General features: G+C 67.5%; 52 protein-coding genes (1 of these 52 cut by a window edge). 38 read left to right on the top strand and 14 right to left on the bottom strand.

What is annotated here, in order from left to right; translation table 11 throughout:
• The 3 genes from ACWDU4_RS06775 to ACWDU4_RS06765 all read left to right on the top strand — a co-directional run.
• On the top strand, positions 1-523 hold the 3' portion of the coding sequence (locus ACWDU4_RS06775; RefSeq protein ID WP_450113102.1) for a VOC family protein. It extends 398 nt beyond the left edge of the window; only the last 523 of its 921 coding nucleotides appear in the window; its start codon lies off the left edge, out of view; it ends in the stop codon at positions 521-523.
• A 194-nt stretch (positions 524-717) separates the two neighbouring features.
• Entirely contained in the window at positions 718-1,449 is a 732-nt protein-coding gene (locus tag ACWDU4_RS06770; RefSeq protein WP_450113101.1) for a flavodoxin family protein, read from the top strand.
• 104 nt (positions 1,450-1,553) lie between these two features.
• Complete coding sequence (locus ACWDU4_RS06765; protein WP_450113100.1) at positions 1,554-1,961, top strand: VOC family protein; 408 nt, start codon at positions 1,554-1,556, stop codon at positions 1,959-1,961.
• Here ACWDU4_RS06765 and ACWDU4_RS06760 read toward each other — a convergent pair.
• A complete protein-coding gene (locus tag ACWDU4_RS06760) occupies positions 1,958-2,614 on the bottom strand; it encodes a TetR family transcriptional regulator (protein WP_450113099.1) in 657 nt (218 codons plus the stop codon). The two genes, ACWDU4_RS06765 and ACWDU4_RS06760, sit on opposite strands and share 4 nt — an antisense overlap.
• 182 nt (positions 2,615-2,796) lie before the next feature.
• On the opposite strand from ACWDU4_RS06760, the gene ACWDU4_RS06755 reads away from it, so the two are divergent.
• A complete protein-coding gene (locus ACWDU4_RS06755) occupies positions 2,797-4,905 on the top strand; it encodes an ABC transporter permease (RefSeq protein WP_450113098.1) in 2,109 nt (702 codons plus the stop codon).
• Positions 4,906-5,087: 182 nt separating this feature from the next.
• Here ACWDU4_RS06755 and dmpG read toward each other — a convergent pair whose 3' ends face one another.
• The 3 genes from dmpG to ACWDU4_RS06740 are packed head-to-tail and all read right to left on the bottom strand — an operon-like array spanning position 5,088 to position 7,887.
• Positions 5,088-6,122, bottom strand: a complete 1,035-nt coding sequence (gene dmpG, locus ACWDU4_RS06750; RefSeq protein WP_450113097.1) for a 4-hydroxy-2-oxovalerate aldolase — start codon at positions 6,120-6,122, stop codon at positions 5,088-5,090.
• A complete protein-coding gene (locus ACWDU4_RS06745; protein WP_450113096.1) occupies positions 6,119-7,066 on the bottom strand; it encodes an acetaldehyde dehydrogenase (acetylating) in 948 nt (315 codons plus the stop codon). Before ACWDU4_RS06745 ends, dmpG begins: the two co-directional genes overlap by 4 nt.
• Entirely contained in the window at positions 7,063-7,887 is an 825-nt protein-coding gene (locus ACWDU4_RS06740; protein ID WP_450113095.1) for a 2-keto-4-pentenoate hydratase, read from the bottom strand. The genes ACWDU4_RS06745 and ACWDU4_RS06740 overlap by 4 nt, the downstream gene beginning before the upstream one ends.
• 70 nt (positions 7,888-7,957) lie before the next feature.
• Between ACWDU4_RS06740 and ACWDU4_RS06735 the strand changes: the two genes are divergently transcribed.
• The 18 genes from ACWDU4_RS06735 (at position 7,958) to ACWDU4_RS06650 (ending at position 26,936) form a co-directional block, all read left to right on the top strand.
• Positions 7,958-8,719, top strand: a complete 762-nt coding sequence (locus ACWDU4_RS06735; RefSeq protein ID WP_450113094.1) for an IclR family transcriptional regulator — start codon at positions 7,958-7,960, stop codon at positions 8,717-8,719.
• A gap of 210 nt (positions 8,720-8,929) precedes the next feature.
• Entirely contained in the window at positions 8,930-9,886 is a 957-nt protein-coding gene (locus ACWDU4_RS06730; protein ID WP_450113093.1) for a fumarylacetoacetate hydrolase family protein, read from the top strand.
• A 2-nt stretch (positions 9,887-9,888) separates the two neighbouring features.
• Complete coding sequence (locus ACWDU4_RS06725) at positions 9,889-10,833, top strand: 3-carboxyethylcatechol 2,3-dioxygenase (protein WP_450113092.1); 945 nt, start codon at positions 9,889-9,891, stop codon at positions 10,831-10,833.
• Positions 10,834-11,406: 573 nt separating this feature from the next.
• Positions 11,407-12,360 carry a 3-carboxyethylcatechol 2,3-dioxygenase gene (locus ACWDU4_RS06720; RefSeq protein WP_450113213.1) on the top strand — a complete coding sequence of 318 codons (954 nt, stop codon included), beginning with the start codon at positions 11,407-11,409 and terminating at the stop codon, positions 12,358-12,360.
• A 4-nt stretch (positions 12,361-12,364) separates the two neighbouring features.
• A complete protein-coding gene (locus tag ACWDU4_RS06715) occupies positions 12,365-13,240 on the top strand; it encodes an alpha/beta fold hydrolase (RefSeq protein ID WP_450113091.1) in 876 nt (291 codons plus the stop codon).
• Positions 13,241-13,243: 3 nt separating this feature from the next.
• The gene (locus ACWDU4_RS06710; RefSeq protein ID WP_450113090.1) at positions 13,244-14,038 is read left to right on the top strand and encodes a 2-keto-4-pentenoate hydratase; all 795 of its coding nucleotides are present in this window, start codon (positions 13,244-13,246) and stop codon (positions 14,036-14,038) included.
• A gap of 4 nt (positions 14,039-14,042) precedes the next feature.
• On the top strand, positions 14,043-14,525 hold the full coding sequence (locus ACWDU4_RS06705; protein WP_450113089.1) for a nuclear transport factor 2 family protein: 483 nt from the start codon (positions 14,043-14,045) through the stop codon (positions 14,523-14,525).
• Positions 14,522-15,256: an HpcH/HpaI aldolase family protein gene (locus ACWDU4_RS06700; RefSeq protein ID WP_450113088.1), complete on the top strand. Its 735-nt coding sequence runs from the start codon at positions 14,522-14,524 to the stop codon at positions 15,254-15,256. The genes ACWDU4_RS06705 and ACWDU4_RS06700 overlap by 4 nt, the downstream gene beginning before the upstream one ends.
• On the top strand, positions 15,253-16,878 hold the full coding sequence (mhpA, locus tag ACWDU4_RS06695) for a bifunctional 3-(3-hydroxy-phenyl)propionate/3-hydroxycinnamic acid hydroxylase MhpA (RefSeq protein WP_450113087.1): 1,626 nt from the start codon (positions 15,253-15,255) through the stop codon (positions 16,876-16,878). Before ACWDU4_RS06700 ends, mhpA begins: the two co-directional genes overlap by 4 nt.
• A gap of 135 nt (positions 16,879-17,013) precedes the next feature.
• Entirely contained in the window at positions 17,014-17,985 is a 972-nt protein-coding gene (locus ACWDU4_RS06690) for an ABC transporter substrate-binding protein (RefSeq protein ID WP_450113086.1), read from the top strand.
• A 4-nt stretch (positions 17,986-17,989) separates the two neighbouring features.
• Positions 17,990-18,907 (top strand): ABC transporter permease, encoded by a 918-nt coding sequence (locus tag ACWDU4_RS06685; RefSeq protein ID WP_450113085.1) that lies wholly within the window; start codon positions 17,990-17,992, stop codon positions 18,905-18,907.
• A 2-nt stretch (positions 18,908-18,909) separates the two neighbouring features.
• Complete coding sequence (locus ACWDU4_RS06680; protein ID WP_450113212.1) at positions 18,910-19,674, top strand: ABC transporter permease; 765 nt, start codon at positions 18,910-18,912, stop codon at positions 19,672-19,674.
• A complete protein-coding gene (locus ACWDU4_RS06675; protein ID WP_450113084.1) occupies positions 19,667-20,494 on the top strand; it encodes an ABC transporter ATP-binding protein in 828 nt (275 codons plus the stop codon). Before ACWDU4_RS06680 ends, ACWDU4_RS06675 begins: the two co-directional genes overlap by 8 nt.
• Positions 20,495-20,500: 6 nt before the next feature.
• Positions 20,501-22,135: an FAD-dependent monooxygenase gene (locus ACWDU4_RS06670; protein ID WP_450113083.1), complete on the top strand. Its 1,635-nt coding sequence runs from the start codon at positions 20,501-20,503 to the stop codon at positions 22,133-22,135.
• Positions 22,132-24,099, top strand: a complete 1,968-nt coding sequence (locus ACWDU4_RS06665; RefSeq protein WP_450113082.1) for a flavin-containing monooxygenase — start codon at positions 22,132-22,134, stop codon at positions 24,097-24,099. Before ACWDU4_RS06670 ends, ACWDU4_RS06665 begins: the two co-directional genes overlap by 4 nt.
• Complete coding sequence (locus ACWDU4_RS06660; protein WP_450113081.1) at positions 24,096-25,523, top strand: carboxylesterase family protein; 1,428 nt, start codon at positions 24,096-24,098, stop codon at positions 25,521-25,523. Before ACWDU4_RS06665 ends, ACWDU4_RS06660 begins: the two co-directional genes overlap by 4 nt.
• A 70-nt stretch (positions 25,524-25,593) precedes the next feature.
• Positions 25,594-26,232: a TetR/AcrR family transcriptional regulator gene (locus ACWDU4_RS06655; RefSeq protein ID WP_450113080.1), complete on the top strand. Its 639-nt coding sequence runs from the start codon at positions 25,594-25,596 to the stop codon at positions 26,230-26,232.
• Entirely contained in the window at positions 26,229-26,936 is a 708-nt protein-coding gene (locus tag ACWDU4_RS06650; protein ID WP_450113079.1) for an SDR family oxidoreductase, read from the top strand. Before ACWDU4_RS06655 ends, ACWDU4_RS06650 begins: the two co-directional genes overlap by 4 nt.
• Before the next feature lie 45 nt (positions 26,937-26,981).
• Here the strand turns inward: ACWDU4_RS06650 and ACWDU4_RS06645 are convergent, their stop codons facing one another.
• From ACWDU4_RS06645 to ACWDU4_RS06625, 5 genes are all read right to left on the bottom strand, one after another.
• Positions 26,982-27,653 (bottom strand): GntR family transcriptional regulator, encoded by a 672-nt coding sequence (locus tag ACWDU4_RS06645; RefSeq protein ID WP_450113078.1) that lies wholly within the window; start codon positions 27,651-27,653, stop codon positions 26,982-26,984.
• A 57-nt stretch (positions 27,654-27,710) separates the two neighbouring features.
• Positions 27,711-28,844, bottom strand: a complete 1,134-nt coding sequence (locus tag ACWDU4_RS06640; RefSeq protein WP_450113077.1) for an alpha/beta hydrolase — start codon at positions 28,842-28,844, stop codon at positions 27,711-27,713.
• 163 nt (positions 28,845-29,007) lie between these two features.
• Positions 29,008-29,799, bottom strand: coding sequence for an SDR family NAD(P)-dependent oxidoreductase (locus tag ACWDU4_RS06635; RefSeq protein WP_450113076.1), 792 nt, complete (start codon positions 29,797-29,799; stop codon positions 29,008-29,010).
• A 29-nt stretch (positions 29,800-29,828) separates the two neighbouring features.
• Positions 29,829-30,089: a hypothetical protein gene (locus ACWDU4_RS06630; protein WP_450113075.1), complete on the bottom strand. Its 261-nt coding sequence runs from the start codon at positions 30,087-30,089 to the stop codon at positions 29,829-29,831.
• Positions 30,070-31,224 carry a Rieske 2Fe-2S domain-containing protein gene (locus ACWDU4_RS06625; protein WP_450113074.1) on the bottom strand — a complete coding sequence of 385 codons (1,155 nt, stop codon included), beginning with the start codon at positions 31,222-31,224 and terminating at the stop codon, positions 30,070-30,072. Before ACWDU4_RS06625 ends, ACWDU4_RS06630 begins: the two co-directional genes overlap by 20 nt.
• A 163-nt stretch (positions 31,225-31,387) precedes the next feature.
• Between ACWDU4_RS06625 and hsaA the strand changes: the two genes are divergently transcribed.
• Complete coding sequence (gene hsaA, locus ACWDU4_RS06620; RefSeq protein ID WP_450113073.1) at positions 31,388-32,554, top strand: 3-hydroxy-9,10-secoandrosta-1,3,5(10)-triene-9,17-dione monooxygenase oxygenase subunit; 1,167 nt, start codon at positions 31,388-31,390, stop codon at positions 32,552-32,554.
• A gap of 10 nt (positions 32,555-32,564) precedes the next feature.
• Here the strand turns inward: hsaA and ACWDU4_RS06615 are convergent, their stop codons facing one another.
• Positions 32,565-34,505, bottom strand: coding sequence for an acyl-CoA dehydrogenase family protein (locus tag ACWDU4_RS06615; RefSeq protein ID WP_450113072.1), 1,941 nt, complete (start codon positions 34,503-34,505; stop codon positions 32,565-32,567).
• Positions 34,506-34,746: 241 nt separating this feature from the next.
• Between ACWDU4_RS06615 and ACWDU4_RS06610 the strand changes: the two genes are divergently transcribed.
• From ACWDU4_RS06610 to ACWDU4_RS06590, 5 genes are all read left to right on the top strand, one after another.
• The gene (locus tag ACWDU4_RS06610; protein WP_450113071.1) at positions 34,747-36,177 is read left to right on the top strand and encodes a DUF1254 domain-containing protein; all 1,431 of its coding nucleotides are present in this window, start codon (positions 34,747-34,749) and stop codon (positions 36,175-36,177) included.
• Positions 36,178-36,252: 75 nt separating this feature from the next.
• Positions 36,253-37,179, top strand: coding sequence for a LysR substrate-binding domain-containing protein (locus tag ACWDU4_RS06605; protein WP_450113070.1), 927 nt, complete (start codon positions 36,253-36,255; stop codon positions 37,177-37,179).
• 147 nt (positions 37,180-37,326) lie between these two features.
• Positions 37,327-38,652: an MFS transporter gene (locus tag ACWDU4_RS06600; RefSeq protein WP_450113069.1), complete on the top strand. Its 1,326-nt coding sequence runs from the start codon at positions 37,327-37,329 to the stop codon at positions 38,650-38,652.
• A 2-nt stretch (positions 38,653-38,654) separates the two neighbouring features.
• Positions 38,655-40,571, top strand: coding sequence for an FAD-dependent monooxygenase (locus ACWDU4_RS06595; RefSeq protein ID WP_450113068.1), 1,917 nt, complete (start codon positions 38,655-38,657; stop codon positions 40,569-40,571).
• Positions 40,564-41,781, top strand: coding sequence for an MFS transporter (locus ACWDU4_RS06590; protein ID WP_450113067.1), 1,218 nt, complete (start codon positions 40,564-40,566; stop codon positions 41,779-41,781). The genes ACWDU4_RS06595 and ACWDU4_RS06590 overlap by 8 nt, the downstream gene beginning before the upstream one ends.
• 16 nt (positions 41,782-41,797) lie before the next feature.
• Here the strand turns inward: ACWDU4_RS06590 and ACWDU4_RS06585 are convergent, their stop codons facing one another.
• Positions 41,798-42,463 carry an IclR family transcriptional regulator gene (locus tag ACWDU4_RS06585; protein WP_450113066.1) on the bottom strand — a complete coding sequence of 222 codons (666 nt, stop codon included), beginning with the start codon at positions 42,461-42,463 and terminating at the stop codon, positions 41,798-41,800.
• A gap of 214 nt (positions 42,464-42,677) precedes the next feature.
• Here ACWDU4_RS06585 and ACWDU4_RS06580 point away from each other — a divergent pair, with 214 nt between their 5' ends.
• From ACWDU4_RS06580 to ACWDU4_RS06555, 6 genes are all read left to right on the top strand, one after another.
• Positions 42,678-43,133, top strand: coding sequence for a nuclear transport factor 2 family protein (locus ACWDU4_RS06580; RefSeq protein WP_450113065.1), 456 nt, complete (start codon positions 42,678-42,680; stop codon positions 43,131-43,133).
• An 80-nt stretch (positions 43,134-43,213) separates the two neighbouring features.
• On the top strand, positions 43,214-44,050 hold the full coding sequence (locus ACWDU4_RS06575; protein WP_450113064.1) for an SDR family NAD(P)-dependent oxidoreductase: 837 nt from the start codon (positions 43,214-43,216) through the stop codon (positions 44,048-44,050).
• The gene (locus ACWDU4_RS06570) at positions 44,043-44,828 is read left to right on the top strand and encodes an SDR family NAD(P)-dependent oxidoreductase (protein WP_450113063.1); all 786 of its coding nucleotides are present in this window, start codon (positions 44,043-44,045) and stop codon (positions 44,826-44,828) included. The genes ACWDU4_RS06575 and ACWDU4_RS06570 overlap by 8 nt, the downstream gene beginning before the upstream one ends.
• Positions 44,825-46,285: an FAD-dependent oxidoreductase gene (locus tag ACWDU4_RS06565; protein WP_450113062.1), complete on the top strand. Its 1,461-nt coding sequence runs from the start codon at positions 44,825-44,827 to the stop codon at positions 46,283-46,285. The genes ACWDU4_RS06570 and ACWDU4_RS06565 overlap by 4 nt, the downstream gene beginning before the upstream one ends.
• A 42-nt stretch (positions 46,286-46,327) precedes the next feature.
• Positions 46,328-47,683: an MFS transporter gene (locus ACWDU4_RS06560; protein ID WP_450113061.1), complete on the top strand. Its 1,356-nt coding sequence runs from the start codon at positions 46,328-46,330 to the stop codon at positions 47,681-47,683.
• A gap of 66 nt (positions 47,684-47,749) precedes the next feature.
• The gene (locus tag ACWDU4_RS06555) at positions 47,750-48,238 is read left to right on the top strand and encodes a nuclear transport factor 2 family protein (RefSeq protein ID WP_450113060.1); all 489 of its coding nucleotides are present in this window, start codon (positions 47,750-47,752) and stop codon (positions 48,236-48,238) included.
• Between the two features lie 94 nt (positions 48,239-48,332).
• On the opposite strand, the gene ACWDU4_RS06550 is transcribed toward ACWDU4_RS06555, so the two are convergent.
• The 3 genes from ACWDU4_RS06550 to ACWDU4_RS06540 all read right to left on the bottom strand — a co-directional run bounded on the left by ACWDU4_RS06550 (position 48,333) and on the right by ACWDU4_RS06540 (position 52,973).
• The gene (locus ACWDU4_RS06550) at positions 48,333-49,682 is read right to left on the bottom strand and encodes an MFS transporter (RefSeq protein ID WP_450113059.1); all 1,350 of its coding nucleotides are present in this window, start codon (positions 49,680-49,682) and stop codon (positions 48,333-48,335) included.
• A 43-nt stretch (positions 49,683-49,725) separates the two neighbouring features.
• A complete protein-coding gene (locus tag ACWDU4_RS06545; RefSeq protein WP_450113058.1) occupies positions 49,726-52,032 on the bottom strand; it encodes a cytochrome P450 in 2,307 nt (768 codons plus the stop codon).
• Between the two features lie 257 nt (positions 52,033-52,289).
• Complete coding sequence (locus tag ACWDU4_RS06540) at positions 52,290-52,973, bottom strand: IclR family transcriptional regulator (protein ID WP_450113057.1); 684 nt, start codon at positions 52,971-52,973, stop codon at positions 52,290-52,292.
• Between the two features lie 221 nt (positions 52,974-53,194).
• Between ACWDU4_RS06540 and ACWDU4_RS06535 the strand changes: the two genes are divergently transcribed.
• The 4 genes from ACWDU4_RS06535 to fahA all read left to right on the top strand — a co-directional run bounded on the left by ACWDU4_RS06535 (position 53,195) and on the right by fahA (position 57,209).
• Positions 53,195-53,764, top strand: a complete 570-nt coding sequence (locus tag ACWDU4_RS06535; protein WP_450113056.1) for a MarR family winged helix-turn-helix transcriptional regulator — start codon at positions 53,195-53,197, stop codon at positions 53,762-53,764.
• 171 nt (positions 53,765-53,935) lie between these two features.
• On the top strand, positions 53,936-55,150 hold the full coding sequence (locus ACWDU4_RS06530) for a homogentisate 1,2-dioxygenase domain-containing protein (protein WP_450113055.1): 1,215 nt from the start codon (positions 53,936-53,938) through the stop codon (positions 55,148-55,150).
• Positions 55,147-56,031 carry a hypothetical protein gene (locus tag ACWDU4_RS06525; protein ID WP_450113054.1) on the top strand — a complete coding sequence of 295 codons (885 nt, stop codon included), beginning with the start codon at positions 55,147-55,149 and terminating at the stop codon, positions 56,029-56,031. Before ACWDU4_RS06530 ends, ACWDU4_RS06525 begins: the two co-directional genes overlap by 4 nt.
• The gene (gene fahA, locus ACWDU4_RS06520) at positions 56,028-57,209 is read left to right on the top strand and encodes a fumarylacetoacetase (RefSeq protein ID WP_450113053.1); all 1,182 of its coding nucleotides are present in this window, start codon (positions 56,028-56,030) and stop codon (positions 57,207-57,209) included. Before ACWDU4_RS06525 ends, fahA begins: the two co-directional genes overlap by 4 nt.
• Positions 57,210-57,262: the final 53 nt, after the last annotated feature.

The following is a 57,262-nucleotide window of genomic DNA, read 5'->3' as shown; positions in this document are numbered from 1 at the left end:
CGGTGGACGGTTCGTCACCGGTGCGGCCGGTCTCGGTCACGTCGTGCTGCCGACGCCGAAGTTCCAGGAGACCTACGACTTCTTCACCGAGGTCCTCGGGTTCCGTCCGCGTGGCGCGATCCGGCTCGGCGGCCCGGGTTCCCCCGGTCCGGCGCGGCGGGTGCGGTTCCTCGGCGTCAACCAGCGGCACCACAGCCTGGCGATCTGCCCGGCGCCGCCGACCGAGGCGCCCGGCATGGTTCACCTGATGATGGAGGTCGACACCCTCGACGCCGTCGGTCAGGCCCTGGACCGGATCAACAAGCTCGGCTTCTCGCTGTCCTCGACCCTGGGCCGGCACACGAACGACAAGATGGTCTCGTTCTACGTGCGCGCACCCGGCGGCTGGGACATCGAGTTCGGCACCGAGGGCATGCTCGTCGACGAGGATCACTACACCGCGGAGGAAATCACCGCGGACAGCTACTGGGGCCACGACTGGTCGGCCTCCGAGCCGCTCGCGGCGTTCACGCCGAAGGCCTGATTCCTCGGGCTCCGGCCCACCGACGCCGAATGCGGCGGTCGCTCACGAGGCGACCGCCGCATTCGGCGTCTTCGGGTCACGGGCGAGGCCCGCGGCGCCTATCGTGGATTCTCGGATCGCCGACGCCGGCCTGACGGCCCGCGTTCGCTCACCGGACTGCACGGCCGGCGTACCGCCGTCACATGGAGGTGCCCATGTCCAGTCCCTCGTCCTCGGAGCCGCGACCCGACTTCACCGGTCTGCTCGCGGTGTACGTCAACTGCACCCTCAAGCCGTCGCCGGAACTGAGCCACACGCAGGGGTTGATCGACCGGAGCGTGTCGCTGATGCGGGACGCGGGGGTGGCGGTCGACCAGATCCGGGCCGTCGACCACGACATCGCGACCGGCGTGTACCCGGACATGCGGGAACACGGATGGTCGAGCGACGAGTGGCCGCGACTGTTCGAGCGTGTCCTGGCTGCCGACATCCTGGTGCTGGCCGGTCCGATCTGGTTGGGCGACAACAGTTCCGTGATGAAGAAGGTCATCGAGCGGTTGTACGGGTGCTCGGCGATCCTCAACGACAAGGGGCAGTACGCGTACTACGGCCGGGTCGGAGGCGCGCTGTTCACCGGCAACGAGGACGGCGTCAAGCACTGTGCGATGAACGTGCTCTACAGCCTGCAGCACCTCGGGTACACGATCCCGCCGCAGGCCGATGCCGGGTGGATCGGTGAGGCCGGACCGGGTCCGTCCTATCTGGACGAGGGATCGGGTGGGCCGGACAACGACTTCACCAACCGCAACACGACGTTCATGACGTACAACCTCATGCACATGGCCGCAATGATCAAGGCCGCGGGCGGGATTCCCGCCCACGGTAACCAGCGTTCGCTGTGGGACGCGGGCTGTGCCCCGACGTTCCCGAACCCCGACTACCGCTGAATCCGGTTGCGCCGCCGTGGCTCCTCGGGCAAGGTGGTGGGCAACGTCGCGTGTCGATGGCGGACTGCGTCAGGCATGGAGGCGTCGTACCTGAGGGGTTCTTCGTGACCATCTCGTTCAACCACACCATCGTCGGGGCGCGCGACAAGCAGCGCTCGGCCACCTTCCTCACCACGCTGTTCGGTCTGCCCGATCCGGTCCCGGCGGGCCACTTCCTGTCCGTGACGCTCGCCAACGGTGTCACGCTGGACTATGCGCAGCCGCCCGGTCACGTCGACATCGTGCCGCAGCACTACGCATTCCTGGTCTCGGAGGACGACTTCGACGCCATCTACGGGCGGATCGTCGCCGAGGGACGCGACCACTGGGCCGATCCGCGGCAGAGCCGGCCCGGCGAGTACAACACCAACGACGGCGGTCGTGGGGTGTACTTCCTCGATCCGGACGGGCACTACCTCGAAATCCTCACCCGGCCCTACGGTTCCGGAGGTCAGGCCGGTTCCGGAGGCTAGAGCGTAGCCGGGTCCGGGTGGAACGGGCTCGGCTCGGAGACCGGGGCTCCGAGCAGGCCGGCGGCGGCGTCGGTGAGGAAATTGCCCAGCGCTTCCCACGCGGCCTCGCGGTTGCCTGCGGCGACGGACGCCTCGTATTCGGCGCAGACGTCGAAGATCATGCGGCTCAGGATCCAGGCCCGGCCGATCATCACGTCGCGGTCGAGGTGGCCGAGGTGGGTGAGGGTCAGCGCGCGAATCTCCTCTGATTCGGACGACACGGTCGTTGCCCGCTCGGTGAGTAGTTTCACGGCGGTCGGGTTGTGTCGCGCCTGGCTGATGAACCGGGCCCGCCACGACGGTATCGGCAGCGCCGAAAACGACTGTGTCGCAGGAAGGATCATGCAGCGCAGGTAGTCGGTCAGGCTCCCGTCGGCGCCGATCTCGCGGAACATGGCGGAACGCAGCGCGTCGGTGGTCTCGGCCTGTCGCTCGAACAGTGCCCGGATCAGGCCGTCGCGGTCACCGAAGTGATAGGCGACCGCCGAGTGGTTGGCGGCCCCCGCGTGTTCGGCGATGCGCCGACTGGAGACCTGGTCGATGCCGTACCGGCCGAAGAGTTCCTCGGCCGCGTCCATCAGCGCTGTCCGCGCCAGCTCGCTCTTGCGCGCCATCTCGCTCCTGTCGTCGGTGGAACCGGCTGCTGGTTCCGTCGGTGTGACCCGGACCCATGATCTCGCGTGCGGTGAGACCAACGTCATGCACGCGTCACATTGTCCATTTTAAGTCACGTGGCGTAATTTTGACTGGTGCTCGGTTCGAGCCGGGAACGCAGTGACGCAGACGAGGAGTGGCCGTGAGCAAGAAGGTGCAACCGCCGGTCGAGGGGGTGGACCAGGTGGATCCCGCAGCTGCCGAGGCGGCGCGGGCCCGTAAGGAGAAGATCGCCCGTTACGTCGGGATGCTGATCTTCCCGTTCCTGATGGTCTCGATGATGGTGAGCGGCTACCTCGGGGCGATGCACGCGCCGAAACCGCACGACCTGCCGGTGGCCGTCGTCGGAACATCGCAGGTCGAGGCCGCCCGACTCGCGGACGCACTGGAGGCGTCCAACCCGTCGGCCCTCGAGGTCCGGGTCGCCGACAGTGCCGACCAGGCACGGGCGCTCGTCACCGACCGTGAGGTCGTCGGTGCCGTCGTGTTCTCCGACTCCGGCGAGGCCACCGTCCTGACCGCAGGCGCGGCGGGTGCCTCCCAGGCATCGACCGTCAACCAGTTGCTGGTGCCGTTCGCGGCATCTCAGGACGCCACCGTCGCCACCGACGACCTGGCACCGCTGCCCGCCCACGACAGCGCAGGCCTCGGCGTCATGTTCATGACGACGGCACTCGTGCTCGCCGGGTACATGCCCCTGAGCCTGATCCTCTCGGCGGCTCCGGAACTGCTGCGTAAGCGCCGCATCTACCCGCTGCTCGCGGGCTGGGCCGCACTGATCTCCGCCGTCGTCTGGTTCATCGCGGACCCGATCCTCGGGGCCATCGAGGGGCACACCGCCGCGGTCCTCGGCATCTGCTGGCTCGGCGTGTTCGCCATCTCGTGCGTGCAGTTGTTCCTCACCCGCATCCTCGGGCCGCTCGCCGTGCTCGTCGGCATGCTGTTCCTGATGGTGCTCGGCATCCCGGCCTCCAACCTGGGCATGTCGGTGCACACGATGCCCGGCATCTTCTCGGTCCTGTACAACTTCCTGCCGTCGCCCGCCATCGGTGAGGCACTGCGCTCGGTCCTGTACTTCGGGGGCAACGGACTGACCGGCCACCTCGTCGTCCTCGCCGTCGGTGCCCTGGTCGCCGTCGCGTTGACGGTGCTCGTCGACGCCCTCAAGCGGCGCAGGAACCCCGAGGCGGCGCTGCCCGAACCGACGCTCGCCTCCTTCACCGGCAACCGGCCGCAGTCGACCCGCGCCCGCTACGCCACCATCGCGCTGTTCCCGCTCGCCATGGTCGCGATGATGATGTCGATCATGACGTCGTCGATGTACCAGCCGTCGCCGCGCGAACTGCCCGTCGCCGTCGCCGCGTCGGACCCGGCGCAGGCTGAGCAGCTGGCCGCCGGCCTCGACAAGTCCATGGAGGGGATGTTCGACTTCCGGGTCGCCTCACCCGACGAGGCGGAGCAGCTGGTCGTCGACCGGACGGTCGTCGGTGCGTTCGTCCTGCCGAGTGCGGAGAACCCGACGGCGACGCTGATCACCGCAGGTGCTGCGGGCATGAGCCAGCAGCAGACCGTCACCACCGTGTTCACGCAGGTGGCACAGCAGCAGGGCATGCCGCTGACCACTGCGGACGTCACCCCGCTCGGTTCGAACGACACCATGGGCACCGTGAGCATGTACCTGGCGATCGGCTGGATGATGTCCGGGTTCATGCTGATCATCGTGATGGGAACGGCGGCGCCGGAGCTGCTGGCCCTGCGCAGGCTGCTGCCGATCGCGGCCGGCTGGGCGCTGGCGATGTCCGTCGTGGTGTGGACGATCGCAGGTCCGATCGTCGGGGCCGTCTCCGGTCACGCCTGGCAGCTGATCGGCATCGGTGCGCTCGCGACGTTCACCATCTCGATGTTCACGACCGTGTTCGCGCGACTGCTCGGCATGCTCGCGGTGCTGCCGGTGATCCTGGTGGTCATGTTCCTCGGCGTCCCCGCCTCCGGCGGTGGCATGTCGATCTACCTGTCGCCCGAGATCTTCCGGACACTCCACGACATCCTGCCGATGCCCGCCGCGGTCGAGTCCGCCCGCTCGATCCTCTACTTCGGCGGTGACAGCGTGGGAGGCCACGCGGTCACGTTCCTGATCTGGGCGGCCGTCGCGCTGGTCTGCGTGATCGCCATCGAATGGTTCACCGGGCGCAAGCGGAACACTGCGCCCGCGCGGCCGGTGGCCGAGGAGAAGGTTGCGGAGCTGGTCTGACCGCCGGCATGACAACGACCGCGGGCCCGGTGGACGACTCCACCGGGCCCGCGGTCATCGTCCTTCCCTCACCCCGTGCACACGGCTTCTGCAGCACGCACACGGGCATTCGACGCAGAAAACCCCTGTGCACTCCCGAAAAGGTGTGTGCACAGGGGTTTTGCCGTGTTGCGGGGGAGCGCCTACTTCTTGGCGGCGGCCTCGCGCTCGGCGACGATGTTGAGCGCGATGTCGATGAGCATGTCCTCCTGGCCACCGACCAGCTTGCGCTTGCCTGCCTCGAGAAGCAGGGTGCGCACGTCGACGCCGTAGCGCTCCGACTGGATCTCCGCGTGCCGCAGGAAGGACGAGTACACGCCGGCGTAGCCCAGGGTCAGGGTTTCGCGGTCGACGCGGACCGGCCGGTCCTGCAGCGGACGGACGATGTCGTCGGCCGCGTCCTGGAGCTTGAAGACGTCGCAGTTGTGCTTCCAGTCGTACAGGTCGGCGACCGCGATGAACGGCTCGATCGGGCAGTTGCCCGCACCGGCGCCGTGTCCGGCGAGCGAGGCGTCGACGCGGTAGACGCCCTCCTCGACGGCGACGACGCTGTTCGCCACCGACAGGGAGAGATTCTCGTGCGCGTGGATGCCGATCTCGGTGCCGTCGTTGAGGACGTCCTTGTAGGCGCGGATGCGATTGCGGACGTCGTTCATGGTCAGGCGTCCGCCCGAGTCGGTGACGTAGACGCAGTGCGCGCCGTACGACTCCATCAGCTTGGCCTGCTTGGCCAGCTCCTCCGGCGGGGCCATGTGGCTCATCATCAGGAAGCCTGAGACGTCCATGCCGATCTCGCGGGCGGTCTCGATGTGCTGCGCGGAGACGTCGGCCTCGGTGCAGTGCGTCGCGATGCGCACCGAGCGCACACCGAGCTTGTAGGCGTGCTTGAGTTCCTCGATGGTGCCGACGCCGGGCAGCAGCAGGGTGGTCAGCCGGGCGTGCTGGAGCACCTCGGCGGCCGCCTCGATCCACTCCCAGTCGGAGTTGGAACCGGGACCGTAGTTGACGGAACCGCCGGCCAGGCCGTCACCGTGGGCGACCTCGATGGCGTCGACGCCGGCATCGTCGAGGGCGGTGACGATCCGCTTGACGTCCTCCGGGGTGATCCGGTGGCGCACCGCGTGCATACCGTCCCGGAGGGTGACGTCCTGGACGAAGATGGTGGGGTTGGTGCTCATCGGCTGGCTTCCTTCTTCTGGGCGATGCGCTCCGCGATCTGCTGTCCGGCGGAGGTCATGATGTCGAGGTTGCCCGCGTACGTGGGCAGGTAGTGACCGGCGCCCTCGACCTCGAGGAAGATCGAGACCTGGTGGGTCGGGCGGGTGGCGCCTTCGACCAGCAGCGTCTCGACGGGCTGGTCGGCCGGGATCTCGGTGATCTGGACCTGCTGCTTGAGCCGGTAGCCCGGCACGTAGGCGGCGACGTCGCCGACCATCTTCTCGACCGACTGGCGGATCTCGTCGTGGGTGGCCGGGTCCGACGCGTCGACGAGGCAGAACACCGTGTCGCGCATCATCAGCGGCGGCTCGGCCGGGTTGAGGATGATGATCGCCTTGCCGCGCTTGGCGCCGCCGACCGAGACGATCGCCGAGGAGGTGGTCTCGGTGAACTCGTCGATGTTGGCGCGAGTGCCCGGGCCTGCCGACTTGGAGGCGATCGAGGCGACGATCTCGGCGTACGCCACCGGGACGACGCGGGAGACCGCCGCGACCATGGGGATGGTCGCCTGACCACCACAGGTCACCATGTTCACGTTGGGGGCGTCGAGGTGCTCGTCGCCGTTGACCGCGGGGATCACGAACGGTCCGATCGCGGCCGGGGTGAGGTCGATCATCCGCTTGCCGAGCGCACCGAGGCGTTCGTTGTTCACCACGTGCGCCTTGGCGGAGGTGGCGTCGAAGACGATCTCGATCTCGTCGAAGTTCGGCAGTGCCACCAGGCCCTCGACACCCTCGTGGGTGGTCGGGACGCCCAGTGCGGCGGCGCGGGCGAGTCCGTCCGAGGCGGGGTCGATGCCGACCATCGCGCCCATCTCCAGGTACTCGGAGTGGTTCATCACCTTGATCATCAGATCGGTGCCGATGTTGCCCGATCCGATGATCGCGACCTTGACTTTGCTCATGCTTCCTTCTCTTCCACGAAACGAGCGGTCACGGTGCCGAGACCGGACACGGTGACGGTGACGGTGTTGCCGGCGCCGACGGGCGCCATCGGGCCGAGCGCGCCGGAGAGGATCACCTGTCCGGCGAGCAGCGGCTGGCCGAGCTCGCGGGCGGTCTGCGCCAGCCACACCACGGCCTCGATCGGGTCGCCGAGGCAGGCGGCGCCGTTGCCGGTCGAGACCTCGGTGCCGTCGACCTTCATCGACATGGTCACGTCCACCGGTTCGACCTCGTCGAGGGTGCGGCGCTCGGAGCCGAGGACGTACACACCGGACGAGGCGTTGTCGGCGACGGTGTCGCTGAAGCGGATGTCCCAGCCCTGGATCCGGCTGTCGCAGATCTCGAGCGCGGCGACCGCGTAGTCGATGGCGTCGCGCACCTGCGCGACGTCGAGGGGGCCGTCGATCAGGTCCTTGCCGAGGACGAAGCCGACCTCGCCCTCGATCTTCGGCTGGATCAGCCGCGACATCGGGATGTCGGACCCGTCTGCGAAGTCCATGTCGTCGAAGAGCACGCCGAGGTCGGGCTGGCCGACGCCGAGCTGCTCCTGCACGGCCTTCGAGGTCAGGCCGATCTTGCGACCGACGATGCGGGCGCCGGCCTGCAGTCGCCGATCGTTGAACTGCTGCTGGACGGCGTAGGCGGCCTCCAGGTTGGCCTCGCCGATCAGGTCCCGGATCGGCGCGCACGGCGCACCGGCCGCGGCGGCGGACGCGAGGCGGTCCGCGGCAGCGGCGATGTCGGATTCGCTCGCCGCGATGGAATTCGTGGGCTGGCTCATGGGCACTACTGTTACGGCACTCGCGCGAGGGGACCAGCCCAACGTCTCACTCAGCGATACGCTGGTCCATGTGACCGGCGCCGCGAATCTCGACACCGTGCTCGGCAAGGCGGTGACCATCCTGCGTGCCTACCGCCCCGAGGATCAGGTCCTGCCCCTCGCCGAACTGGTCCGCCGGACCGGCCTGCACAAGGCCACCGTGCACCGGCTCGCCGGCGAGCTGGTCGCGAACCGGCTCCTCGACCGGGTGGACGGCGGCTATCGGCTCAGCGGCGGGCTCTTCGAACTCGGGATGCTCGCCTCTCTCGAACGCAGCCTCCTGGAGATGGCGATGCCGTTCCTGCAGGACCTGTACGAGCGGACCCACGAGACCGTGCACCTCGGGGTCCGTGACGGCCACGACGTGGTCTACGTGGCCAAGATCGGCGGCCACCGGCAGGCCAAGTCCCCCTCCCGGACCGGCGGCCGGATTCCGTTGCACTGCTCCGCGATCGGCAAGACGCTCCTCGCCTACGCCGCGCCCGACCTACAGCAGGAGGTCCTGGCGGGGCCGCTGGTCCGGCGCACGCCGCACACGATCGTCGCGCCCGGGATCCTGCGGCGTCAGCTGGACCGGATCGTCGAAACCGGGGTCGCCTTCGAGCACGAGGAATCCGCGCTCGGCATCAACTGCGTCGCGGCCCCCGTCGTCGGTCCCGGAGGGGACACCGTCGCGGCGATCAGCGTCACCGGGCCCACGGGACGGTTCCGGCCCGAAACCCAGGTCGCGGCCGTCAGGGCGGCCGCGGCGGGCCTGGGCAGCACCATCTCCCGTCGCGAGCAGCTGCGCTAGAGCCCACGCCGTCCCCGCACCGCGATTGTCGGCCGAACGGGCAGCTCGCCGATCACCGGAATCTGCTCACCAAAGGGGGTTGGCCGCAACCCCGAACAGGGCTGACGCGCCGCTGCAAGGGGTGCTGGCTATCGGCGATGCGTAGTCCGAAAGTCATGTGTCGCAACAGCGAAGCGCTCTTCGCCGCCCGCGCGATGTGGTGATGTCGGAGTGGTGACGCCCGACGGTGCCTGGATCGTTTCATGGTCCGTCAGGCTATGTTTTATCTCACTACTGAAGTACTCTCGCGTTGAGAATGCATTCTTCGAAGGAGTGATTGTGAAGTACGTGAGTTTCGAGGTGTCGGAGAACCTGCCGAGCTGGGGTGCCGTGGTCGATGGGCAGGTCTACGACTTGGGGTCGGGCGGCGCGAATGTGGCCGCAACCTTGCGAGACGCGATCGAAGGAAATCTGCTTCGCGATTCCCTGATCGATGGACTGGAGCCTGTCGGCTCGGAGTCCGAGGTGTCGTTCCTGCCGGCCGTGCCGAATCCGACGAAGATCATTTGCGTCGGCGTCAATTACCGGTCCCATCAGGAGGAGACCGGTCGGGCGGAAGCTGGCGCGCCCACGCTGTTCACGCGGTTTGCCGACTCCCAGACCGGCCACCTCGTCCCCGTGCAGATTCCTGCGGTCGCAGGCCAGTTCGACTACGAGGGCGAACTCGCCGTGGTCATCGGTGCGCGGGCGTTCAAGGTCCCTGGTGCCGATGCGTCCTCGGTGATTGCGGGATACAGCATCTACAACGACTTCACGGTGCGCGACTGGCAGCGCGCGACCACTCAGTGGACCCCGGGCAAGAACTTCCCGGGCACCGGGGCGATGGGTCCGTACTTCGTGCCGGCTGCCGACGTGGCTGATCTCGACTCCTGCACTCTGGAGACACGGGTCAACGGTGAGCAGCGCCAGAAGGCGACGATCGCGGACATGCGATTCCCGATCGATCGTCTGATCGAGCACATCTCGACCTTCACCCCGCTCGCTCCCGGCGACATCATCGTCACCGGAACACCTGGCGGCGTGGGACTTTTCATGGACCCGCCGGGCCTGCTGAGCCCCGGCGACGTCGTCGAGGTCGAAATCACCGGCCTCGGAGTCCTTCGTAACGAGATCGTCGCGGAGCACTAGCCGTGACGATCGCGGTCTGCACGATGTCGCACTCGCCGCTCATCGGAGAGGTCGAGCCTTCCGGTGGAGTGCTGGACGAGATCGACGCGGCGATGGCCAAGGTTCGGAGCGCGATCGAGGCATTCGATCCTGACGTTACGGTTGTCTTCGGGCCGGACCACTTCAACGGCGTCTTCTACGACATGATGCCGGCCTTCTGCATCGGCTCGGGGGCTGTCAGCGTCGGCGACTGGAGCACGCAGCAGCGCGTGCTCCCCGTCGACGGCGAACGCGCCGGTCTGCTCGTGCGGGCGGCGCTCGACGCGGAAATCGATGTCGCTCAATCGGAGAGGCTGTACGTCGACCATGGCATAGCTCAGACTCTCGAGATGCTGTTCGGTGCAGACTACGAGCGTCCCATCGTGCCGATCTTCGTCAATGCGGTGGGATTGCCACTGGTGGCGATGCGGAGGGTCAGGAAGCTCGGTGAGGCGATCGGTCGCGAAGCCGCGCTGTGGGGCAAGCGGGTCCTGGTCGTCGGCTCCGGAGGCCTCTCACACGACCCGCCGGTCCCCAAGCTGCAGGGTGCCTCGGCCGAGGTGCGCGAGCGCCTGATCGGCGGACGCCACTACACCACCGAACAACGGCAGGAGCGGCAGCGGCGAGTCATCGACGCCGCGCTCGCCCACGGCCGCAACGGAGCCGGTCAACAGCCGCTGAACGAGCAGTTCGATCAACTCGTGATGGACACTCTGGCGGAATGTCGGCTCGGTGAGGTCGACGACTGGGCCAATGAATGGATGGTGCGCGAGGGAGGGGGATCGGCGCACGAGATCCGCGCTTGGGTCGCGGCCTTCGCGGCCGCCAACGCGGTCGCAGTGCCGACGGTTGCCGGCCGCTGGTACTGGCCGGTCCACGAATGGGGTACCGGCTTCGGCATCATGCTGACCGATCCTGTCGGTTCCTGATCTGCCGGCCTCTCGGGTCGCACGAGTGTGCTGCTCGTCGGGCCACCCCGTGCGGGCAAGTCAACTGTCCGTCGGGGTGGCCGTACCGTGACCGGGTTGCGGCATCGACGAGGATTCCACTGATCCCGCTCCGGCTGTCTGCGAACCGCAGCCCCAGCCGTTCTCCCGAGATCTGCTCGCCCACGTTCGAGTTCCACCGGCCAGACTTTGCCGGGATCGACAGCCGGTAATCGGCTGGGCTTGATCGCCCGGGTCGGATGGTTGGCTCAATCCGTGATTCGCATGTGCCTTGTTCATGTTGTGGCACAAGCTGTTCGAGTGTCGATTCTGACTTGGTCACCCTCGGATCGCTGCCCACGCCGGCGCCGGGCGGGCGTGGGCTTCGCGGAGTTGTCCCTGTGCCGCAGTCGCCCGTTCTCGGGCGGAGCCTTCGTGCCCTGCGCTTGAGTGGAACCCACTCGAGCCGAAATCATAATCATGGACAATTGTGTCTGGCATCACTAGAATGATGATTCTAGATACTAGATTCGCCTCGTTGCAGGCGACCCACCCTGCCTCCTGCGGGTGCCCCTGATGAAAGGAACTGCTGGCATGCCTTTGGCAGTCGCTGCCATGTCCCATGCGCCGTCATTCGGCAATGTCGACCCGGGAGGCACGATGATGGCGGAAATCGAGGCCGCGATCGGTGAGGTGCGTGCCTTCGTCGAGAGCTTCGACCCTGAGGTGGTCGTCGTCTTCGGCCCCGATCACTTCAACGGCCAGCTGTACTCGCTCATCACTTCCTGGGCGATCGGAGCCGAGGCCGTCGGCGTCGGTGACTACGGCACCACGGCAGGCCCGGTGCCCGTCGACGGAGACACTGCCCGCACCCTGCACGCCCTGGTCCTCGAACAGGGAATCGACATCGGCCGGTCCGAGCGGATGACGGTGGACCACGGCATCCTGCAGCCGCTCGAGTTCATCTATGGCCACCCGCTGAGCCGACCCATCGTTCCCATCTTTGTCAACGCTCTCGGCTTCCCGCTCACGCCGATGCAGCGTGTCCGGTTGTTCGGGGAAGCAGTCGGTAGGGCGGCGCAACAACTCGACAAGCGAGTTTTGCTGGTGGCCTCCGGCGGCATCTCGCACAACCCGCCTGTCCCGCGCTGGGAAGGCGCCCCGGAACCGTTGCGGGAGCGTCTCATCGCATACGCCCCCACCCGAGCTGATCGCGCCGCGCGCGAGCAGGCGATCGTCGCGGGAATCCAGGCCATCGCGGACGGCAAGGCCTCGAGCGCGCCCCTCAACGAAGCCTGGGACGAGCTGGTCCTTGATGTGTTCCGCTCCGGTGACCTGTCCACGGTCGACGGATGGTCCAACGACTGGTTTGTGGCCGAGGGCGGCAGCGCTGCGCACGAGATGCGCAGCTGGATCGCGGCATACGCCGCGCTCTCCACAGCCGGTCCCTACCGCATTGCCGTCGACCACTACTGGCCCGTGCAGACCTGGGGCGCCGGTTTCGGTATCCAGGCCGCGATCGGAGCGTGATGACATGTACGAGTTCAAGACCTTTTGGGCAGCAATCGCAGACCTGCCGCACCGCCTCGACTACGTCGAGGTGAACGGCTGGCGCACCCGTGTGCTCACGGTCGGCGGCACTGGCCGGCCCGATGAGCAGACCGTGGTCCTGCTCAACGGAACCACGGGGCACATCGAGGCTTTCACCCAGAACATCCGTGCCCTGGCGTCGAAGTACCGCGTGGTGGGGTACGACTATCCCGGCCACGGCTTCACCACTCTGACCGATCACGACCTGGAGATCCCCGAGTACGAGGAACACCTGCTCGCACTGCTCGACGTGCTCGGCATCGAGCGCGCGCACCTGTGTGGCGAGTCCCTCGGCGGATGGATCGCGATCAAGTTCGCCGCCCGCCACCCCGAGCGGGTGCGGACGGTGATCCTCAGCGCGCCGGGCGGTCGCGTCACGACCGCCGAGCGGGTGGACCGCGCGCAGTCCGTCAGCCGGCAGGCCGTCACCGAACCGACCTTCGGCAATGTCAGGCAGCGGCTGCAGGTCGTCATCCACGACCCCGAGAAGATCACCGACGAGCTGGTCCACATCCGGCAGGCGGTCTACTCCCGCGAGGGCTTCGGCGACTCCATGCGCCACATCGCGGTGCTGCGTCAGCCGGAAACCCGCTTCCGCAACCAGGTTACCGACGAGGACTTCGCGGCGATCCCCGTACCGGCACTACTGGTGTGGACCGACCACGAACCCAGCGGCGGCCCCGAGGTGGGAGAAGAACTCGCCGAACTGATCCCGGACGGCGAGTTCCTGCTCATCGAGAACGCAGCGCACTGGCCGCAGTGGGAGGACCCCGAGACCTTCAACGCCGCCGCCCTCGACTTCCTCGCACGGAAAGGCTGAACCATGACAGACACCAGCGTCATCGAGCAGATCGCCGATGAGCTCTACTGCGCCCGCCGCGAGGTCACGACCATGGACTTCGTCAGTCCGCGGCTGTCCGAGCGCGATCTGGATGCGGCGTACCGCATCTCCGAGCTCGTCGCCACCCGGCGGGAGGCCGAACTCGGCGTGCGTCGCGTCGGCCGCAAGGTCGGCCTGACCAATCCGCTCGTGCAGAAGCGGGTCGGGGTCTTCGAGCCCGACTACGGCATCATCCACGACGACATGGTTCACACCTCGGGTGTGGTGCGGCCGGCGTCCGCGCACAACTTCCTGCGAATCGAGGCCGAGGTTGCCTTCGTACTGGCGAAGGACATCCTCGACGCCGAGCTCGAGGCGATCAAGGACGCAATCGACTACGTCACTCCGGCATTCGAGCTCGTGGACTTCCGCTACGCAGGCAACGTCGGTCAGATTGTCGACACCATCGCCGACAACGCAGGGTGCGACGGGGTCGTATTGGGCGAGGAACGACACGCCTACGGCGAAATCGAACTGGCCGACGTCGAGATGGTGATCACCACGGCGGCCGGTTCCGAAATCACCCGCGGCGTGGGTGGGAACGTGCTGGGCGACCCGATCAACGCGGTGCAGTGGCTTGCAGAGACGGCGTTGCGGATCGGCCAGCCGCTGCGAGCCGGCGAGATCCTGCTCTCGGGCTCCATCGGATACATCGAGCCCTGGCCGGCCGACGTCGAATGCACCGCCACCATCACCGGACTCGGTTGCGTTCGCGCAACCCTCGACTCGAAGGAATGAAGCGATGACCGGAATCACCGAGAACGTCTCTGGGACTGCGCCCGTTGTCAGCACCGAAATCCGCGTCGCGATCGAACAACTGGTGGCAGAGCACCATTGGATGATCGACCACGGTCATGCCGACCGGCTCTACACGCTCTACGCCGAGGACGCAGTCTCTTTCGGACCGCTCGGCACCATGAACGGCCGCGATGCCATCAAGGCGTGGGGCGAGCGCCGCGTCACCCAGGACGCGGGCACGGTCCGTCACTTCTCCGGCGGCACCCGCCTGGCCTGGGAGGACGGGGTCCTCACCGGCACGACCTACTACACGACTTTCCGCAGCACGCAGGACGATCCGCTGCGGCCCGCAAGCGTCGGCGAGTTCCGCGAGGAGTACGTCCAGGTGGACGGCGAATGGCGTATCCGTCGCCGGGAGATCGTTCCGGTCTTCGGTGGTGAGAACGCAGCCGCCCACGCTCGTCGACTGGCCGAGGGTGGCAAGTGACGAACATCCCCGCCCTTCTCCATGTCGCCACCCCGTCTCTGAGCATCGTCGAAAGCGGTCTGTTCAACGGGTACGACGGTGTCGTCATCGACCTGCAGCACGGTGAGGTCGGGCTGGAGACCGCCTGCACGATGCTGCGGGCGATTCCGCGCGACGTCGGGTACGCCTATGCGCGTGTGGCGCGCATCGACTCGGGTGCGATCGGTCGCCTGATGGACAGCGGCGCGCGCGGCATCATCGCCCCGACCATCGAAAGTGCCGACGAGGCCCGCGCCCTCGTGGCGGCGACCAAGTATCCGCCGCTCGGTCGCCGCAGCCTGGGGCCCAGCCGCCCCCAGTTGTATTCCGGCAGCAGCTACACGGAGGCCGGGAACGAAGCGGTCGAGTGCATCGTGCAGATCGAGACGCGCCGTGGGCTCGACTCCGCCGAGGAGATCCTCTCGGTGGAGGGTGTCGGGTCCGTGTACATCGGACCGGCGGATCTGGCCGTGTCCTTCGGTCTCGGTGGCGGGGCCGACTGGACGGACGGCCCGGTGTACGACGCGATCGTCGAAGTCGCGAAGGCGGCTCGGGCACACGGGCGGACCTGCGGCATCTACTCCAGTTCCCCCGTCTACGCGGGTGATCTGGCTCGTGCGGAACTGATCGATTACGTGGGGCTCGGGATCGACCTCCTCATGGTCGGCGCCCAGGCACGGCAGAACATCGCAACCCTGAGGAGTGAATCGTGAACACGGACGTCCTGATCATCGGCGCGGGCCCCACCGGGCTGACGCTCGCGAACTTGCTTGGGCAGCAAGGTGTGCGCACTGTGCTGATCGAGGCACTCGAGGAGCTCATCGATTATCCGCGTGCGGTCGGAATCGACGACGAGGCGCTGCGGGTGATGCAGTCGATCGGCTTGGTCGACAAGGTGTTGCCGCACACGGTCCCCGACCAGCAGGTCCGGATCGTCAACGGGGACATGAAGATCATTGCGGAGATCAACCCGACGACACGCGAATTCGGTTGGCCTCGACGTAACGGTTTCGTGCAGCCGTTGGTCGACCAGGTCCTGTTGGCAGGTTTGGAGCGTTTCGAAACGGTCGACGTCCGGCTCGGGACCGAGGCAATCGACCTCGTGTACAACGACAGCGAGGCGACAGTCACGGTCAGATCAGGCGAAGAGACCTCGCAGATCACTGCGCGCTACGTCGTCGGGTGTGAGGGTGGTCGGTCCTTCACCCGGACCCATCTCGGTATCGAGTTCGAAGGCGAGACGCGCAAGCAGCGCGGTCTGGTGATCGATGTCGCCGACGACCCGCTCGGCACACCGCATGCAGTATTCGGTGGCGATCCGACGCGTGGCTACGCCACTCTCGGTCTCCCGCATGGTATTCGGCGCTGGGAATTCATGATGCTCGACGACGAGGGGGAGGAGTTGGTGGAATCGGACGAGTTCATCTACGGCCTCCTTGCCGAGCACGTGCCCGATCCGAGGCGACTCAACATCATCCGTCGACGCGTCTACACCCATCACGCTCGACTGGCAGCGAGGTTCCGGGAGGGGCCGGTTCTCTTGGCCGGAGACGCGGCCCACGTCATGCCGGTGGTCGCGGGTCAGGGGTGGAACTCGTGCATTCGTGACGCGATGAATCTTGGTTGGAAGCTTGCTGCTGTCGTGAAGGGGCGAGCCGACGACGCGTTGCTCGACACCTACGCGGAGGAGCGTCGCGACCATGTGAAGGCGATGGTCGATCTGTCGGTCGGCATGGCCAACCTGGTCACCAACCGCAGCAAACTGCGTTCTGCCGCGCGTGATGCCGCGGCAGTGGTCGTCGACAGGTTGCCGCGGCTCAAGGCGTACGTTTCCGGTCAGGGGTTCAAACCCATGCCGCGCTACGAGCGTGGCGTCGTGGTGCCGGCGCGGGTGCGGCAGTTGAAGTCGGTACCCATTGCAGAGGACTTCAAGTCGGCTGTCGGTACGCTCTTCCCGCAGCCGCGGGTGTGCACCACGACCGCGTCCGATCAGTTGCTCGACGATGTGACGGGGGCCGGCTGGCGGATCTTCGTGTGGAACAACGATCCACAGCAGCTCATCGACAAGGAAAACGCGGAGCGGTTGGAGTCGCTCGGCGCTCGCCTGGTGCATCTGGTACCTGCTGCCCAGCTTTCGTGGGCGGCGGCGAACGCGGGGGACGGCGTGAACGTAGTTGGCGATCCGTCGGGCGTGATCAAGTCCTGGTTCCATCAGCGGCCGTTCTCGGCGGTGATTGTGCGACCGGACCATGTCATCGCGGCCGAGTGTCTCGCTCAGGACCTCGACTCGACTCTGGAGTCGGTGTTCTCCACTGCTCGTCTGCAGTTGACCTGAGAATGCATTCTCTAGCAGAAATGCATTAATGCTTGATTAATGTGAAATATGTGACATAGTCGATGTTGCGGGCGTCACACCTGCACGGCCGATCAAGATCGCCGGGAACAGTCGGATTCAGGGAAGAAGGAATTCATGAAGCGGACCTTGTCTGTGCTTGCCGGGAGCGCGGCCCTGGCGCTCGCGCTGACTGCGTGCTCCAGCGGTTCGAACGACGGCGCCGCACCGAAATCGGACAGTGGCCTCGACGTCGTGAAGGTCGGGCTGTTCCCCTCATCGGCGGTCGGTGCCTTCGAGATCGGTATGGAGCAGGGCTTCTTCGCCGATCACGGCATCGAGGTCGAGCTGGTCATGGGCCAGTCGAGCGCCGCGCAGCTGCCGGCCGTGAATTCCGGAGGCCTCGACTTCGTCCTGGCCAGTCCGACCACGCCCCTGGTCGCGAGCAGCAAGGGCCTCGATGTCCCGATCGTGTCCGGCTACGCCAAGAATCGTCCCGACACCGTGAACGACTCCGTCGCCGTCCTCGTCGGCGCGGGCTCGGACATCAAGTCGGCCAAGGATCTCGAAGGCAAGCGCGTCGCGATCAACGCCCTCGGTAGCATCGGCGAAATCGGGATCAAGGAGGCCGTCGCGCAGGATGGTGGCAACCCTGACAGGATCACGTTCGTCCAGCTCGGCTTCGACCAGGTCGCCGCGCAGCTCGCGAGCGGTCAGATCGACGCCGGGATGGCGGGCCCTCCTTTCATGGGGCAAATTCTGAGCAGCGGCGGCACCATCGTCAGCGACTTCATCCCCGCTGCGGGCCTCGGCGGAGCCGAGCTGGTCATCGTTGGCGGCCGCAAGCTCGTCGACGCCAACCCCGATCTGGTTGAACGGTTCACCGCAGCCCTCGACGAAACCCTCACCTACGCCGAAGAGCATCAGGATGAGGTCCGTGCCCTGCTGCCGAAGGTGATCGGCACCGACCCCGCGGTCGCGGCGAAGACCGAATTCATTCAGTGGGACGCGGCGTTGGACGTCGACGCGATCGACCAGTTCAGCACCCTGCTGGTGAAGTACGGCGTCATGAACAAGGAGCCCGGCGAGAACGTCGTCTGGACCAAGTGACCGCGTGGGTCGGGCCGCAAGGCCCGGCCCGCCCCCCTTTTCTGTAACACTCGAAAGGTTGCCTGCCATGAGCGTGGCACAACGAGAACGGGAGAGCCCCATCGCGGTTCGGCCGCAACGGGTCGGTTCCCGAACGCCCAATGCAATCGCCCCGTACAAGCCACTCCTCCTGGGTGTGGCCGGCATTCTGGGCTTTCTCCTGATCTGGCAGGTATTCGCTGCCGTCGGACCGGTCAGTTCGCACTATCTGCCGCCACCGACGGTGGTCTTCTCGGAATTCATCCAGAACCTCTCCGACCCGGACTTCTGGATCGCAGTCGGTTACACCCTTCGGGCGTGGCTGATCGGCCTGGTGATCTCCAGCGTCACCGCGATCGTGGTCGGCGTGGTCATCGGATCCAGTGCGTTCCTGCGGCGGGCAACCCATTCGACGATCGAGTTCCTGCGCCCTATCCCAGCGGTCGCTCTCATTCCGCTGGCGGCGCTCCTCTACGGTCCGGCCCTCAGCGCCGAGTTGCTGATCGTCGTCTATGCCTGCTTCTGGATCGTGCTGGTCCAGGTGCTCTACGGCGTCGCCGACGTCGACAAGGTCGCCACGGATACCGCCCTGACCCTGCAGATGAACTTCTGGCAGCGGGTTCGCCATCTGATCTTCCCGACCCTGTTGCCCTACCTCATGACGGGTGTGCGATTGGCCGCCACGGTCGCCTTGATCCTGTCCGTCGGCGTCGAGCTGATCCTCGGTACACCCGGTCTGGGACTGGATGTCGCACTCGCACAGATCAACGATGACGCGCCGGCGATGTACGCGCTCATCGTCACCAGCGGTCTGCTCGGGATGCTCGTCAACTGGCTCATGGGAACGGTGGAAAGCAAGGTTCTCTTCTGGCACGCGTCTGTGCGTGGAGGTGTGCGGTCGTGAAAATGCTGAAGAGTTTCGGATACTTCGTCGGTCTGCCGGTCGTGCTGATCGCATGGTGGTCTGCCGCCACGAAAGACGGTGGCAGCTTCTATGTTCCGGACCCGGAGCAACTCGTCACCGCGTTCCGCACCGTGTGGCTCGGCGACGGGCTGACACAAGACGCCCTCCCGAGCGTCGTGCGTCTTCTGATCGGTCTGGCGATCTCCATCGTGCTCGGGGTGGCGCTCGGTGTCACCATCGGCTCGATCGACTGGGTGCGGTGGCTGTTCAGCCCTCTGCTCGAGTTTCTCCGCGCGATTCCGTCGACGATCATGATCCCCGTTCTGCTCCTTCTGATCGGCATCAACGACGCCATGAAGGTCACCATCATCGTCCTCGGATGCCTGTGGCCCATCCTCCTGAACACCGTCAAGGGCGTCGCCTCCATCGACGAGGTCCAGGGCGACACCGGCCGGGTCTACGGACTCACCGGCATCGACCGGATGCGCTATCTCGTGCTGCCGGCCGCCTCACCGCAGATCTTCGCCGGCATCCGACAGAGTCTCGCAGTCGGACTCGTCCTGATGGTTGTCTCGGAGATGTTCGCGGCCACTGAAGGAATCGGCTACGCCATCATCAATTTCCAGAATCGGATCGACATCCCCGAAATGTGGAGCGGCATCGTGTTGCTCGGCCTGCTCGGCGTGGCGCTGTCCGTGTTGTTCCAGATCGTCCAGGGCCGGATCCTCGGATGGTACGAAGGATTGAAGGAAAGTGCGAATGACTGACCACCAAGACGTTCGACTCCATGTCGACAAGGTGAAGAAGGTTTACCGCCGCGACGGCAACGAGTTCGAAGCGGTCAAGTCTCTCACCTTCGACCTGCACCAGGGTGAGTTCGCTTGCCTCGTGGGCCCGTCGGGTAGCGGTAAGACCACGCTGCTCAAGTGCATCGCCGGTCTCATGGAGCCGACCTCGGGTTCGGTTGTGCTGGACGGAAAACCCGTCCACGGCCCGGCCAAGGGTATGGCGGTGGTGTTCCAGGAGTACGGCCGCAGCCTCTATCCCTGGATGACGGTGGCCGCCAACGTCGAGCTGCCGCTAAGGGTCGCCAAGCTGCCCAAGGCGGAGCGCCGTGAGAGGGTCGACGAGGCGCTGCAGTCGGTCGGCCTCGAACAGGCCCGCAACAGCTACCCTTGGCAGCTGTCCGGCGGTATGCAGCAACGTGTTGCCATCGCTCGGGCGGTCGCCACGCACCCGAGCGTGCTCCTCATGGACGAGCCGTTCGCCGCGGTCGACGCACAGACCCGTGCCGACCTCGAAGATCTGGTCCGCTCGGTGTGGAAGCGACACAACATGACCATCCTGTTCGTCACCCACGACATCGAGGAGTCCGTCTACCTCGGGCAGCGGGTCCTGGTGCTGTCGAGTTCGCCCACGGTGATCCAGGACGATCTGACGATCGACCTGCCGGACGACCGGGACCAGCTCGCGACGCGCTCGCTCGCCCGGTTCAGCGAGCTGCGAGCACATGTGTACGAGCAGGTGCAGATTGCGAAGACCAACAAGAGCGGAATGCTCACCTCGCATCAGCCCGCGGTGTTGTGATCTCGAATGAATATGCAGCAGAAGAATATTGATGCAGATGCGGTCATCGTCGGCGGTGGCCCCGTGGGGCTCACCCTTGCCCTGCTCCTCGCCGACGAGGGCGCCCGGGTTTCGGTGATCGAACCGATGACCGTACCCGGGGACCTGCCCCGTGCAATCAGCATCGCCGACGAGTCCTTCCGCATTCTCGACCGTCTGGGGCTGGCGGACGACCTCAAAGCCGAGTCCTATCTGGACACCGGCGCGCGCTACTTCGGCCTCGGCGACCGCATGCTCGCCCAGTCCAAGCCCGTTGCGTCCCGCACCGGACACCCCGCCAAGTCGCAGTTCGACCAACCCGTACTGGAACAGTTGTTGTGGGACAGGGCGGTCGAACACCCCGACATCGACTTTCGCATGGGCCAACGCGCGGTCGCGATCACCCAGGACGGCACCACCGTCACGGTGACCACCCGCTCCGAGGAAGGTGTCACCTCGACCGTCGTCGGATCGTGGCTGGCCGGCGCGGACGGAGGCCGCAGCTTCACCCGCGATGCCCTCGGCGTGCCCCTGGTCGGATCGACCCAGGAAGAACGCTGGGTGGTCATCGATCTGCTGAACACCACCCGCGCGAAAGAGCCCTACGCCGAGTTCCACGGCAACGGCAGCCGGCCGTACGTCTACGTCCCCGGCATCAAGGGACGACTGCGTCTGGAATTCATGATGCTCCCCGGCGATGACGCCGAGGAGATCACCCGCCCGGACAAGATCCGCGAACTGGTCCTTCCGTTCCACCCACAGGTGACCCCGGAGGACATCCGGCGCGCAGTCGTCTACGTCGCCCACCGGAGGCTCGCCAAGACCTACCGGGTCGGACGGGCGTTCCTCGTCGGTGACGCCGGCCATCTCATGCCCCCGTTCTCGGGCCAGGGACTCAACGCCGGTCTGCGCGACGCGTCGAACCTGGCATGGAAACTGCGGGCCGTGCTCGACGGTGTCGGCACCGAGCGCCTTCTCGACAGCTACGAGTCCGAACGTCGCACCCACGCCAAGAAGATGGTGCGCATCTCGCACGTCACCGGTTCGATCGTCATGGCCCGCGGTGTCGCCGCCGTCGCCCGCGACGCCGTCTTCACCGTGGCTCGGTTGTTCCCGCCGGTCCACGCCTATCTGTCCTCCATGCGGTTCATCACCCCGCCGGACTATGCGAACGGTGTCGCCGTCAAGCCGGGACGTGAGGTGGACCGCAGCCTCGCAGAAGCCGTCGGCAAGGCCATGAGCCAGCCGACGGTCGAGACCGCCGAGGGCACCACCTCGCCCCTCGACGCGCATCTCGGCACCGGATGGGCGATCCTCGAACTCGGGACCGGTCGGGTCGCACGTGATCCGTTCTGGAACGGAGTTCCGCGCGTGCGCCTTCTCCCACGCGGCCACAACCGTGGCCCGGAGGAGGCGGGTCCCTGCGATCTGACCGATCTCAGCGGCGCGTTTGTCGACCCGACCCGCCCGCTCGGCGTGCCCCACGCCGTCGTCGTTCGCCCGGACCGCTACGTCGCGGCTGTGCTCACCGCTGCCGACGAGGCGCGGGTGGTCGCCGCACTACGGACCTACGTCGACTTCTCGCGCAGCGTCGACCGCTCCCGGAGGAAAGAGAGCAGATGAGCACTTCTGGTATCGACCGCTACGACGACCTGTTCTGGCGCGACGAGTACGAGCCGATCACCGAATCCGACGACTTCCTGCAGGAGATCGCTCACAAGGCCGATCTTCCCTCGCTGCTGGTGGCCATCGCCGCCGCAACCGGTGACACCACCATCCTCACCGAGGACCTGCGCCCACCGTTGACGCCCGTCGACACGATCGGACACCCGCACGGTGGCATGTCGGAGGCTCAGCAGTACAGGGCCCGCGAGCTCGTCGCGGAAGGGCTGCGCCGCATCCGCGACGAGCGGATCACGCGTGTCGACATGCTGTCCGATCCTGCCGTCGCCGATGTGCTTGGCTATCTCACCGGCGGCAACCCCGACTGGGTCGACTCGCTCAAGCACGAACTCGACCTGGCCGAGGACAAGGGCGCCGCTCCGGACTGGCGGTACGACGACATCGCCGCGGGACGCCGCTTCGAGGTGCTCATAGTCGGTGCGGGCGTCTCCGGTATCGCCGCCGGGCACCGCTTCCGTCAGGCCGGCGTGCCTTTCACGATGATCGACACCGCCGACCGGATGGGCGGCACGTGGCAGAAGAACCACTATCCCGGAGTGCGCCTGGACACACCGACTTTCGGGTACTCCTACTCGTTCGCGCAGCGCGTCGACTGGCCCCACCAGTTCGCCGAGGGCGGGGAGATCGACGACTACCTGAACGCGGTCGCCGATCGCGCCGGGCTCACCGACCTGATCGAGTTCGGTACCCGACTGGTAAGTGCACGCTGGGACGACGAAGCGGGCGAGTGGGTGGTGGTGACCAGCGACTCGCATGGCGTCGAACGCACCCGAACCTTCCAGGCGATCATCAGCGCGGTCGGGCAGTTGGATATTCCGAACATCCCAGACTTCCCCGGGGCCGAACGCTTCCGCGGTGTCACCATGCACTCGCAGGAGTGGGACGACTCCTACGATTGGCGTGGCAAGCGGGTCGCCGTCGTCGGTACCGGTGCCAGTGCCTATCAGATCGTGCCGGCGATCTACGACGAGGTGGCGTCGCTGACCGTCTTCCAGCGCAGCGCGCCGTGGATGCTTCCCGCGCCGACCTACCACGACAACCACTCGGAGGCGTTCGCCTGGCTGGTGCGCAAGGTGCCCTACTACGGGCAGTGGTACCGACTGTGGGTGATCACGCAGGGAACCCCGGGTCGGTTCCACACTGTTCGTGCCGAAAAAGACTGGCACGGTGCGTCATTGAGTGTTTCAGTGAAGAACCAGCAGGTGCGTGAGGAGCTGATCGCCCGGCTGACCGAGCAGTTCGAGGGCCGGCCGGACCTGCTGGAGATCGCGATCCCGTCCTACCCACCGGGAGCGAAGAGGATGCTGCGTGACAACGGTGTGTGGGCGAAAGCGTTGATGGCCGAACACACCCGGGTGTCGACGCACGGCATCGTGGAGTTGACCGAGACCGGTGTTCGCACTGCCGACGGCGAGCATCACGAGGTCGACCTCATCATCTACGCAACCGGATTCAAGCCGTCGGACTATCTCGACGGTATCGAGGTGACTGGTCGCAGTGGGGCCGAGATCCACGAGTACTGGAAGGATGACGCTCGCGCCTACAACGGCATCACTGTGCCGGGCTACCCGAACTTCTTCATGCTGTACGGCCCCAATATCGGTGGTGTCGTCGCCGGCAGCCTGCACTTCATGCTCGAGCGCGCGGCGGAGTACTCGCTCGAGGCGGTTCGTGAGGTCCTCGAACGCGGCGTCAAGGCCCTCGACGTCACCCCCGAGGCGCTGGATCGTTTCGTGGAGTGGGTCGACCGGGAGAACCGCCAGATGGCGTGGGGCCAGCCCTACGTGCGTAGCTGGTACCAGAACAGTGTCGGCAGGGTCTCGCAGGTGTGGCCCTACACCAACGCCGAATACTGGAAGATCACCGAGCGCGTGGACCCGGACGACTACACCTTCCTGCCGTGACCTCCGTGAATGCGGACATCAGGGAGTTCGCAGTCAGCAGCGGCGTTGTCCGCGCCGACGTCGCCGACGGGGTCATCGACGCCCGCGGTGTGCGGTACGGGGCGCGGCTCGACCCGGCCGATCGTGGTTCCGAGCTGGGGCCGCCGACCGTCGCACAGTCGCCGCCGACCGCATTCCCTCAGGTCAGTGGGGTGCTCGACGGGATCCTCGGACCGGCGCTCGCTGAACTGCCCAAGCACGAGGATGCCTTCTCTCTGCGGATCCAGGCACCTGTCGACGCCGTCGGCCTGCCGGTGCTGCTGTTCGTCCCCGGCGGCGGATTCACCACCGGCTCCGGCGAGTCACGCTGGTACGACGCTCATGATCTCGTCCGCAGCGGACGGATCGTGCTCGTCACGGTCAGCTATCGGATCGGTGCGCTCGGACATCTCTGCGGCGCCGGCGATGCCGCCGCCTCGGCCCGGCCCCTTCGAGATCTCGAGGGGGCGGCTCGCTGGGTGCGGGACAACATTGCCGCGTTCGGCGGCGATCCCGCCAATGTCACGATTGCCGGGGACTCCGCCGGTGCGTGGTACGCGCATGCGCTCAGCGTTCTGCCCGGTACCCGGGGGATGTTCGCCCGCACGCTGCTGGTCAGCGTCCCGCGCCTCGCACCGTTGTCCGCGGACGACCACGCGGCTCGGCGTGTGGCGTTCGCTTCGGCGCTGGCACCGGAGCGGATCGCCACTGCCCCAGTCGAGTCCGTTTTGGCAGCGCAGCGCGCCACGGTGCTGGGCTACCGCGGTGCGGGCTTCGCCTTTGCTCCGGCTGCCGGGCCCCAGGCACCCGGATGGCTGGGCGCGCCGAGGTCGAGCGCCGCCCACCTGCACACCTCCGCGCTGCTGGTGCTCACCACCGCCGACGAGTCTGCGGCATTCCTCAGGGCAAAACCCGCGGAGGAGTTCACACGGGCGGCACTGGAGGACTTCGTCACGCGCTCCTTCCGTGCGCCCGAATCGGTGCTCGAGCACACCGCCGGCCGGAAGCCCGGGTACGAGCAGGCTGTGGCCGCGATGACGTGGTGGCAATTCCATTCGGTGGCATACGATCTTGCGCAGTACGCGGCGGTTCCGACGCGACTGATGCGGCTCGGTGTGCGCAGTCCTCTGGAGCGGGCCCTGTCGCCGCACTGCTTCACGCTTCCGTTCCTCTTCGGGGATCGTCACGCTTGGCGGGACGCACCGATGATGGAGGGCCTCGATCGGGACGTCTTCGAGTGCGTGCGGGCGGCATTCCGGGACGCGATCGTCCCGTTCGTCCGTGACGGTGCCGGCACTGCTCCCGTGTGGCAGTCGGCGAGTCCGCGCCTCCTCGCGGTCGAGGAGAGCGGCGCTCGCACGGTTCCTGTTGATGACCTGGCCGTTATGGAGGCGAGCGACCGATAGGTTTGGTCGGTGCCGGGTCGGGACGATAGGGAAGTATTTCGTAGTTTGTGAATGCGGTGAGGAGAGTGGAATGGCGAGACGTCGGATTCACCAATCGACCCCGGAGAACGAGCGGGCGATTCTCGAGGCGGCGTTGAGTCTCGCTGTCACGGCCGGTTACGAGGGCACCACGATGGCCGAGGTGGCCAGGCGGTCCGGGCTGCCGATCGGCTCGGTCTACTGGCACTTCGAGAACAAGGAACAGCTCTTCGCCAAGCTCATCGAATTCTGTTTCGAGATCTGGAAGCAGGACCACACCGGTCCGACGAACCGTGACCTGTTGCGTCGCAGCATCGCCGGATCGGCGGGCGGTTCGGCCAACCCGGAGAACAAGGCCGAGGCGTTCTGGATCCTCGCCCTGATGTTCGCCTTGGAACGTCGTCTCGAGGACAACAAGGCGCGGCAGAAGTACCTCGAGGTCCGTGAGCAGATGTTCGAGTTGATGGTGCAGCGGGTGGAGCCGCAGATCCCGGCCGAGGTCCTCGCCGCAGATCCGGAGTTCGGCCGCAAGATGGTCGTGCTCGGTCGTGCCCTCACCGACGGCTTCTACATCGCGGCGTGTGCCGGAGACGAAATCGACTTCGCCGAATTCGCCGATCTGTCGGCGTCCGCCGTCGAGGCGCTCATCGCGCGCCGCGCCGATGAACTGAGCAAGGACGAAAACTCATGACGCAGAGGGCAGCAGTTGTTGTCGCAGGTGGCTCGGGCATCGGTGCCGCCGTCGCCACGGAGTTGCACGAACACGGCTATCAGGTGGCGATCCTGTCGCCGTCCGGGCGCGGTCGCAAACTCGCCGAGGAACTCGGCGGTGTGGGACTTGACGGAACGAACCGCTCCGAGGACGACCTGCAGGCCGTCGTCGACTTGGCCTTGTCGGAGTTCGGCCGGATCGACACCGTGGTCAACAACTCGGGGCATGGCGCCACCGGTGGTGTGCTCGATCTGACCGACAGCGATTGGCAGGACGGCATGGAGGGCTACCTGCTCAATGTCGTCCGGATGGCCCGAGTGGTGACTCCCCATTTCCTCGAGGCCGGTGGTGGCAGCATCGTGAACATCTCCACCAGCTCGCCGTTCGAGCCGAACCCGCGGTATCCGGTGTCGGCGACATTCCGGTCCGGGCTCGCCTCGTTCACCAAGCTCTACTCCGACGAGTACGGGCCGTCGGGTATTCGCATGAACAACGTCCTTCCGGGGTGGACCGTCGCCGACCCCTCCACGGTCGCACCCGAGTGGACCCAGCGCATCCCGCTGCGCAGGGCTGCCAGCACGCAGGAGATTGCCTGTACCGTGCGCTTCCTCGCCGGCGAGGAGTCGAGCTACATCACCGGACAGAACATTCGCGTTGACGGCGGGGCCACCCGCAGCGTCTGAAGTTCGTCCCGGTCACCGTGTCCGGGTGGTTGCGCTCTCGCGGGATCAGCCGAGCGACTGTGCGATGACCCTTGTCGTGCTCGTGTAGTGCTCGCGCAACAGCTTCTCGGCGGTTGCCGCGTCACGAGCGAGCACGGCCTCGAGGATCTCCCGGTGCTCCGCTTCGATATCGCGTGATTCTGCAGCCTGCGAGGGTGCAGTCCACTGCCGATAAAGAACGGTGGCATCGGCGAGCGTTGCCGCCAGGTCGGTGAGCGCCGAGACGCGGCACGGTTCCAGAATCTTTGCATGGAAGTCCTGGTGGGCCTCGAGCCACTCAGGGCTGATGTGATGCGGGTCGTCGACTCTGCGGCGAGGCGTTCGCTCCAGCCTGTGGTGAGCGCCGATCAGCTCCGATTCCCAAGCGAGGCTTCCACGCTCGATGGCGAGAGCAACACCGAACCCCTCGATCCGGCAGCGCAGTTCGGTGAGGTCCTGGAGTTCGTCAAGCGTCAACTGAGCGACGAAGAAGCCGTGATTGGGAACGAAGGAGACAAGCTGCTCGCCAGCGAGCCTGGTGAGGGCCTCGCGCATCACGGTGGTGCTGGCGTCGTATCGTTTGGAGAGCTCGCCGACCTGAAGCCTTCTTCCGGGTTCCCACTTCCCGCTCAGGAGGTCCGCGCGCAGGGCCTCCCGTATTTGCGTGCTGAGTGAAGCCCATTTGTCTGTACGCGCCATGCAAACAATATACCGATCCCAACAGAAAACATTATCTGGTCGTCTTCCGGGTGCCCCTCAGGGGTTGCTCAGACCCAGCGAGTGCGCAAGCGTCGGCCACGTGTCCGGGAGCTGGTCCTTCCAGTAGGGCCAGGCGTGCACGCCGGTGGGTTCGTAGCGGAACGTCGCGGGAATGCCGAGTTCCCGTAGCCGCGACTGCAGGCGTCGGGTGCAGGTGTTCGACGCCGCTTCGATCGGGCCGCCGATGAGCACGCGGTCCGTGAGGACGCTGTCCGCATCCTCGTGCCGTCCGGGAACACCGGTCATCGCCGAGGCGTAGATCTCCATGCCCCGCAACCCTTCCGCGCCGAGCACCGAATCGTGCGCCACCCATCCCGGCCCGCCGATCTCGCCCCAGATGTTCGCCGGGTCCCCGCCGCGGGACGAGATCGTCTCGAGCACGCTGAGGCGGCCGACGTCGTCCATCGTGGAATAGCAGCCGCTGAGCACCGCGATTCCGCGGTACATGCCGGGATGGCGGTGAGCGAGCATCATCGCGCCCTGTGCGCCCATCGACACGCCGAGCAGCGACTTGACGCCGTTGGTCTTCAGTCGGGCGTCCATCAGCGGGGGCAGTTCCTCGGTGATGAACGTTTCCCACTTGTGCAGTCCGACAGTGGGATCGGTCTGCTCCCAGTCGGAGTAGAGGCTCGCCACGCCACCGTTCGTCAGTACGACGTTGACGTTCTTGTCGGCGAAGAACTCTCGGGCGCCGCCGAGGTCCCGCAGGCCGCTGTAACCCTCGGGCGCGTCGACGCCTTCCAGGGCGTAGATGGTCGGCCGGGGTGCCGAATCGTCCTTCGGCAGCAGCACTTCCACGCCGACCTCGCGGCGCAGTGCGGGGGACGCGACGACGAACCGGACGTACTGTCCCGACCGGCTGCTCTCCCCGACGATCGCGGGGGTGGTGATGTCGTCGCGCAGTGCGGGCGGGGCCGGAGGCTGTCGCTGCAGTGGCCCCGGGATCGTCGATCCGGTGCTGACGCTGCCGCTGTCCGAGCTGGCGGCGCTGCTCCCGCCGATGCTGCCCGTGTCGGGCACGGCACCGGAGGGTCCGACAGGTACTGCCACCAGCGCGGCGAGGGACACGCCGAGCGCCCCGACACGGAGGGCGTGGCGCTGCCAGGCACGGATCGGTCCGGCACGGAACATCGGTTCTCCCTCGGCGGTCGCTGGGCGGGTGCGCCGAACGTACCGTGCGCGGCGACCGTTGCCGGGGCGAATGGTCGAAATGTCAACGACCCGACGAGAAACGGCGGTGGCCGCACCCCGGGTATGGGCGCAGCCACCGCCGTGAACAGGCGTTTTCGCGGTTCTACTTGCGATTGAGCAGCTTGCGCATGGTCTCCGCGGCACCCTTGACGAGCTTGTCGCGGGGGAAGCCGGCGCGCTTGACGGCGCCCTGGTAGTTGCCGCCTGCGACCCACACCGGGCCGTCGGTGAGGTGCTCGAGACCCTCGCGGGCGGCGTCCTCGGGCTCCTGGACGATCATGCCGGGAACGTCGAAGTTCAGTCCGGCACGGATCATCGCGGGGGTACGCGTGACGCCGAGGACCAGCTCGACGACGTGCACGCCGTGCGGCTCGAGCTCGAGCCACAGGCTCTCCGCGAACACCCGGCTGAACGCCTTCGACGCCGCGTAGATGCTCTGGTGCTCGGAGCCCATGTAGCCGGCCAGCGAGCCGAGCAGCATGATGCCGCCGCGGCCGCGCTCCTTCATCAGTGCGCCGAAGTGGTGCGAGAGCTCGAGCTGCTTGGTGATGTTCAGGTCGATCACGCCGCGGAAGCCGTCGAGATCGCCGGTGACGAACTCGTGCCCGTAGGAGTTGGCGCCCGCGTTGAAGATCAGCAGCCCGACCTCGACGTCGTCGGTGACGGCGCGGATCTGGGTGAGGGCGTCCGCGGCGAGAAGGTCCAGGGACAGGGTGCGGACCTCGACGCCGTGCGAGCGCACCTTCTCCGCGGTCTCCTCGAGGGGGCCCGGCTTACGGGCGATCAGCACGAGGTTGAAGCCCGCACCGGCGAGCTCGTCCGCGAACGCCGCGCCGACGCCCTCGGAGCCGCCGGCGATGACGGCCCACGGGCCGTACTGGTTGATGTCGATCATGAAGGATCCTGTCGTCGATTCAGGCGATGTCAGTGTGCCACTTGGGGCGTCGGGACGGGGTCCTCGTTGGTGATGGAGAGACGTCCGTCGAGCGCGGCGCGCTGGATGGACGCGGCAAGCGCCTCGCAGCGCATCACCGGCGCACCGGGCCGGCCCTCGCGGCCGGTCCATTCGTGGATCTCCCGGCAGGTGTCCTGCGCGGTCTCGGTCCACTGCACGGCGGTGTGTTCCCAGCTGTGCTTGAGGACCTGCACGCAGGCCCCGCAGGCCTCACACTCCAGCGGCTGCATTCTCGCGCGCCCTCTCGAGGTTCGCCTCGACCTCCTTCTGCCAGGAGGCGACGGCCTTGGTGGTGTCCATCTCGTGCTCGAAGCGGTCGACCATCTCGGTGGTGACGTCGGCACGGTCCACGTAGAACTGGTCGTACCAGCGGCGCAGCTGGTAGACCGGGCCGTCCTCCTCACACAGCAGCGGGTTCTCGATCCGGGTCTTGTTCTTCCAGATCTCGATGTCCTGCTCGAAGCCCCTGGCGATGAACTCGCCGAACTTCTGCGCCGTCTCCAGCGCCTTGTCGCCGAGGACCGGCGACTTCTTGACGATCATGCCGTACATCAGCACGAACTTGTCCGGCGAGACCGGGTAGTGGCAGTTGATGAGGATCGACTCCACGTCGTAGCCCTCGTACTGGTAGGCCAGGTCGTCGATCATGAACGACGGGCCGAAGTAGGAGGCGTCCGAGCGGCTGCCGAGCATCTTCGGGGTGTTCGCGGCGTGCGGACGCATGTCTTCGCGGGCCACGCCGCGCATGAACTGGCTGGCGACCTGACCCTCGAAGACGTTCTTGAAGAACGTCGGGAACGAGTAGTGCACGTAGAAGAAGTGCGCCATGTCGACGATGTTGTCGACGATCTCGCGGCAGTTGGTGTCGACCTCGGTCGTGTACCAGACCCATTCGGTCCACTCGTCGCTGAGCGCGCCCTCGATGCGAGGGATGTACATGTCCTCTTCGGTCGGCGCCTTGCCCTCGGGGTCGTGCCAGATGAACAGCATGCCGTCCTGGTCGAGGGTCGTCCAGGCGCGGGTGCGGGCGAGCGGGGGCACGCGACGGGCGTAGGGGATCGACGTGCACTTGCCCTTGCCGCCCCAGCGCCAGTCGTGGAAGGGGCAGGCGATCGAGTCGCCCTTGACGGTGCCCTGGCTCAGGTCGCCGCCCATGTGCCTGCAGTAGGCGTCGAGGGCGCTGAGCTTGCCCTCGCTGTCCGCGAAGACGACGAGCTTGGTGCCGAAGGCCTCGACGCTGTGCGGCTTGCCGTCGCGGAAGCTCTCGGAGAGTCCGAGGCAGTGCCAGCCGCGGGCGAACCTCGTCGGCGCGGCCCCGGCCTCGATCACGCGAACTTCGTCGTGCGCGGACTGCGTGCTGGTCACGGTTCATCCTTCCCGTCGGGCGGTGCCGCCTCCGGGCGACACGATTGATGACTTCGGACGCTAACGACGCCGGTAATCGGGCACCCGCGGGGATCTCACTGGCCGGGACCGTTGGCCGTGCGCCGGACGATTCGACGTAGGACGAGCCGATAACATTGGTCAAATGGACAACGAGGTACTCGGTCGGGTGCGGGAGTTGCTCCCCACCATCGCGGAACGGGCTCGCGCCACGGAGGATGCCCGCCGGGTGCCGGACGAGACGATCGCGGCACTGGTCGAGACCGGGGTGTTCCGGATGCTGCAACCGACCCGGTACGGCGGCCTCGAGTCCGACCCGGTGCATTTCTACGAGACGGTTCGCGCGATCGCCGGGGCGTGTGGCTCCACCGGATGGGTCACCGCGGTGCTCGGCGTGCACCCGTGGCACCTGGCCCTGTTCGAGGACGAGGCGCAGGCCGCCGTGTGGGGCGAGGACCCCGACGTGCTGATCGCGTCGTCGTACGCCCCGGTGGGCACGATGGTGCGGGTCGAGGGCGGCTACGAGGTGATGGGCTGCTGGCGGTTCTCGTCCGGGGTGGACCACTGCGGGTGGGCGCTGCTCGGCGGCATGCTCGTCGACGACCGTGGCGACCCGATCGACAACACCACGATGCTGCTGCCGCGGTCGGACTTCCAGATCCGCGACGTCTGGGATTCCGTCGGGCTGCGCGGCACCGGCAGCAACGAGATCTTCGTGGAACGGGCGTTCGTGCCCGACCACCGAGTGATGCGCAACTACGAGTTCTCCCAGCTGCGAGGCCCCGGACAGAAGGTGAACACCGGACCGCTGTACCGGATCCCGTTCGCGACGGTGTTCACCTCCACGATCGCCGCCCCGGTGCTCGGCGTCGTCTACGGCTGCTACGAGGAGTTCCTGGCACGGATGCGGGACCGGGTGCGGCTGAGCCTCGGCGGCGGGCGGTTCGCGGAGGACCAATTCGCGCAGGTGGGCATCGCCCGTGCCTCGTCGGAGATCGACGCATCGATCCTGCAGATGGACCGCAATGTGCGCGCATTGATGGATGTGGCGTCGGCCGGCGCCGAGATACCGATGCAGATGCGGCTGCGGGCCCGCCGCGACCAGGTGATGGGTACCGAACGGGCCCTCGACGCCATCGACCGGCTGTTCAAGATGTCCGGTGGCAACTCCCTCGACGCAGGCAACCCGGTCGAGCGGGCGTGGCGGGACGCGCACGCGGGCGGCGTGCACGTCGCCAACGACCTCGAACGGGCGTTGAGCCTCTACGGGCGCGGCGCGTTCGGGCTGCCGGTCGAGGACAACATGATCTGACCGGTCCGGGTCACGTTTCGACCGGGGCGTTCGCGAACCGGCGGGCCAGGTTCGGTTCGGTCGACGGTCCCGGCGACCAGGACGCGATCCACGGTCCGGTGCCCTCGCTCTGGTCCAGCACCCCGGCTTCGAGCCAGGTGTGCTCGCCGCCGAGGATGTTGCCGGCCACGCGGTGGTCGAGTTCGTCGGTGTTCTCCCACAGGCCGGCGAAGAGGCGGTCGATGCGCAGCCGGGACTGCTGGCAGAACGCGTCGGCCAGCTCGATCGCACTCGCGCCGCGGGCCGGATCGCGCGTGCGTTCCATGTCCGCGCGCACGCAGGCCGCGGACATCGCGAACAACTCGGCGCCGATGTCGACGACCCGGCCGAGGAACACCTGGTGCTTCTCCATGCCGGCCTGCCAGCGGGCCATCCCGTAGAAGGTGGACCGCGCCAGCTTGCGCGCGTTGCGCTCGACGAATCTCAAATGTGTTGCCAGCGTGTCGAACTCGCCGTACGAGTTGGGCAGTTGGCCCTTGCCGGACACCAGGTGTGGCAGCCACTTGGCGTAGAAGCCGCTGGCCCCCAGTGCCGCCTTCGCCTTGTGCTGCATGTCGGCCTTGGGGTCGGCGAGGTCGCCGGCGGCGCTCAGGTGCGCGTCGACGGCCTCCCGCGCGATCAGAAGTCGCATGATCTCGCTCGAGCCCTCGAAGATCCGGTTGATCCGCAGATCCCGCAGCAATTGCTCGGCGGGCACGGCGCGTTCCCCGCGGGCGGCCAGCGACTCCGCGGTCTCGTAACCGCGGCCGCCGCGGATCTGGATCAGCTCGTCGGCGATCCGGCAGGCCATCTCGCTGGCCCACAGCTTCGCCAGCGCGGCCTCGATGCGGATGTCGTTGCGGCCTTCGTCGGCCATCTGGCCCGACAATTCCAGCGTCGCCTCCAGTGCGAAGGTGGTGGCCGCGATGAAGGAGAGTTTTGCCGCGACCGCGCCGTGCTCGCCGACCCGACGACCCCACTGCACGCGCTCCGCGGACCATTCGCGGGCGATCTTCAAGGACCACTTCCCGGCGGCGGTGCACATCGCGGGAAGCGCGAGCCGCCCCGCGTTCAGGGTGGTCAGAGCGATCTTGAGGCCGTCGCCCTCACGTCCGATCAGGTTCTCGGCGGGTACCCGCACCCGGTGCAGCCGGGTGACACCGTTCTCGATGCCGCGCAGGCCCATGAAGGCGTTGCGGCGCTCGACGGTGATGCCGGGGGAGTCGGCCTCGACCACGAACGCGCTGATCCCGCCGCGGTGATCGTCACTGCGCGGCACCCGCGCCATCACCACCAGCAGTTCGGCGACCACCCCGTTCGTGGTCCAAAGCTTGACACCGTCGATCTCGTACGCGGTCCCGTCCTCGGTCGGGGTGGCCGTCGAGGCCATCCGTGCCGGGTCCGATCCGACGTCCGGTTCGGTGAGCAGGAATGCGGACAGTGCGCCCTGCGCGCAGCGCGGCAGGAATCTCCGCTTCTGTTCGTCGGTGCCGGCCAGTTTGAGGGGTTCGGGAACGCCGATCGACTGGTGGGCGGACAGTAGGGCGCCGAGGCTCGGGTGCACCGATCCGACCAGCATCAGGACCCGGTTGTAGGCCACCTGGGACAGCCCCAGACCGCCGTACTCCTCGGGGATTTTCAGGCCGAAGCAGCCCAGCTCGGCGAACCCGCGGACGTACTCGTCGGGGATCACCGCGTCGCGTTCGATCACCGATCCGTCCAGGCCCTCGCAGTAGTCGCGAAGTTTCACGAGAAACTGTTCGGTGCGGGCGCCCTCCTCCGGGGTGGGGCGGGGGAACGGGTGCACCAGGTCGAGCCGGAACCGGCCGAGGAACAGTTCCTTGGCGAACGAGGGTTTCTCCCAGCCGCTCTCGCGGGCCTCCTCGGCGACCGCGCGTGCCTGTTCCTCGCTGACCTGGGCCGATGACACCATGATCCCCTCCTCGACGGGAACATCGCTGAAAGCCTACTGGCGAGTATTCCCCTCGCTGCGCGTTTGCGGTAGCCCTCCCGGCGAGTCCTTGTCGCCCGGCCTCGGATCGGAAGGGCCCACCGGTACGGGGCGGTGCGCCGGCCGCCGGGGTCGGCTCACCCCCTGTGGATGAGGTGACCGGTGCCGGCGTGTACCTAGCGTCGGTGTCGAAACCCACGCATCCGCACCACAGGGAGATCATGTGAACGACGCAGGTGACGCCCTCGCGCAGGCCCTCGCCGGGATCGGCGTACCCGACCGGGTCCGGACGCCGATCGGGACGTTCGAATTCTTCGACGGGGTCCCACTGCCCGAGACCACGACCAGGCTGTACGACGGGCTCGACTTCCTGCGCGGCGTCGAAGTCTTCCTGAACGCCGTGCCGGGTGCCTCGCTCGTCGCAATGCGGCGCGGTTTTCGCAGCGTGGGCATCGACGGCCTGAGCACGCTCGCCTACACCGACCCGCGGGCCAACTCGGGCAGCTACTTCCTGACGCCGAACACCGAGACCACCTACGCCACGATGTTCCTCGATCTGCGCGACGGACCGGTGGTCGTCGAGCCGCCCACCGAATCACTCTGTGTGGTCGACGATTTCTGGTTCCGCTACGTCGCCGACATGGGCATCGCCGGGCCGGACAAGGGCAAGGGCGGCAAATATCTCTTCCTTCCGCCCGACTACGAGGGCGACGAGCCGGACGGCTACTTCGTCCACCGCACGCCCACCTTCACCAACTGGGCCGTCTTCCGGGCGCTGGGCGGGGTCGAGGCGATCAAGCAGACCCGCGTCTACCGGCTCTCCGACGCCGCGAACCCGCCCGACATGAACTTCGTCAACGTCGCCGACAAGAAGTTCAACACGGTGCACGCGAACGACTTCTCCTTCTTCGAGGAGATCGACGAACTGGTCCAGGAGGAGCCCGCGGAGTCGCTCGATCCCGAACGAGCGGGCCAGCTCGCGGCGATCGGCATCAGGCACGGCAGTCGCTTCGCCCCGGACGACAGGCTGCGCGGAATCCTGGACACCGCGGCCCGGACCGCAGCCGGCATCAGCCGGGCGCTCGTCTACTTCCCCCGCGACCCGGACAGCTTCGTGAGCGCGGGCTCCTCGTGGAAGCAGGCGTTCGTCGGTGGCAGCTACGAGTTCCTGCACAACCACGCCCGGCTGCTGGACGCGCGGACCCAGTTCCACTACTTCGCCACCGTGATCACCCCGGCGATGGCGCACGCGCAGATCGGCGCCGGGTCCGCGTACGCCTACACGGCCGAGGACTCACAGGGGCGGATCCTCGACGGCGGCAAGTTCTACCGCCTCACCCTGCCGCCGAACCCGCCCGCGAAGAACTTCTGGTCGGTGGACCTGTACGACACCCAGACGAGATCACTGATCCAGACCGACAACCCCTACCCGAGCCTGATGAGCCTGAGCGGGACCGTCGAGCCCGAAGCCGATGGTTCGACCGTCCTGTGGTTCGGGCCGACACCGCCCCCCGGCCGGGACGCGAACTGGATCCGCACGCTCCCGAACAAGAGTTGGTTCCCGATGCTCCGGCTCTACGGACCCCTGCAACCCTGGTTCGACGGGTCGTGGCTGCCGGGCGAACTCGTGGAGGTCGAGCCGGAGCAGGGCTGAACGCCCGAGCATCCCGAGTTGCCGCCGCGCCGGCCGTTCCGGCGAGGTGCGAGAATCGGTGGCCGGGAGGTGACGATGACCAGCGCGGCGCGGCCCCCGGCCTACACGATGAGGCAGTTGTTCGTGTTCGTCGCGGTGGCGGAGACCGGCACGATCCGGGAGGCAGCCGAACGGCTGCACGTGTCCCAGTCGGCCGTCTCGCTCGCCGTCACCGAGCTCGAACGAGGACTGCGCGCCCAACTCTGTGTGCGCCGACGGGCGCACGGCGTCCAGCTGACCCCGACCGGCGAGCGGGTCCTGCTGCGGGCGCGGGCCCTGCTGGAGCAGGCCGGTGACCTGGAGGCCGCCGCGGCGGGGGCGGAAGGTGAGCTGACCGGACCGCTGGCGATCGGGTGCTACTCCTCGCTGGGGCCGACGCTGCTGCCGCGGCTGCTCTACGAGTTCAGCGAGCAGCACCCGAGGGTGGGCGTCGACTTCGTCGAGGACAACCAGGACCGCCTGACCCGCCGGCTGACGTCGGGCGAGCTGGACCTCGCGATCGTCTACGACCTCGACCTGTCGCCGGAGTTGCGCCGCGTCCGGATGGACACCCGCCGGCCCGCGATCCTGCTCCCTCCGGGGCATCGGCTTGCCGACCGGCCGGTGCTCGAGCTCGCCGAGCTCGCCGAGGAGCCGATGGTGCTGCTCGACGCGCCGCCCAGCTCGTTCCACGCGCTGCAGATGTGCAGCCAAGCCGGCTTCACCCCGCGAATCCGATACCGGCCCAAGAACTTCGAAACCGCCCGTGCACTCGTCGGCCGCGGTCTGGGTTGGACCCTGCTGATCCAGCGCCCCCAGTTCGACGTCACCTACGAGGGTCTCGAGTTGGCGGTCCGGCCCGAGGTCAACCCGCCGATCGACCCCGTGGACATCCTGCTGGTGTGGTCGCAGGACGCGCTCCTCAGCCGGGCGGCGCGCGCATTCGTCCAGTTCGCGGCGGACGGCAAGTCCGTTCCGTTCTGAACCACAGGATTTCTGCATTTCCATCTCGACTTCTTGCGCTTTTCACGCGATGTGATCCAGGTCAAGATGTCCTGCAGGCCGGTTATCGGCACGCGTGCAGTTTGGGCTCGTCCGGTGTACGCATCAAGAGTTGAAAGGCACCGAACCATGACTGCAACCATGGCCGCGGCTCCGCCGCGGGAGTTGCACGACAAGGCCCGCAAGGCCGCGTTGGGCAGCTTCGTCGGCACCGCGATCGAGTGGTACGACTTCTTCATCTACGGCACCGCCGCCGCACTGGTACTCGGACACCAGTTCTTCCCGAACTCGTCGGACCTCGCAGGCACCTTGGCGTCGTTCGCGACTCTGGCCGTCGGATTCATCGCGCGCCCCATCGGTGGCGTCGTCATGGGGCACTTCGGTGACCGTGTCGGCCGCAAGTCGATGCTCGTCATCTCGCTGCTGCTCATGGGCTTCGCGACCGTCGGCATCGGTGTGCTTCCCAACTACGACGCGATCGGCGTCCTCGCCCCGATCCTGCTGGTGACGCTGCGCTTCATCCAGGGCCTCGGCGTGGGCGGCGAATGGGGCGGCGCTGTGCTCGTCGCCACCGAGAACGCCCCAGAGGGCCGCAAGGGTCTCTACGGCGCCGCACCCCAGATCGGCGTGCCCGCGGGTGTCCTCCTCGCGAACCTCGTCTACCTGCCGCTGACCGCGTTCATGAGCGACGAGACGTTCAAGGCGTGGGGCTGGCGCATCCCGTTCCTGCTGAGCGCCGTCCTCGTCCTGGTCGCGATGTGGATCCGCCTCGGGCTCGAGGAGAGCAACGAGTTCCAGGAGTCCAAGGATCAGGAGCAGTCGTCCAAGCTGCCGATCATGGAGGTCCTCACCAAGCACTGGAAGACGGTCCTGCTGGCCGGTGGCACGTTCATCGCGACCAACGGAATCGCCTACGCCTACATGGTCTACGTGCTCAAGTACGGCGAGACCGAACTCGGCTTCAGCAAGACCACGATGCTGTTCCTGCTGATCGGGTCCTGCCCCTTCTGGATGGCGGGCATGGCCTTCAGCGCGTGGAAGTCCGACACGCTCGGCCGCCGCACCGTCTACGTCCGCAGCTCGATCGCGCTGGTGATCGCCGCCGCCGTGTTCTTCCCGCTGATGGACACCGCCGTTCTCCCGGTCATGGCCGCCGCGATGATCAGTCTCGGCTTCATCCTCGGCTGCTGCGCCGGCCCGCAGTCCGCGCTGTTCGCGGAACTGTTCCCGCCTGCGATCCGGTACTCCGGGGCTTCGCTCGGCTACCAGGTCGGAGCCATCCTCGGTGGTGGCCTGGCACCGATCGTCGCCACCGCGCTGTTCGCCGGCTTCGGCACCTCGCTCGCGATCACCGGCTACTTCGTGCTGATCGCCCTGATCAGTCTCGCCAGCATCCTCGTGCTGAAGGTCCCCGGCGCCCAGCCCTCCCGTCCGATCGAGCAGGAAGCGGTCTGAGCATGTCGACCTACTACCAGCCCAGCAAGTACCCGGCATCGGACTTCGCGTCGATGACTCCCACCGACGAGGCCCTCCCGGTCGTGGTGGTCGGCGCAGGCCCCGTCGGCATGGCCGTCGCCCTGGGTCTCGCGCAGCGGGGCATCCCGGTCACGATCCTCGAAGCGGCCGACCAGGTTTCGTTCGGCAGCCGCGCGATCTGCATCTCTCGGCACAGCCTCGAGGCCGCCGCGCGCCTCGGCTTCGGTGCGGAGCTCGAGAAGATCGTGCTGCCGTGGGTCGGTGGCCGCAGCTTCTATCGGGACGAGCAGGTGCTGCACTTCCAGATGCGCAACGCCGATCACGACGTCCGCCCGCCCATGATCAACGTCTCCCAGTCGGAGTTCGAGCAGATCATGGTCGACACGATCGAGGCCAACCCGCTCATCACGCTGCACTGGTCCGCGAGCATCGCGGGCGTGCTGCGCGCCGGCGACGAGGTCACTCTCGAGGTCGACTGCGCGGCAGGCACGCGCCACCTGCGCGCCCGCTGGGTCGTGGCCGCCGACGGTGGGCGCAGCCGCATGCGCGAGCTCGCCGGACTGCGCCTGCAGGGCAACAACTACGACGGGCGCTACGTCATCGCCGACATCCACTGGGAGTCGGAACTGCCTGCCGAGCGCATGGTCTGGTTCGATCCGCCGAGCAACCCCGGCTCGACGATCATCATGCACAAGCAGCCGAAGAACATCTGGCGCATCGACTACCAGCTGGATCCGTCCGAGGACGCCGAGATCGAGACGCAGGAAGATCGCATCCGCGATCGCATCACCAAGCACCTCGAGTGGCTCCAGAACGACCTGCCGTGGACGCTCGAGTGGCACGGCTTCTACAGCGCCCGCGCGCTCGCGCTCGAGAACTTCACCCACGGCCGGATCCTGTTCGCCGGCGACGCGGCGCACCTCGTGCCGATCTTCGGTGTCCGCGGCCTCAACTCGGGCATGGAGGACGCCGAGACCCTCGCCTGGCAGTTGGCGGCGGTGATCCACGGGAACGCAGACGCCGCACTGCTGCAGGCGTATTCGGTGGAACGCCACGACGCATGGCGGCAGAACGTCGCGAACGCCGGCAAGAGCACGCTGATCATGTCGCCCGGCAGCCACGGCTACCTCACGACGCGTGACGCGATCCTCGCCCTGTCGGTGACCCGCCCCGAGTTCAGCCACCTCATCAACCCGCGTCAGTCCAGCGCCACCAACGCGCGGATCTCGCCGCTCACGTGGCCGACCCCGGCCGACGCCTCGGGTGTCGCTGCGGGCGACCCGGTCGAGGATCGCCGGGTGACCACCGCCGACGGTGTCGAGACGTCGCTGAACGTGCTGCGCGGCACCGGGTTCGCGGTGCTCGGCGTGAACGTCGACGCCGCCGCCCTCGCGGCGGCCGCCGCCACGCTCGCAGGTGCGCTCGCGCCGGAGTCGGTGCGTGCCATTCTCGTCGGCGCCGACGCATCCGCGTCCTCCGTCGCGGTCCTGCCGGACGCGGACGGGCAGGTGGCCGCGGCGCTCGGCGCCCGTGACGGCGAGATCTTCGTCATCCGCCCCGACGGCGTGCTGCTGTGCCGCATCGACGGTGTCGACCGCATCGACGACGTCGCGCGGCACCTCGGCCAGGGCGATGCCCCGGCCGGCGCGTCCGCCGCCGTGGACAGCGGACCGCAGATCGATCCGGCCGAACTGCGCCGCGAGAACGTGTGGATGGGCCTGTCCGACGCACTCGACCAGGTCGCCGAATCGGACCGCGAGGGCTTCCTGGCGCGCCTCGCGCTCGTGCTCGGATCGCAGGTCGGGCAGCGAGAGTTCGAGGAAGCCGTCGCGGCTGCCGCGGATCCGTCCCTCATTGTTCCGGCGGACGAGAACACGGGTGCCACCATCGGTGCCTGAGAGGGCCCCCACGATCGGGGCCGCACGGCGCACGCCGGCGGCCCCGACCGCGTCTTCGTGGGGCGTCGTCGCGGTTGCGTTGAGCGCGGGCGTGCTGGCCGCGAGTCAGGTCGGCAAGGTCATCGTCGCGCTGCCGGTGGTGCGGGACGACCTCGGGATGAGCCTGACAACGTCGGCGGTGCTGCTCTCGTCCTACACGTTCGTCGGCGCCCTGATGGGCAGTGCCGCAGGAGGATACGTCGACCGGTGGGGACGACGGCGGACGCTCGCGCTCGCTCTGGTCGTCCTGGCGGCCGGCGCCGCCCTGGGCGCAGTCTGTCCCGCGACACCCGTCCTGCTGTTCTCCCGGATCCTCGAGGGGCTCGGCTTCATGGGCGTGGCGGTGTCGGCTCCGGCGCTCATCACCTCCGCTACAGGGGAGGGGCACCGACGCCTGGCTCTCGGTGTGTGGGGGATCTACATGCCGCTCGGCCAGTTCGTCGCGATCCTCGCCGGGCCGGCGGCGATCGGCGCGATCGGGTGGCGCGGGCTGTGGGCGGTGAACGCCGCGGCTCTGCTCGCCTGCGCGGCAATGGTTCTCGCGGTCGTGCCAACCCCGGCTGCGGCATCGGGGGCGTCCGCGGTCACGAAATCCGCACCGGTCTGGCGCAACTCGGCCGCGATGCTCCTTGCGATCGCGTTCGGGACCTACTCGTTGCAGTATCTCGCGGTGATCGGCTTCCTGCCCACGATGTACGCCGCCGGCGGGTGGGCGGACACGTCGGCCGCGGTGCTGACGGCGCTGGTGGTGCTCGGCAACATCGTCGGCAACGTCAGCGCCGGGCTATTGCTGCACCGGGGCGCGCGGCCCGGAACGCTGATCGCGGTCGCGGCGTCATCGATGGGCCTGGCCGCCGTCGTGGTCTACGCGGGCTGGGCGCCGTTCGCGTTGACCTACGCGGCCGCGGTGGCTTTCGCCCTGCTCGGTGGTCACCTTCCGGCCGCGGTGTTCGCGGCGGTGCCCGCGGCCGCGACCGGACCGAGCGAGATCGGTCCGGTCAACGGGCTGGTGGTGCAGATGTCGAACGTGGGCTCGATCGTGGGCCCGCCTGCGGTCGCGTTCGTCGCCACACACGTGGGTGGTTGGGCGATGAGTCAGCTGGTGCTGGGTACCGCGGCTGCGGTGTGTGTCGCCGCCGGTGTCGCGGTGCGGGTCAGGGATTCTCGCTGACGCGCACCGCACCGGGTCAGCGCAGCAGCAAGGATCCCAGCCTCTGGGCGGCGCCCATGACGGCCTCGCCCAGCTTCTGTTCGTCGGACGAGTCGAACACCGAGACGCCGATGCTGACGAGGTCGGCGGGGCGACGGTTCGGAAGGGCCGCCGAGATGCCGGTGACGGAATGGGTCACCTCGCCCGAGGTGACCGCGAACCCGCGCTCACGTGCGCGGGTGACCTCGGGGCGTTCGCCGTCCCGCGGCGGGAGCACCGCGAGCATCGCCAGACCCGCCGATCCGCGGTTGATGGGGTCGATCTGACCCGGATGGAAGCCGACGTGCGCGCGGGAGTTGCGGGGTTCGATGACCATCAGTGCGCGGACGGCGTCCACACCTTCCCGGACGGCGAGGTGGGCGGTCGCGGAGGTCACGTCGGCGAGTTCCTCGAGCACCGGACGTGCGAGCTCGCGCAGATCCTGTTCCACCGAGCCGGCGAGCGTGACGAGTCCCGCGCCGAGCAGGATCCGCTTGTTGTCGGTGCGTCGGCAGACCCGGTGGGCCTCCAGGGTGCGGACGAGGCGGTCCGCGACGGTCCGGTGCACCCCGATGCCGTCGGCGATCTCGGTGATCGTCAACCCGTACTTGTGCTGCGTCAGCAGTTCGAGGATCTCGAGGCCGTTGTACAGCGTTTTCGACATGCGCGAGTCGAGCGGGACGGCTCCCGTTCTCCTTGCATTTTCGGTCGTGTGCTCATCGGAACGAGCCGATGTCATGGATCCCTCCCTTGACGCATGTGAGACGAGCCACCTACGCTTCACCTTAATCGCACTAGCCGTTCGATTATCGCACACATCGTGTGACGGTGCAATCCCGATCGGGATGTACCGGCGAATGACCGAGGAGTTCGTTTCAATGACCGGGACCGGTATCACTGGCGCTGCCGACATCGCCGCGGCCGCGTTCGTGGAGATCCACCAGCTCTACGGTCGCCAGAGTCATCTCATCGACGAGGGGCACGCGGCTCGGTGGGCGGCCACCTTCACAGCGCAGGGGGAGTTCCACTCGCCCAGCTACCCGGCCCCGGTCGTCGGCACGGTCGCCCTCACCGAGTTCGCGCACGGGTTCGTCGCGAACGCGGCCGCTGCAGGCGAGGCGCACCGGCACGTCCTGACCAACATCGACGTCGAACCCGGCGGAGACGGTGAGCTCGACGTCCGCGCCTACCTGCAGATCGTCGCGACGCGGATCGGCGGTGAGTCCCGCCTCGTGCGATTCACCACTGTCACGGACCGTGTGGTGCGAGAGGACGGCCAGTGGCGCATCGCGCGCCGCACCGTCCGGCGAGACGACCAGGCCCGACCGGCCTGACCGTCGACCCCCTGCGAGGCCTCGGCATGCGAGTGCCTCGAACCTTTTGTAGAACATTGCTTTTGGAGGAACACCCGATCATGGCTGACAACGCTGACACCCAGAACCCCGGCCGCACCAACGCGTCTCAGATGACCGCGCGATACCCGGAGATGGCCGGCAAGGTCGCCGTCGTCACCGGCGCCGCCCGCGGGATGGGCGCGGCTTTCGCCGCCGGTCTCGCCACCCGCGGCGTCGACGTCGTCGGTGCCGACATCAACGAAGAGCAGATGGCGGCCACCGCGCAGGAGATCAACGACGCCCTCGCGGCGACCTCGATCGCCGACGTTCCGGGCCGTGTCGTCGGTGCCCGCGTCGACGTCACCAAGGCCGACGAGCACGAGGCCCTCGCGCAGACCGCGCTGAAGGAGTTCGGCCGCATCGACTTCTGGATCAACAACGCCGGGATCTTCCCGTTCGGGCTCGTGCAGGACATCTCGCCCGAACAGATCTCCGCCGTGCTCGACGTCAACGTCGAGGGGGTGTTGTTCGGCTCTCAGGCTGCGGCACGGCACATGGTTCCCGGCGGCGCGATCGTCAACATGTCGTCGGTCTCCGCTGTGCGCAACCGCCGTGGCCGCGCCGCCTACTGCACGTCCAAGGCGGCCGTCGCGCACCTGACCCAGTCGCTCGCGGTCGAGCTGGGCGACAAGGGTATTCGCGTCAACGCGATCGCCCCCGGCTACATCGACACCGAGATGACCCGCTGGGTCCAGGAGGATCCCGTCGCCCTGGCGAACGCCCTGGACTCCGTGCCGCTGCACCGGCTGGGTTCGCCCGAAGAGGTCTTCGGTCCGATGCTGTTCCTGCTGTCGGACAGCGCCCGCTACGTCACCGGCCACTCCATCGCCGTCGACGGTGGGTCGCGCCATGTCTGATGCCGTTTCGTACCCCGGAGTCGTCCTCGTCACCGGCGCCGCCGGCGGCATGGGCGCCAATCATGCGAAGGCGCTCGCCGCGCGCGGTGTGCACGTGTGCGTCGCCGACGTCGCGGACACCTCCGCGGTCACGGCCGAGATCGAGGCCGCCGGAGGCAGTGCGTCGGCGCACGAACTCGACGTCGCCGACTCCGCCGCATGGACTCGCGTGATCGACGAGATCCGTTCCGTCAAAGGAGAACTCGGTGGCCTGGTCAACAACGCCGGTATCAGCCGTCGGCGCGAGTTCATGGACACCCCGGACGACATCTGGGAGTTGACCATGCGGATCAACCTGTTCGGCCCGTTCTACGGGATGAAGGCCGCCGCACCGCTGATGCGGGAGAGCGGCGGCGGATCGATCGTGAACATCTCGTCGATCTCCGGCCAGGTCGGCTACTTCTCGCCGGCATACGCATCGAGCAAGTGGGGGCTGACGGGGCTGTCGAAGTCGGCGGCCGGACAGTTCGCGCAGTGGGGCATCCGGGTGAACTCCGTGCACCCCGGACTGGTGGGCACAGCCCTCGTCGGGGGAGCCGACGCCTTCGTCAAGGCCTCGCTGGAGAGCATTCCGGCCGGACGCATGGGCACCGTCGACGAGATCACGAACGCGGTGCTGTTCCTGCTGTCCGACCGATCGACGTACATGAACGGCAGCGAGGTCACGGTCGACGGCGGCCTGGTGTCCAACGGGCTGTACCACCGCATCCTCGCCGAAACGGAAGGAGTCCTCTCATGAGTGAAGACAACTGGGACGTCGTCGTGATCGGCGGCGGCGGAGCGGGACTCGCGGCCGCGGTGTCCGCGGCCGAGCAGGGCGCATCGGTGCTGCTGTTCGAGTCGCAGACCGAACTGGGCGGCTCGACGCAGCTGTCGGCGGGCCTGTTCACCGCCGCCGGCACCAGTGTCCAGCGCGGCCTCGGCATCGAGGACTCCGCCGAGAAGTTCTTCCAGCACTACATGGATCTCAACCACTGGATGCTCAAGCCGGGTCTGGTCCGGGCGTTCTGCGAGAACGCCGGTCCCACCCTGGAGTGGCTCATCGAACTGGGTGTCGAGATCCCCGCCCGGGAGTCGGCCAACGCGCACATGCCGGGTCTGGCTCAGGCGGGCGTCGAGGACGTCTGGCGTGGTCACGTGCCCAAGGACCAGGGCTACGGGCTGGTCCAGGTGCTCGACAGGGCCCGTCGCGACCAGGGCGTCGAGGTCGTCATGAACACCCGCGTGCAGTCGCTGCTCGTCGAGGACGGCCGGGTCGCCGGTGTCGTCGCCGACGACATCGAGGTCCGCGCGTCGTCGGTAGTGATCGCCAGCGGCGGGTTCGCACAGAACAAGGACCTGGTCGACAAGCTCTATCCGTTCGCGAACCGGGGCGGCGACTCGCTGTTCGTCGTGGCCGCGGAGGGTAGTCAGGGCGATCATCTGGCCTTCGGGAAGCAGGTCGACGCCGCCGTCACCGGTGAGGGCTGGGGCCTGATGCTCCCGACGGCCTACTTCCAGCGCCACCACCACTGGCAGTCCGGCTTCCCGCCCAAGTCACGGATCTACGTCAACGGCGACGGCCGCCGGTTCATGGACGAGGACGCGTCGTACGCGGTGTCCACCGGCATCATCGACGCACAGCCGGACGGCGCCTGGGTCGTGTTCGATGAGAATGCTCGCGTGAATCTTCCTGTGGGATATACTGATTGGGCTCCGGAGCGGATTCTCGACGAGGCCGACGCCGGACGCACTCTCCGAGCGGACACGCTCGGGGACCTTGCCGCCGTGATGGGCGTGCCCGCCGATGCTTTCGAGGCGGCCGTCGCGCGGTGGAACGATCAACTCCCCAACGGTGTCGACGACGACTTCCTGCGTCATCGCACCCTCTCGAACAAGGGATCGACCGCCCACCCGGACCCGATCGACCAGGGCCCGTACTACGCCGCCCGGTTGCTGCCCGCCGAACTCGTGTGCACGCACGCGGGGGTCGAGATCGACAGCAACGCATCGGTACTGGATCGGACCGGTCGTCCGGTCGCGGGACTCTTCGCGGCCGGCGAGGCCGGAGCCGGCATCCTCGGTCTCCGGTACGTGGGCGGCGGCAACGCCGTGGCGAACGCCCTCACGATGGGCCGGATCGCCGGAATGAACGCCGCGCGCACCGCACGCGGCGAGTCGACGACATCGACGGCACTGACAACTGCAGGAATCTGACACCGAGCGTGTTGCGCACCAGACACTTACAAAGGACCATCCATGACAACGAACGACATTGTGGAGCCCGCGGTTCGTAACCCCGGGCCCGCCCGAGGACCGGATCCCGTGCAGACCCAGACCGAGCCGAAGCAATCCACCGTCAAGGTGGTGCGCGCGGCCATCGTCGGCACCGTCGTCGAGTACTACGACTTCGGCATCTACGGGTACATGGCGACCATCATCGCGTCGCTGTTCTTCGTCTCGGAGAACGACACCGCCGCACTGCTCGGTACGTTCGCGACGTTCGCGGTCGCGTTCTTCCTGCGGGTGCCCGGCGGCATCTTCTTCGGCCACATCGGCGACAAGTACGGCCGCAAGAACGCCCTGTCCTGGACGATTCTGCTGATGGTCGTCGCGACCGCGGCGATGGGCATGATGCCCACGTATGTCACGCTCGGCGTGTGGGCAACGGCGATCCTGGTGCTGGCCCGCTGCCTGCAGGGCTTCGCGGCCGGTGGCGAGTTGGGCGGCGCCAACGCGTTCGTGTCGGAGTCCGCTCCGGCCAAGTGGCGCGCGTTCCAGACCTCGATGGTCAACTCGGGCACCTACCTCGGATCGCTCGTGGCGTCGCTGACCGCGCTGGCGCTGACCTCGGTGTTCACGCACGACCAGATCATGTCGTGGGCGTGGCGTATCCCGTTCCTGCTGTCCGTCGTCATCGGCGTGATCGGCATCTGGATCCGGAACCACATGGAGGACACGCCTCAGTTCAAGGAGCTCGAGGACAAGGGCGAGACCGCGAAGGTGCCGGTCAAGGAACTGCTCACCAGTTCCGGTCCGGCACTGGTGAAGATCATCTTCCTCGGTGCACTCATCACGGGTGGCTACTACATCGCGTCCGTGTACGCCGCGACGTACCTGCAGAAGGCCGGCGGCCAGTCGTCCACCGTCGCGTTCCTGTCCACGTCGCTGGCCCTGGTCCTCGGTGTCATCACGCTGCCGATCGCGGGCTACCTGGCCGACCGCTACGGCCGCAAGCCCGTGCTGTTCACCGGCACCGTCGCCGCCGTCGTCCTGGGCATCCCGATGTTCATGCTGATGGCGGGCGGCAGCATCTGGCAGGCGGTCGTCGGCCAGTCGGTCCTGTTCATCGCGGTGTCGGTGGTCAACGGTGCGTCGTACGTGACGTACGTCGAGATGCTCAAGGCATCGGTCCGCTACAGCGGCCTCGCCCTGGGCAACAACATCACCAACATGGCGCTCGGTGGCACGGCCCCGTTCATCGCGACGTGGCTGATCGACATCACCGGCAACAACCTCGCGCCGGCGTTCTACTTCGTGTTCTGTGCGCTGCTCACCCTCGGTGCGATCTTCTTCGTCAAGGAGACCAAGGGCATCGAACTCCGCGTCGACTAGTCCGGTCCCGTCGGGCCCTGCCGGTGGCGACACCGGCAGGGCCCGTTCGTACGAGAGGAGCTGCGCATGTCGCTCATCGACAAGCAGGAGATCACCGAGGTCCTGTACCGCTACGCACGGGCGGTGGACCGCAAGGACTTCGACCGCGTCGCCGACTGCTACTTCCCCGACGCGATCGACAACCATGGCGGATACATCGGCACCGTGGACGGCCTGATCGAGGACATGAAGGCCCGGCACGCCACCATCGACTCGTCCCTGCACTACGTCACCAACGTGCTGATCGAGCTGGACGGCGACACGGCGAACGTCGAGTCGTACTGCCTGTGCTACCTGCGGCAGGTTCCCCGGGTTCCGGGCGGCACGCAGGCGCGGGCCACCGTCAAGTGCCGCTATGTCGACCGCTTCGAGCGGCGCGACGGGCAGTGGCGCATCGCGGACCGCATCGTCGTGTTCGACGAGTCCGTGACCGAGGAGATCGAGGACGGCCTCGACTCCCACTGGGTTCGCTCCCGTCGATCCCTCGAAGACCCGGTGTTCACGGGGAACCCCTGACCGGCAACAGTTCTGGAGCGATGATGACGGCAGCGCCGGCACCCTGTGGGTGCCGGCGCTGCCGTATCGGGTGCCCGACCGGGGTGAAATGCGGTCAAGCGACCTCGTCCAGGTCGACGCCCTTCGTTTCCCTGCTGAACAGGAGTGCGGTCACCGTGATCGCCATCGTGACCACCAGATAGCCGATCACCGTGCCGACGCCGAAGTTCTCGATCAGCCAGACCGCGATGAACGGGGCCGGGGCCCCTGCGATGATCGACGAACCCTGGAACACCAGCGACGACCCGGCGTAGCGGTAGCGGGTGGGGAACAGCTCGGTGATCCAGGCAGCCTCCGGGCCGGCGAGCATGCCGTGGAAGAAGGCGCCGACGCAGACACCGACCCACAACAGCGTCAGGCTCTGCTGCTGCACCAGCCAGAAGAACACGGGGGCCCACACGACGAGGACCACCGCAGGCACGAGCATCGCGATGCGGCGGCCCACCCGGTCGGACCAGGCGCCGCCGCCGATCATGCCCACGAACTGGAACAGCGACGCGAACGTGACGGCCAGGATGACGTCGCCACGCGGAAAGCCGTGATACGTGGTGGCGTAGGCGATGACGAACACGGTGTAGACGTAGAAGGCGATGTTCTCGCCCAGGCGCATGCCGAGGCCGATCAGGACCGGGCGGGGATGTGACAGGGCCTCCAGGATGCTCGACCGTTCCCGGGCGGCAGGCGTGTTCTCGGCCTGCGCCTGCGCGGCCTTGAAGACGGGGGACTCCTCGACTCCGCGGCGCACCCAGAAGCCGATGACCAGCAGCGGAATCGCGAAGAGGAAGGCAACACGCCAGCCCCACTGGTCGAACGCCTCGTCGGACAGGAACACTCCGATGACCGTGATCACGATCGTCGCCAGGACCGTGCCCATCGGGGCCCCGGCCTGCGGCCAGGACGCCCAGAAGCCGCGCTTCCTGGGCTCGCCGTACTCACTGACCAGCAGCACCGCGGCGCCGAACTCGCCGCCGAGCGCGAAGCCCTGGATCATGCGTAGCGCCACCAGCATGACGGTCGCCCAGATGCCGATCTGGTCATACGTCGGCAGCAGGCCGATCGCGGCGGTCGCGGTGCCCAGCATGATGAACGTGACGACCAGCATCGGCTTGCGGCCGAACCTGTCACCGAGATGACCGAACACGATGCCGCCCAACGGGCGGGCGACGAAGCCGAGACCCTGCGTGGCCAGCGCCAGCAGCAGCTTCGCGACACCGCTGTCGCCCGGGAAGAACAGCGGGCCGAGGACGGTCGCGGCGAGGATGCCGTAGATCGCGAAGTCGTACCACTCGAGCACGGCGCCGGCCATGCTGCCGGTCAGGACGCGCTTGAAGCTCGACTTGGGTGGCTGGGCGGTGTCGGTCGTGCCCGGCGGCACGGCGACCCCGGTGACGGTCGGAGATCCCATGACGGATCCTTTCGGGTGCTGGAGATTCTGGAGGGGAGGTGGGTCAGAGCGCGAGGGTGATCTTCTTGCCGCACGCACGTGAGCAGCAGGTCATCATCGACTTGTTCTGAGCCCGTTCGGTTTTGGTGAGCACCATGTCGCGGTGATCCACCTCGCCGTCGAGGACGGGGGCTTCGCACGATCCGCACAGCCCCTCCTCGCAGTCGCTCTGGATATCGATGTTCGACGCGCGCAGGGCGTCGAGAACCGTCTGGTCGGCCGCCACCTGGACGGTGAGCCCCGAGTCGCGCAGTTCGACCTCGAACGCGTGCTCGTTGGCCGGATCGAGCGTCGCCAGGTTCGACGTGAAGTGCTCGACGTGGAGGGACTCCTCCGGCCAGTGCACGGTGGCCTCCTCGAGGGCGGAGAGCAGACGCTCCGGTCCGCACGAGTAGATCTGGGTTCCGGGGGCCGGCGTCGCGAGCAGCGCCGGGATGTTGAGGCGGGTTCCGGCGGCGCTCGAGTGGATCTCGACCTTGTCGCCGTGATCGGCGGTGAGCCGGTCGAGCAGTGCCATCGTCGCGACATCGCGTCCGCAGTAGTGGATCTCGTAGTCCTTGCCGGCCGCCTTGGCGTGGTCGGCCATCGCGATGACCGGGGTGATGCCGATGCCGCCCGCGACGAAGATGTAGCGCTCGGCGTCCGCGTCGAGCTTGAAGTGGTTGCGCGGGCCACGCATCTTCAGGACGTCGCCGGCCTGCAGGGTGTGGTGCACGTAGCGCGATCCTCCGCGGCTCTCGGGCTCCTCGAGCACGGCGATCTCGTAGTGCGACAGGTCGTTCGGGTCGCTGCACAGCGAGTACTGCCGCGACAGTTCACCGAGTTCGAGGTCGACGTGTGAGCCCGGGGTCCACTTGGGCAGCGGCCTGCCCGACGGATCGGACAGCATCACACGCACGACGCCGTCGGCGGCCGGGGTGATGGCGTCGACCGAGACGGTACGCGAGATGTTGGTCTTCGACGGCTCACCGATCTTCACCGGCTGACGGTTGTCCAGGATCGACGGATCGGCACGCTCGGGGTTCTCGGACGGATCCCACTGCACCAGAACGTGATCCGGACCCCGGAACGACGTATTTGGCAGGTAGGTGAACTTCTGGTCGGGGACCAGTTCCATGTGCGGGAGTCGCTTGGTGAACTCCTCGAGGAAGATCTGCATCTCCATGCGGGCCAGGTTCTTGCCCATGCACTGGTGGCTGCCGTAGCCGAACGTCAGGTGATCGCTGGAGTTCTCGCGACGGATGTCGAAGTCGTCGGCGCCCTCGAAGTGACGTTCGTCGTGGTTCGCGGACGAGGTGACGATCAGCAGCTTCGATCCCTCGGGGATGTCGATGCCGCCGATCGTGGTGTCGGCGGTGACGAGGCGGCGCCACGCGGCGACCGAGCCGGAGTGTCGCAGGCACTCCTCGACGGCGCCCGGGATCAGGCTCGGATCGGCGCAGATCTCCTCCCACACGCTGCGGTTCTCGAGCAGCAGGCGGAAGGCGTTGGCCGACGCGTTTGCTGTGGTTTCGTGTGCCGCAACGATTCCCGCCATCATCATCGAGTGCAGGTACGAGTCGGTGACGACGTCGGGCTGCTCCTGCTGGACCCGGATGCCGAACGGCATCCAGCCGTGGCCGGACGGATCCTTGCGCATCTTGTCGAGCACCTGGCCGGCGTACTGCCAGAACTTGCCGACGGCCTCGGCGACCGCGACCTGCTCCTCGACCGCCGGGCGCCCCCACGTGTTCACGGTGTGCGCGATCGAGTAGCTGCGCAGCTCGTCCATGTCCTCCTCGGGCACGCCGAGGAAGTGCAGCGCGACGGTGAGCGGGACCTCCCACAGCATTTCGTCGACGAGGTCGGCCTCACCGGTCTCGATGAAGCGGTCGACGTACTCGCGGGTGAGGCGACGGACCATCGGCTCGTGGTGGACCAGTTCCCTGGGGGTGAACGGGTCCATCAACACGCGCCGGCGCGGCATGTGCGCGGGCTCGTCCTCGTTCACCAGGGTGCGCGCCATCGCGTAGTCGTACTTGGCGAGCGTCGCCGTCGCCTCGTCGGAGACGGGGGTGATCTTCTCGAGCGCGATCGACGGCGAGAACAGGATGTTGTCGCGGAAGACGGCCTTGACGTCCTCGTATCGGGTGACGACCCAGTAGCCGATCTCGGGGCTGTAGAACACCGGCTCTTCGTCGCGCGACCAGCGCAGTGACGCCGCGGGGTCCACCTGGTACGGACCGGTGAAGGGATCGAAGGCGGCGGCATTCGGGGAAACCGGGCAGCCTGCGCTCTGCAGGGCCTTGTGATCGATCGGGCACGCGCTCATGACTTTGAATCTCCGTTGGTCTTGAACTCGCTCTGAACTGCGAAGTTACTAATAACGCACAACCTGTATCGGTGAGCGAACTTCGCACAGAGTAAGTGCGGTCACATTCGGGGTCAAGTGCGGTCCGGAGAACAACGCAGGCGGTCCGTTCTGCGGCTTTGCGTTGTTCTGCCGGCGTCGGCCGGCCGCAGGGAGGGCGCAGGGCAAGGCCTGGCGAAGGTGTGACGATCAGGCCGCGGCGGGCCCGAGTGGGAGCGTCAGACGCTGATGAGGTGTTCGATCTCGCGGGCGGTGCGTAGTACCGCGTCCGCGGCTCGGTCGGTGTCGAGACCGTCGATCGCGACGACCCCGACGCTGCGCTCGAGGCCGGTGCTCGAGCCCGCGCCCTGCGGCAGTGCAATGCCCGCGGCGATGCCGACGGCGCCGTGTTCGAGCTGTCCGCGGGTGAGGCTGTAGCCGTCGGCCCGGGCCCGGCGGACCTCATCGGTCTCGCCCGGTGCCTCCTGGCGCAGGGCGAGGATCGCGATCCCGGCCGCGCCCCGGTCCAGTGGATGGCTGCTGCCGACGCGGTAGCCGACGCGCAGCAGGGTGTCCTCCGGTTCGGCGACCATGATCACGACACAGTTCTGGCCCTGAGCTGCGGAGACGAACGCCGTGGCGCGTGTCTCGTCGGCGAGTGCGTGCAGGAGGGGCTGGACGTCGCTCGCGAACTGTGGTTCGAATCGTGAGGCGAGCACCGCAGCCGCGACACCGAGCCGGATCCGGCCGTCGGCGGTGCGCGCGACGAGGGAATGCTCTTCGAGGGTGGCGACGATCCGGTAGCAGATGGCCCGGTGGACGTCGAGTTCCCGGGACAGATCGGCCACCGAGATGCCGGAGGGCGACTGGGCGACGATGTCGAGCGCGCGCAACCCACGGTCGAGCGTCTGCAGCGTGCTCATGTTGCGTCCTGTTCTCGGATCGTCGCCGGTAAGTCGGTAGGAGTCCTTTGTACAGACTCTCTCGGTGGCGGCGGTAACCCCTGGGGCGTGGCGGCTCGCCGCCGTGAACGCCCGCGCCGGCAGGCGGCGAGCGAGCGCCGAAAAATGATTCACAGATATATTAGTTGGGTGACTGATGAGACGAGCGGGGCGCCGCCCGCCACCGGGATAGTGTTGGCCCCATGAGTGGGGACGAAGCGCGCGGCGGGGCAGGGGAGTCGGCGACGGCGTCCCCCGGCTCACTCGACTTCTGGTCGTTCATCGACCTCGCCAATCGGCGGCTGAGCACCGAGTTCGGCGCCACGCACCAATTGGCCACGCAGGTCTTGCTGACGCTCAACCGGGCCGCCAACGTGGTCACCTACGACCTCGAGTCCTCCGTGCATCGGCCCCGCGGGCTCTCGTGGTCGGCGTTCCGGCTGATGTTCGTGACCTGGCTCGCCGGCCCGATCGAACCGAAGAGCGCGGCCAAGCTGACCGGTATGAGCCGTGCGGCCGTGTCGAACCTGACGAAGACCCTGGAAGCGGGCGGCCTGCTCGAGCGGACGCCGGACGAGCGCGACGGTCGCTCGGTGCAGCTGTCGCTCACGGAGAAGGGGCGCGCCGAGATGGCCGCGACCTACCGGGAGCACAACGAACGCGAGTACGCGTGGGCGAGCGTGCTGACCGAGGCCGAGCAGCACGTGCTGGTCATGCTGCTCGACAAGCTGATCACCAACCGCAGTCAGTTCGACGTCCGCGGCCGTAACTGACCCCGACTGCGCGTCCGTGGTTGCACCCGTGCCCACGAAATAGTTAATGTGTTTACTAACGTGATGACGTGAGCCGGGGGCCGGCCGCACGCGGCTCCGTCGATGCGTCGACAAGCAGACCGGTGCCCGCCAGAGTGGAAGCCGGGGAGATCTCAGACCCAGGAGGCCGTCATGGCGTTCTACCGACAGCTCGGCAACGTCCCGCCGAAGCGGCACACCCAGCATCGCGACGAGGACGGGCAGCTCTACTTCGAGGAGCTGATGGGCGAGGAGGGGTTCTCCTCGGACTCGTCGCTGCTGTACCACCGCAACATTCCGTCGGCGATCGTCGACGCGACGGTGTGGGACCTGCGCGACCAGACCACCACCCCGAACCATCCGCTCAAGCCCCGGCACCTCAAGCTCCACGACCTGTTTCCCGAGCAGATCTGGGCCGAAACCGATGTCGTCACCGGCCGCAGGCTGATCCTCGGCAATGCCGACGTGCGCATCTCGTACGTGGTGGCCGCGAAGGAATCGCCGTTGTACCGCAACGCGATCGGCGACGAGATGGTGTACGTCGAGTCCGGCGAGGCGATCGTCGAGACCGTGTTCGGCGCACTGCACGCACGCCAGGGCGACTACGTGCTCATCCCGATGTCCACCACCCACCGATGGTTGCCGCAGGGCACGGAACCGCTGCGCGCGTACGCGATCGAGGCCAACAGCCACATCGTCCCGCCGAAGCGTTACCTGTCGCGCTTCGGTCAGCTGCTCGAGCACGCGCCCTACTGCGAGCGGGACCTGCACGGGCCCGCCGAGCCGCTCGTCGCCGAGGGCGCCGACGTCGAGGTCCTGGTCAAGCACCGCACGTCCCACGGCATCGTCGGCACCCGCATGGTGTACCCGACACATCCGTTCGACGTCGTCGGCTGGGACGGCTGCCTGTACCCGTACACGTTCAACATCTCCGACTACGAGCCCATCACCGGCCGCGTGCACCAGCCGCCGCCGGCGCACCAGGCGTTCGAGGGCAACAACTTCGTCATCTGCAACTTCGTGCCCCGCAAGGTGGACTACCACCCGCTGTCCATCCCGGTGCCGTACTACCACTCGAACGTCGACTCCGACGAGATCATGTTCTACTGCGGCGGCGACTACGAGGCGCGCAAGGGATCGGGCATCGGGCAGGGCTCGATCTCCATCCACCCCGGCGGCCACGCCCACGGCCCGCAGCCGGGCGCGTACGAGCGCAGCATCGGCGTCGAGTTCTTCGACGAACTCGCCGTCATGGTCGACACCTTCCGCCCGCTCGAACTCGGCGAGGGCGCCCTGGCCTGCGAGGACGAGGCGTACGCGTGGTCCTGGGCCGGGCGCGGACCGCAGGCGGGGGAGGGCGCACAGTGAGTACAATCTCCCCGCTCCTGGCCGGGCTCTGCGACGACGCCGCGCTGTTCCCCCCGGGTAACGCACCCCTCGAGTCCGCGGTACCCGCGCACTTCGCGCACGAGGACAGCCCGCACGCCGACCTGGTGGGGCCGTTCGTCTTTCCCGCGACCCGGCTGGTCGAACTGCCGGCCGTGCTCGCCGACCGTGGCGGACGCACCCTGCCGGTCAGTCTGACGGTGCCGGGCGGCACCGACTTCGTGCCGCAGGCGATCGAACAGTTGCGCGCGATCGACGGTGCACACCTGGTGGCCCTCGAGATCGCGGTGCCGATCGACCAGTCCGTCGCGGACCTGTTCGCAAGCCTGCACGAAATCTCCTCCACCGCACCGGGAGTGGACATCTACGTGGAGGTTCCGCGAGACGATCGCCGCGCCGATATCCTCGCCGCGCTGCCCGCCGCCGGGTACCGGGCGAAGTTCCGCACCGGCGGTGTCGTCGCCGATGCCTACCCGGACGAGGTGGAACTGGCGAAGGCCATCGACGACGCCGTCTCCCTCGGCGTGCCGTTCAAGGCGACCGCCGGACTGCATCATGCGGTGCGGAACACCGATCCCGACACCGGATTCGAGCAGCACGGGTTCCTGAACCTGATGCTCGCCACCCACCTCGCCGGGACGGGCGCGGGCACGGACGCCATCGCCGCGGCGCTCTCGGACCGGGACGGCGCCCGACTGGCCGCCGCGCTCGGCGCGCTCCCGGGCGATGCCGTCGCCGCGCTGCGCGACCGCTTCCGGTCGTACGGCACCTGCAGCATCTCAGACCCGCTCTCGGACTTGACCGCCCTCGGCCTGGTGTCCGACCCGGAATCCCCCGCAGTCGACGAAGGAAGCCCCGCATGACCGTCATCCCGATCCCCGACGACTCCCTCTTCGGCGTCGACAACCTGCCGTACGGCGTCTTCTCCACGGCCGGAACCGATCCGCGGGTCGGTGTGCGTGTCGGCGACCACGTGGTCGACCTCGCGAAGGCCCTCGGCGACGACGTGTTCGCGCAACCGACCCTCAACGCCTTCATGGCGCAGGGCCGTGTGCGGTGGGACGCGGTTCGTGCGCAGATCACCGACCTGGTCGCCGGTGAGATCGCCGACGACGCGGTGCTGCCGGTCGACGCGGTCACGATGCATCTGCCGATCGCGGTGGCCGATTACGTCGACTTCTACGCGTCCGAGAACCACGCCTCCAACCTCGGCCGGCTGTTCCGCCCGCAGAACCCCGACCCGCTCATGCCGAACTGGAAGCACCTGCCGGTCGGCTACCACGGCCGCTCGTCCACCGTCGTCGTGTCGGGCACGGACATCGTCCGTCCGTGCGGCCAGCGCAAGGCTCCGTCCGACGACGCACCGACGTTCGGCCCCTCGCTCCGCCTCGACATCGAGGCCGAGATGGGCTTCATCGTCGGGGTCGGCTCGCCGATGGGAGCCTCCATCACCCCGGATCAGTTCGCCGAGCACTGCTTCGGTGCGGTGATCCTCAACGACTGGTCGGCGCGCGACATCCAGGCGTGGGAGTACGTGCCCCTCGGTCCGAACCTGGGCAAGAGCTTCGCCACGTCGATCTCCGCGTGGGTCGTTCCCCTGGCGGCCCTCGAGGCCGCCCGTATCGACACCCCGGTGCAGGACCCGACGCCGCTCCCGTACCTACAGGGTGACGAGAAGTGGGGCCTGGACATCGATCTGGCGGTCGAGTGGAACGGTGACGTCGTCAGCCGTCCGCCGTACGCGCAGATGTACTGGTCGCCCGCGCAGATGCTGGCGCACACCACCGTCAACGGCGCCGCCGCCTCCACCGGCGACCTGTTCGGCTCCGGCACCATCTCCGGTCCCGAGAAGGACCAGCGCGGTGCCTTCATCGAATTGACCTGGGGTGGAGCGGAGCCCGCCACCGTCGCGGGCGAGGAGCGCACCTTCCTGCAGGACGGCGACGAGGTGTCGATCTCGGCGACCGCACCCGGGGCGAACGGCGGGCGCATCGGCTTCGGCGAGGTTCGCGCCCGCATCCTGCCCGCCACCGGCGCCTGACGCAGACAGTCCCGGCGGGCCCGCGGGGGGCGGGGGGGGGCGGGGGGGCGGGT

The organism is Rhodococcus sp. NPDC003348 (genome assembly GCF_053589375.1).
The sequence above is the reverse complement of the archived record's forward strand: the minus strand, read 5'-3'. Positions and strand labels throughout refer to the sequence as shown.

Excerpts from the sequence above, each read along its gene's own strand:
- ACWDU4_RS06655 (WP_450113080.1), top strand. The coding sequence starts at position 25,594 with ATGGCGAGACGTCGGATTCACCAATCGACCCCGGAGAACGAGCGGGCG.
- fahA (WP_450113053.1), top strand. The coding sequence starts at position 56,028 with ATGACCGTCATCCCGATCCCCGACGACTCCCTCTTCGGCGTCGACAAC.
- ACWDU4_RS06665 (WP_450113082.1), top strand. The coding sequence starts at position 22,132 with ATGAGCACTTCTGGTATCGACCGCTACGACGACCTGTTCTGGCGCGAC.
- ACWDU4_RS06530 (WP_450113055.1), top strand. The coding sequence starts at position 53,936 with ATGGCGTTCTACCGACAGCTCGGCAACGTCCCGCCGAAGCGGCACACC.
- ACWDU4_RS06645 (WP_450113078.1), bottom strand. The coding sequence starts at position 27,653 with ATGGCGCGTACAGACAAATGGGCTTCACTCAGCACGCAAATACGGGAG.
- ACWDU4_RS06690 (WP_450113086.1), top strand. The coding sequence starts at position 17,014 with ATGAAGCGGACCTTGTCTGTGCTTGCCGGGAGCGCGGCCCTGGCGCTC.
- ACWDU4_RS06720 (WP_450113213.1), top strand. The coding sequence starts at position 11,407 with ATGAAAGGAACTGCTGGCATGCCTTTGGCAGTCGCTGCCATGTCCCAT.
- ACWDU4_RS06585 (WP_450113066.1), bottom strand. The coding sequence starts at position 42,463 with ATGTCGAAAACGCTGTACAACGGCCTCGAGATCCTCGAACTGCTGACG.
- ACWDU4_RS06575 (WP_450113064.1), top strand. The coding sequence starts at position 43,214 with ATGGCTGACAACGCTGACACCCAGAACCCCGGCCGCACCAACGCGTCT.
- ACWDU4_RS06715 (WP_450113091.1), top strand. The coding sequence starts at position 12,365 with ATGTACGAGTTCAAGACCTTTTGGGCAGCAATCGCAGACCTGCCGCAC.
- ACWDU4_RS06570 (WP_450113063.1), top strand. The coding sequence starts at position 44,043 with ATGTCTGATGCCGTTTCGTACCCCGGAGTCGTCCTCGTCACCGGCGCC.
- ACWDU4_RS06560 (WP_450113061.1), top strand. The coding sequence starts at position 46,328 with ATGACAACGAACGACATTGTGGAGCCCGCGGTTCGTAACCCCGGGCCC.
- ACWDU4_RS06635 (WP_450113076.1), bottom strand. The coding sequence starts at position 29,799 with ATGATCGACATCAACCAGTACGGCCCGTGGGCCGTCATCGCCGGCGGC.
- ACWDU4_RS06545 (WP_450113058.1), bottom strand. The coding sequence starts at position 52,032 with ATGAGCGCGTGCCCGATCGATCACAAGGCCCTGCAGAGCGCAGGCTGC.
- ACWDU4_RS06550 (WP_450113059.1), bottom strand. The coding sequence starts at position 49,682 with ATGGGATCTCCGACCGTCACCGGGGTCGCCGTGCCGCCGGGCACGACC.
- ACWDU4_RS06760 (WP_450113099.1), bottom strand. The coding sequence starts at position 2,614 with ATGGCGCGCAAGAGCGAGCTGGCGCGGACAGCGCTGATGGACGCGGCC.
- ACWDU4_RS06640 (WP_450113077.1), bottom strand. The coding sequence starts at position 28,844 with ATGTTCCGTGCCGGACCGATCCGTGCCTGGCAGCGCCACGCCCTCCGT.
- ACWDU4_RS06710 (WP_450113090.1), top strand. The coding sequence starts at position 13,244 with ATGACAGACACCAGCGTCATCGAGCAGATCGCCGATGAGCTCTACTGC.
- ACWDU4_RS06680 (WP_450113212.1), top strand. The coding sequence starts at position 18,910 with ATGCTGAAGAGTTTCGGATACTTCGTCGGTCTGCCGGTCGTGCTGATC.
- ACWDU4_RS06580 (WP_450113065.1), top strand. The coding sequence starts at position 42,678 with ATGACCGGGACCGGTATCACTGGCGCTGCCGACATCGCCGCGGCCGCG.
- ACWDU4_RS06770 (WP_450113101.1), top strand. The coding sequence starts at position 718 with ATGTCCAGTCCCTCGTCCTCGGAGCCGCGACCCGACTTCACCGGTCTG.
- hsaA (WP_450113073.1), top strand. The coding sequence starts at position 31,388 with ATGGACAACGAGGTACTCGGTCGGGTGCGGGAGTTGCTCCCCACCATC.
- ACWDU4_RS06670 (WP_450113083.1), top strand. The coding sequence starts at position 20,501 with ATGAATATGCAGCAGAAGAATATTGATGCAGATGCGGTCATCGTCGGC.
- ACWDU4_RS06540 (WP_450113057.1), bottom strand. The coding sequence starts at position 52,973 with ATGAGCACGCTGCAGACGCTCGACCGTGGGTTGCGCGCGCTCGACATC.
- ACWDU4_RS06675 (WP_450113084.1), top strand. The coding sequence starts at position 19,667 with ATGACTGACCACCAAGACGTTCGACTCCATGTCGACAAGGTGAAGAAG.
- ACWDU4_RS06535 (WP_450113056.1), top strand. The coding sequence starts at position 53,195 with ATGAGTGGGGACGAAGCGCGCGGCGGGGCAGGGGAGTCGGCGACGGCG.
- ACWDU4_RS06630 (WP_450113075.1), bottom strand. The coding sequence starts at position 30,089 with ATGCAGCCGCTGGAGTGTGAGGCCTGCGGGGCCTGCGTGCAGGTCCTC.
- ACWDU4_RS06595 (WP_450113068.1), top strand. The coding sequence starts at position 38,655 with ATGTCGACCTACTACCAGCCCAGCAAGTACCCGGCATCGGACTTCGCG.
- ACWDU4_RS06740 (WP_450113095.1), bottom strand. The coding sequence starts at position 7,887 with ATGAGCCAGCCCACGAATTCCATCGCGGCGAGCGAATCCGACATCGCC.
- ACWDU4_RS06650 (WP_450113079.1), top strand. The coding sequence starts at position 26,229 with ATGACGCAGAGGGCAGCAGTTGTTGTCGCAGGTGGCTCGGGCATCGGT.
- ACWDU4_RS06600 (WP_450113069.1), top strand. The coding sequence starts at position 37,327 with ATGACTGCAACCATGGCCGCGGCTCCGCCGCGGGAGTTGCACGACAAG.
- ACWDU4_RS06555 (WP_450113060.1), top strand. The coding sequence starts at position 47,750 with ATGTCGCTCATCGACAAGCAGGAGATCACCGAGGTCCTGTACCGCTAC.
- ACWDU4_RS06705 (WP_450113089.1), top strand. The coding sequence starts at position 14,043 with ATGACCGGAATCACCGAGAACGTCTCTGGGACTGCGCCCGTTGTCAGC.
- ACWDU4_RS06615 (WP_450113072.1), bottom strand. The coding sequence starts at position 34,505 with ATGGTGTCATCGGCCCAGGTCAGCGAGGAACAGGCACGCGCGGTCGCC.
- ACWDU4_RS06605 (WP_450113070.1), top strand. The coding sequence starts at position 36,253 with ATGACCAGCGCGGCGCGGCCCCCGGCCTACACGATGAGGCAGTTGTTC.
- dmpG (WP_450113097.1), bottom strand. The coding sequence starts at position 6,122 with ATGAGCACCAACCCCACCATCTTCGTCCAGGACGTCACCCTCCGGGAC.
- ACWDU4_RS06565 (WP_450113062.1), top strand. The coding sequence starts at position 44,825 with ATGAGTGAAGACAACTGGGACGTCGTCGTGATCGGCGGCGGCGGAGCG.
- ACWDU4_RS06745 (WP_450113096.1), bottom strand. The coding sequence starts at position 7,066 with ATGAGCAAAGTCAAGGTCGCGATCATCGGATCGGGCAACATCGGCACC.